45 protein-coding genes and 2 tRNA genes are annotated in these 51,442 nt (G+C 70.4%); 16 read left to right on the plus strand and 31 right to left on the minus strand.

The features are described from left to right. Positions 1-13: 13 nt before the first annotated feature. Positions 14-97, minus strand: a tRNA-Gln gene (locus ACFYNX_RS29815). A 10-nt stretch (positions 98-107) separates the two neighbouring features. Continuing rightward, a tRNA-Gln gene (locus tag ACFYNX_RS29820) sits at positions 108-191 on the minus strand. A gap of 175 nt (positions 192-366) precedes the next feature. On the opposite strand from ACFYNX_RS29820, the gene ACFYNX_RS29825 reads away from it, so the two are divergent. Both ACFYNX_RS29825 and ACFYNX_RS29830 read left to right on the plus strand, forming a co-directional pair. Then, entirely contained in the window at positions 367-1,371 is a 1,005-nt protein-coding gene (locus ACFYNX_RS29825; protein ID WP_388665760.1) for a bifunctional lysylphosphatidylglycerol flippase/synthetase MprF, read from the plus strand. A 46-nt stretch (positions 1,372-1,417) separates the two neighbouring features. Next, on the plus strand, positions 1,418-1,591 hold the full coding sequence (locus ACFYNX_RS29830) for a hypothetical protein (RefSeq protein WP_365541899.1): 174 nt from the start codon (positions 1,418-1,420) through the stop codon (positions 1,589-1,591). A 206-nt stretch (positions 1,592-1,797) separates the two neighbouring features. Here the strand turns inward: ACFYNX_RS29830 and ACFYNX_RS29835 are convergent, their stop codons facing one another. Continuing rightward, a complete protein-coding gene (locus tag ACFYNX_RS29835) occupies positions 1,798-2,664 on the minus strand; it encodes an AfsR/SARP family transcriptional regulator (protein ID WP_365549994.1) in 867 nt (288 codons plus the stop codon). A gap of 498 nt (positions 2,665-3,162) precedes the next feature. Here ACFYNX_RS29835 and ACFYNX_RS29840 point away from each other — a divergent pair, with 498 nt between their 5' ends. Beyond that, a complete protein-coding gene (locus ACFYNX_RS29840; RefSeq protein WP_388665763.1) occupies positions 3,163-4,620 on the plus strand; it encodes a sensor histidine kinase in 1,458 nt (485 codons plus the stop codon). 34 nt (positions 4,621-4,654) lie between these two features. Here ACFYNX_RS29840 and ACFYNX_RS29845 read toward each other — a convergent pair whose 3' ends face one another. Further along, entirely contained in the window at positions 4,655-5,263 is a 609-nt protein-coding gene (locus ACFYNX_RS29845) for a DNA-binding response regulator (protein ID WP_388665765.1), read from the minus strand. A gap of 133 nt (positions 5,264-5,396) precedes the next feature. Then, a complete protein-coding gene (locus ACFYNX_RS29850) occupies positions 5,397-7,133 on the minus strand; it encodes a fatty acyl-AMP ligase (RefSeq protein WP_388665767.1) in 1,737 nt (578 codons plus the stop codon). A gap of 587 nt (positions 7,134-7,720) precedes the next feature. On the opposite strand from ACFYNX_RS29850, the gene ACFYNX_RS29855 reads away from it, so the two are divergent. Next, positions 7,721-9,847 carry an ATP-dependent endonuclease gene (locus ACFYNX_RS29855; protein WP_388665769.1) on the plus strand — a complete coding sequence of 709 codons (2,127 nt, stop codon included), beginning with the start codon at positions 7,721-7,723 and terminating at the stop codon, positions 9,845-9,847. Then, the gene (locus ACFYNX_RS29860; RefSeq protein ID WP_388665771.1) at positions 9,834-11,309 is read left to right on the plus strand and encodes a UvrD-helicase domain-containing protein; all 1,476 of its coding nucleotides are present in this window, start codon (positions 9,834-9,836) and stop codon (positions 11,307-11,309) included. Before ACFYNX_RS29855 ends, ACFYNX_RS29860 begins: the two co-directional genes overlap by 14 nt. Before the next feature lie 29 nt (positions 11,310-11,338). Here ACFYNX_RS29860 and ACFYNX_RS29865 read toward each other — a convergent pair whose 3' ends face one another. The 3 genes from ACFYNX_RS29865 to ACFYNX_RS29875 all read right to left on the minus strand — a co-directional run bounded on the left by ACFYNX_RS29865 (position 11,339) and on the right by ACFYNX_RS29875 (position 13,510). Continuing rightward, on the minus strand, positions 11,339-12,298 hold the full coding sequence (locus ACFYNX_RS29865) for a tyrosine-type recombinase/integrase (RefSeq protein WP_388665773.1): 960 nt from the start codon (positions 12,296-12,298) through the stop codon (positions 11,339-11,341). Positions 12,299-12,487: 189 nt separating this feature from the next. After that, positions 12,488-12,694, minus strand: coding sequence for a helix-turn-helix domain-containing protein (locus ACFYNX_RS29870; protein WP_388665775.1), 207 nt, complete (start codon positions 12,692-12,694; stop codon positions 12,488-12,490). Between the two features lie 102 nt (positions 12,695-12,796). Beyond that, positions 12,797-13,510 carry a helix-turn-helix domain-containing protein gene (locus ACFYNX_RS29875; RefSeq protein WP_388665777.1) on the minus strand — a complete coding sequence of 238 codons (714 nt, stop codon included), beginning with the start codon at positions 13,508-13,510 and terminating at the stop codon, positions 12,797-12,799. A 53-nt stretch (positions 13,511-13,563) separates the two neighbouring features. On the opposite strand from ACFYNX_RS29875, the gene ACFYNX_RS29880 reads away from it, so the two are divergent. The 5 genes from ACFYNX_RS29880 to ACFYNX_RS29900 all read left to right on the plus strand — a co-directional run bounded on the left by ACFYNX_RS29880 (position 13,564) and on the right by ACFYNX_RS29900 (position 18,431). Further along, the gene (locus tag ACFYNX_RS29880) at positions 13,564-14,451 is read left to right on the plus strand and encodes a hypothetical protein (RefSeq protein ID WP_388665864.1); all 888 of its coding nucleotides are present in this window, start codon (positions 13,564-13,566) and stop codon (positions 14,449-14,451) included. After that, complete coding sequence (locus ACFYNX_RS29885; protein WP_388665866.1) at positions 14,448-15,149, plus strand: ATP-binding protein; 702 nt, start codon at positions 14,448-14,450, stop codon at positions 15,147-15,149. Before ACFYNX_RS29880 ends, ACFYNX_RS29885 begins: the two co-directional genes overlap by 4 nt. A gap of 108 nt (positions 15,150-15,257) precedes the next feature. Then, positions 15,258-16,070, plus strand: coding sequence for a DUF2637 domain-containing protein (locus ACFYNX_RS29890; RefSeq protein WP_388665779.1), 813 nt, complete (start codon positions 15,258-15,260; stop codon positions 16,068-16,070). A gap of 240 nt (positions 16,071-16,310) precedes the next feature. After that, positions 16,311-16,757: a plasmid mobilization relaxosome protein MobC gene (gene mobC, locus ACFYNX_RS29895; protein WP_388665781.1), complete on the plus strand. Its 447-nt coding sequence runs from the start codon at positions 16,311-16,313 to the stop codon at positions 16,755-16,757. Beyond that, complete coding sequence (locus ACFYNX_RS29900) at positions 16,758-18,431, plus strand: relaxase/mobilization nuclease domain-containing protein (RefSeq protein WP_388665783.1); 1,674 nt, start codon at positions 16,758-16,760, stop codon at positions 18,429-18,431. It begins immediately after the preceding gene. Positions 18,432-18,541: 110 nt separating this feature from the next. Here ACFYNX_RS29900 and ACFYNX_RS29905 read toward each other — a convergent pair whose 3' ends face one another. Next, positions 18,542-19,078 carry a flavoprotein gene (locus ACFYNX_RS29905; protein WP_365684422.1) on the minus strand — a complete coding sequence of 179 codons (537 nt, stop codon included), beginning with the start codon at positions 19,076-19,078 and terminating at the stop codon, positions 18,542-18,544. After that, complete coding sequence (locus ACFYNX_RS29910; protein WP_388665785.1) at positions 19,075-20,043, minus strand: FAD-dependent oxidoreductase; 969 nt, start codon at positions 20,041-20,043, stop codon at positions 19,075-19,077. Before ACFYNX_RS29910 ends, ACFYNX_RS29905 begins: the two co-directional genes overlap by 4 nt. A gap of 161 nt (positions 20,044-20,204) precedes the next feature. Here ACFYNX_RS29910 and ACFYNX_RS29915 point away from each other — a divergent pair, with 161 nt between their 5' ends. Continuing rightward, a complete protein-coding gene (locus ACFYNX_RS29915; RefSeq protein ID WP_388665787.1) occupies positions 20,205-21,251 on the plus strand; it encodes a phosphotransferase in 1,047 nt (348 codons plus the stop codon). Here ACFYNX_RS29915 and ACFYNX_RS29920 read toward each other — a convergent pair. The 10 genes from ACFYNX_RS29920 to ACFYNX_RS29965 form a co-directional block, all read right to left on the minus strand. Then, on the minus strand, positions 21,248-22,285 hold the full coding sequence (locus ACFYNX_RS29920; RefSeq protein ID WP_388665789.1) for a glycosyltransferase: 1,038 nt from the start codon (positions 22,283-22,285) through the stop codon (positions 21,248-21,250). The two genes, ACFYNX_RS29915 and ACFYNX_RS29920, sit on opposite strands and share 4 nt — an antisense overlap. A gap of 6 nt (positions 22,286-22,291) precedes the next feature. Further along, the gene (locus ACFYNX_RS29925) at positions 22,292-22,906 is read right to left on the minus strand and encodes a hypothetical protein (RefSeq protein WP_365684430.1); all 615 of its coding nucleotides are present in this window, start codon (positions 22,904-22,906) and stop codon (positions 22,292-22,294) included. Further along, a complete protein-coding gene (locus ACFYNX_RS29930; RefSeq protein ID WP_365684432.1) occupies positions 22,900-23,826 on the minus strand; it encodes a PIG-L family deacetylase in 927 nt (308 codons plus the stop codon). Before ACFYNX_RS29930 ends, ACFYNX_RS29925 begins: the two co-directional genes overlap by 7 nt. Then, the gene (locus ACFYNX_RS29935) at positions 23,823-24,554 is read right to left on the minus strand and encodes a glycosyltransferase (RefSeq protein ID WP_223777252.1); all 732 of its coding nucleotides are present in this window, start codon (positions 24,552-24,554) and stop codon (positions 23,823-23,825) included. The genes ACFYNX_RS29930 and ACFYNX_RS29935 overlap by 4 nt, the downstream gene beginning before the upstream one ends. After that, positions 24,551-25,435, minus strand: a complete 885-nt coding sequence (locus ACFYNX_RS29940) for an aminoglycoside phosphotransferase family protein (protein ID WP_388665792.1) — start codon at positions 25,433-25,435, stop codon at positions 24,551-24,553. The genes ACFYNX_RS29935 and ACFYNX_RS29940 overlap by 4 nt, the downstream gene beginning before the upstream one ends. Next, on the minus strand, positions 25,432-26,319 hold the full coding sequence (locus tag ACFYNX_RS29945) for a glycosyltransferase (RefSeq protein ID WP_365684436.1): 888 nt from the start codon (positions 26,317-26,319) through the stop codon (positions 25,432-25,434). Before ACFYNX_RS29945 ends, ACFYNX_RS29940 begins: the two co-directional genes overlap by 4 nt. A 68-nt stretch (positions 26,320-26,387) precedes the next feature. Beyond that, positions 26,388-26,582 carry a hypothetical protein gene (locus tag ACFYNX_RS29950; RefSeq protein WP_388665794.1) on the minus strand — a complete coding sequence of 65 codons (195 nt, stop codon included), beginning with the start codon at positions 26,580-26,582 and terminating at the stop codon, positions 26,388-26,390. After that, positions 26,579-27,025 carry a hypothetical protein gene (locus ACFYNX_RS29955; RefSeq protein ID WP_388665796.1) on the minus strand — a complete coding sequence of 149 codons (447 nt, stop codon included), beginning with the start codon at positions 27,023-27,025 and terminating at the stop codon, positions 26,579-26,581. Before ACFYNX_RS29955 ends, ACFYNX_RS29950 begins: the two co-directional genes overlap by 4 nt. A 193-nt stretch (positions 27,026-27,218) precedes the next feature. After that, positions 27,219-28,421 (minus strand): helix-turn-helix domain-containing protein, encoded by a 1,203-nt coding sequence (locus tag ACFYNX_RS29960; protein WP_388665798.1) that lies wholly within the window; start codon positions 28,419-28,421, stop codon positions 27,219-27,221. Positions 28,422-28,511: 90 nt separating this feature from the next. After that, a complete protein-coding gene (locus ACFYNX_RS29965) occupies positions 28,512-29,174 on the minus strand; it encodes an HAD-IA family hydrolase (protein ID WP_388665800.1) in 663 nt (220 codons plus the stop codon). A 138-nt stretch (positions 29,175-29,312) separates the two neighbouring features. Between ACFYNX_RS29965 and ACFYNX_RS29970 the strand changes: the two genes are divergently transcribed. The 3 genes from ACFYNX_RS29970 to ACFYNX_RS29980 all read left to right on the plus strand — a co-directional run bounded on the left by ACFYNX_RS29970 (position 29,313) and on the right by ACFYNX_RS29980 (position 32,555). Further along, on the plus strand, positions 29,313-30,248 hold the full coding sequence (locus ACFYNX_RS29970) for a hypothetical protein (protein WP_388665802.1): 936 nt from the start codon (positions 29,313-29,315) through the stop codon (positions 30,246-30,248). Between the two features lie 60 nt (positions 30,249-30,308). Then, positions 30,309-31,031, plus strand: coding sequence for a hypothetical protein (locus ACFYNX_RS29975; protein WP_388665804.1), 723 nt, complete (start codon positions 30,309-30,311; stop codon positions 31,029-31,031). Between the two features lie 114 nt (positions 31,032-31,145). Continuing rightward, positions 31,146-32,555 carry a hypothetical protein gene (locus ACFYNX_RS29980; RefSeq protein WP_388665806.1) on the plus strand — a complete coding sequence of 470 codons (1,410 nt, stop codon included), beginning with the start codon at positions 31,146-31,148 and terminating at the stop codon, positions 32,553-32,555. A 266-nt stretch (positions 32,556-32,821) separates the two neighbouring features. Here the strand turns inward: ACFYNX_RS29980 and ACFYNX_RS29985 are convergent, their stop codons facing one another. From ACFYNX_RS29985 to ACFYNX_RS30010, 6 genes are all read right to left on the minus strand, one after another. Continuing rightward, the gene (locus ACFYNX_RS29985; RefSeq protein WP_388665808.1) at positions 32,822-35,953 is read right to left on the minus strand and encodes a hypothetical protein; all 3,132 of its coding nucleotides are present in this window, start codon (positions 35,951-35,953) and stop codon (positions 32,822-32,824) included. Continuing rightward, positions 35,950-37,170, minus strand: a complete 1,221-nt coding sequence (locus tag ACFYNX_RS29990; protein WP_388665810.1) for a hypothetical protein — start codon at positions 37,168-37,170, stop codon at positions 35,950-35,952. The genes ACFYNX_RS29985 and ACFYNX_RS29990 overlap by 4 nt, the downstream gene beginning before the upstream one ends. Continuing rightward, complete coding sequence (locus tag ACFYNX_RS29995; RefSeq protein ID WP_388665812.1) at positions 37,167-38,438, minus strand: hypothetical protein; 1,272 nt, start codon at positions 38,436-38,438, stop codon at positions 37,167-37,169. Before ACFYNX_RS29995 ends, ACFYNX_RS29990 begins: the two co-directional genes overlap by 4 nt. Next, positions 38,435-39,841: a Wadjet anti-phage system protein JetD domain-containing protein gene (locus ACFYNX_RS30000; protein ID WP_388665814.1), complete on the minus strand. Its 1,407-nt coding sequence runs from the start codon at positions 39,839-39,841 to the stop codon at positions 38,435-38,437. The genes ACFYNX_RS29995 and ACFYNX_RS30000 overlap by 4 nt, the downstream gene beginning before the upstream one ends. 820 nt (positions 39,842-40,661) lie before the next feature. Next, positions 40,662-41,990, minus strand: a complete 1,329-nt coding sequence (locus tag ACFYNX_RS30005; protein WP_388665816.1) for a class I SAM-dependent RNA methyltransferase — start codon at positions 41,988-41,990, stop codon at positions 40,662-40,664. Positions 41,991-42,062: 72 nt separating this feature from the next. After that, positions 42,063-44,114, minus strand: coding sequence for an APC family permease (locus ACFYNX_RS30010; RefSeq protein ID WP_388665818.1), 2,052 nt, complete (start codon positions 44,112-44,114; stop codon positions 42,063-42,065). A 234-nt stretch (positions 44,115-44,348) separates the two neighbouring features. Between ACFYNX_RS30010 and ACFYNX_RS30015 the strand changes: the two genes are divergently transcribed. Together ACFYNX_RS30015 and ACFYNX_RS30020 are read left to right on the plus strand one after the other, a co-directional pair. Further along, positions 44,349-45,017 (plus strand): TrkA family potassium uptake protein, encoded by a 669-nt coding sequence (locus ACFYNX_RS30015; protein WP_125656745.1) that lies wholly within the window; start codon positions 44,349-44,351, stop codon positions 45,015-45,017. Next, positions 45,017-45,688 (plus strand): TrkA family potassium uptake protein, encoded by a 672-nt coding sequence (locus ACFYNX_RS30020; RefSeq protein WP_125656742.1) that lies wholly within the window; start codon positions 45,017-45,019, stop codon positions 45,686-45,688. The genes ACFYNX_RS30015 and ACFYNX_RS30020 overlap by 1 nt, the downstream gene beginning before the upstream one ends. Positions 45,689-45,828: 140 nt before the next feature. On the opposite strand, the gene ACFYNX_RS30025 is transcribed toward ACFYNX_RS30020, so the two are convergent. From ACFYNX_RS30025 to ACFYNX_RS30045, 5 genes are all read right to left on the minus strand, one after another. After that, a complete protein-coding gene (locus ACFYNX_RS30025) occupies positions 45,829-46,563 on the minus strand; it encodes a DUF3159 domain-containing protein (RefSeq protein WP_388665820.1) in 735 nt (244 codons plus the stop codon). 3 nt (positions 46,564-46,566) lie between these two features. After that, positions 46,567-46,965: an OB-fold nucleic acid binding domain-containing protein gene (locus tag ACFYNX_RS30030; protein WP_365550098.1), complete on the minus strand. Its 399-nt coding sequence runs from the start codon at positions 46,963-46,965 to the stop codon at positions 46,567-46,569. Between the two features lie 68 nt (positions 46,966-47,033). Further along, positions 47,034-47,720, minus strand: coding sequence for a response regulator (locus ACFYNX_RS30035; RefSeq protein WP_365550101.1), 687 nt, complete (start codon positions 47,718-47,720; stop codon positions 47,034-47,036). A gap of 74 nt (positions 47,721-47,794) precedes the next feature. Continuing rightward, positions 47,795-50,341 (minus strand): ATP-binding protein, encoded by a 2,547-nt coding sequence (locus tag ACFYNX_RS30040; RefSeq protein WP_388665822.1) that lies wholly within the window; start codon positions 50,339-50,341, stop codon positions 47,795-47,797. Positions 50,342-50,476: 135 nt separating this feature from the next. Then, complete coding sequence (locus ACFYNX_RS30045) at positions 50,477-51,205, minus strand: ABC transporter ATP-binding protein (RefSeq protein ID WP_365550106.1); 729 nt, start codon at positions 51,203-51,205, stop codon at positions 50,477-50,479. Positions 51,206-51,442 lie beyond the last annotated feature (237 nt).

A 51,442-nucleotide genomic window follows, 5' to 3' on the forward strand; every position in this document is an offset into this window, starting at 1 on the left:
ACCAAGAACTACGCGGAGAGGGCAGGATTCGAACCTGCGCGGGCCCAAGGACCCGACCGTCAGACGGTCCCCGATAAACCACTCCGGGCACCTCTCCAAGAACTACGCGGAGAGGGCAGGATTCGAACCTGCGCGGGCCCGAAGACCCGACCGTCAGACGGTCCCCGATAAACCACTCCGGGCACCTCTCCCTGTGTTCGTTCCGGTTTCCCGTCCCGCTCACAGGAATGACTGTGCCAGGCCCCGCTGACGGCACGCTGACGCTTCCCTGACGCCATTCCGAGGACCCGGATCCGCTCCACCGCCGCTCTATTCGGCGATGCTCTACTTCCCCGGGACAAGCCGCGTCACCTGGAAAGGACCACCGTGTCGACGACAAGCGCAACGCGCCTGGACGATCGTGTCCTGCGGGCCATCCGGACACACACCCGGGCCGACAATCCGAGCTCGTTCCTGGCGCTCAACACCGGGAACGACCTCTTCACACTCCCCGGGGTCGACGGTGTGGCCGTCTTCCGCCGGACCGGGCGGCACCTGGTGCAGTTCGGGGGCCCGTTCGCCGCCCCCGATGCCTACGGCGAGCTGCTCGCCGGCCTCCGGGCGCAGGCCCGCGAGGAGGAGCGGGAGCTGGTGGCCGTGCAGCTCCAGCGGGCCGACGCCGAGCTGTACCGGGAGGCCGGCTTCACGGTCAACCAGATCGGCGCCTCCTGGGCGGTGCACCTGCCCGAGTTCACCCTGCGGGGGACCCGCTTCATGCAGTTGCGCAACAAGATCTCGCGCGCCCTGCGCAGCGGCCTGGTCGTCAAGGAGGTGCCCGCGTCCGAGTGCGAGGAGGCACTGGCCACGATCGACCGCGCCTGGCTGGGGTCGAAGGGCGAGCACGCACGCCCCCTGGAGTTCCTGGTGGGCCAGGTGGGCGGCCCCGCGCAGGAACTGCGCCGGCTCTTCGTCGGCAGCATCGACGGCGAACCGGTGAGCTACATCTCGTACTCACCCGTCTACGGCAGTCGGAGCGGCTGGATGCACGACCTCAGCCGCCGGGTCCCGGGCGGCTCGCCCGGACTGATGGAGGCCATCAACGCCGCGGCGGTCGAGACCTTCGCCGCCGAGGGGGTGGAGTGGCTGCACTTCGGCTTCACCCCGTTCACCGGCCTGGCCGAGGAGAACGAACTCCCGGGACACAGCCCGTCGTTCCAGTGGCTCATGCACTTCCTGTGGGCCGAGGGCGCCGCCCTGTACCCGGCCCGGACCCAGTTGGACTACAAGGAGAAGTGGGCCCCGCACGCGACGCTGCCCGAGTACGTGGCCTTCGACGGACCCGCGTCCCTCGCCGGCTTCGCCCACATCTTCCGTGCCTGCAACGCGTTCTGACGCTCCACCGGCGAGCCCGCCGGGGAGGACGACCGAGGAGGACCACATGACGATCGCCGCCCGGGACCCCCGTTCCACCGACGAACTCAGGAAGGCACTGGTGGAGTCGCTGATGGCGATGATCGGCGCTCCCGACGACGTGCCCACGGCCGAGACGGCCGCCGTCACCCTGCGCACCCTCGACGCGCGGCTGGCCGACGAGGCGGCGGCACCCCGCTGACCGCGGGCGGTCGAGACCGGTACGGACGACGAGGCGCCGGCCCCGGGGAACTCCTCCCGGGGCCGGCGCCTCGTCGGGCGGGGCCCGCCCGGGGGGGGCCCCCCCCGCGGCCCGGGGGGGGGCCCCCCCGGCCCCCCCCCCGGGGCCCCCCCCCCGGGGCCCCCCCCCCGGGGCCCGCCGCCTCGTCGTCCGTACCGGCGACCGGCTCAGACCGCCGAGCGCAGGGTCCGCCCGGCCTGCGGCGGCACGCCGGGGAGGAGAGCGGGCGACACGTCCGGGGTCACGTCGGCCGCGACCATCGACTCGTAGAGGCGCCGGACGGGGGCGCTCGGCTGGATGCCGAGTTCCAGGTCCAGCGTGCGCCGCAGCCGCTGGTAGGTCTGGAGTGCCTGCCAGACCCGGCCCGAGGCGTACTGCGCCGCCATGTACTGCGCGTGCAGCCCTTCGTGCAGGGGGTGCTGCGCCGAGAGCGCGGCCAGTTCGCCGAGCACCCTGCTGTGCCGCCCCAGCCGCAGGTCGGCGGCGATGCGGCTCTCCAGAGCGGCCGTCCGCGCCTCCTCCAGCCGCAGCACCTCGATCTCCAGCACCAGGCCGGTCCGGACGTCGACCAGAGCCGGGCCCCGCCACAGGGCGAGCGCCTGTCCCAGCAGGGTGGAGGCGGCGGCGAAGTCCCCGGCGGCGAAGGCCGCCTGACCGATCTCGTGGAGCCGTTCGAACTCCTGGGTGTCGACCGCGCCGGGGTCGATGTCCAGTTGGTAACCGCCGTGGCGGGTGACGAGCACCGCCTTCGCGCGCAGGTGGGGGTCGGCCGCGCCGACGGGCGGGTGGTCGTGCGGCGCGGCCAGCGCCCGCTCCAGGAGCCGGCGCAACTTCAGGATGTACGTCTGGAGCGTGGTCGGCGCGCTGCGCGGCGGCCGGTCCCCCCAGACCTCCTCCATCAGCGTCGCCGCGGTGACGACGCCGCCCGCGCGCAGGGCGAGCAGGGCGAGGATCTGCCGCGGTTTGGCGGCGCTGGGGACGATGGACCCGTGCTGTTCCTGTGCGACGAACGGACCGAGGAGCTCGATCTGCACCGTTGATCCGCCTCCCTCCGTTGACTGGTCACGCCTGGCGGATTGCCCGGCCCTGGTGGACCGCGGCCCCCTGGGGGGCGCGGCACCGGACACAGCACGTCCAGCCTGGGAGGCGTCGCCGTTTCACGCCAGTGAGGGCGTCGTCACTCGGGCGGGAGAATCCCCTCCGGAGGACATGAGGAAAACACGTCCGGTCCGTGACGGACTCCCTTTCCGGTCCGTCGCCCCGGGCGAGGGGGACCCCGTCGCTCACGGTCCGTAGCAGGCCGAAAACAGCCCGTCGAAAAGAAGACCTTTCTCCGGTGCACAGGGGCGTACGTATGCTGTCCGCGCTCATCTGTTCGCATTGTGACGGGGGTTGCGATGAACGGTAAGAAAAGGACCACGAGCGATGACCCGCATACGGGCAGGGCCGATTCCGGACCCGCCGGAAGAGTGCCGTCACCCCGCTCGGCTTCCTGCCTCCTGTACGCGGTACTGGCCGGATCCCTCGCCCGGGTGGCGGTCGGAATCTGGACGCCCGGAGCCCGTCCGCTCCAACTGACGCTGTACGTCACGTGCTTCGCCCTCCTCTGTACGCTGCAGGTCCTGCACGTACGGCCCCGGACGGGCGGCGGCGAGCGGCTGTTCCGGAGCGTCACCCTCTCCACCCAGGTCCTGCTCACCTACGCGCCGCTCCCCTGGCTGGGAAACTCCTGGGAGACGGCCGGCGACCTGCTCGGCGCCTCGGTCCTCCTGCTGCTGCCCCCACGGCTGAAATGGCACGTCTTCTCGGCGGTGCTGATGGGCGATCTGCTGATCGTGGGAGCCCGGCACGGCGGTCCCCTCCCGGCGGTCTCCACCGCCTCCGCGGCGCTCGTCACCGGCCTCGCGCTCTACGCCGCCGGCCGGGTGGCCCGGCTGACGTCCGAACTGCGCCGGGCACGGGTGCGGCTGGACGGCGCGGTGGCCCAGGAGCGCCGGCGGTTCGCCCGGGACCTGCACGACCTGCTCGGCCACAGCCTCTCCGCGATCACCCTCAGGACCGAGGTGGCGCTGCGGCACGTCCCGCCCCGGCACGAGAGGATCCACGAGGAACTGACGTCGATCCTCGCGACCTCCCGCAACGCCCTCGCCGACGTGCGGCGCACGGCGTGCGGTTACCAGTCGCTGCCGTTCGCCCTCGCCCTGGAGACGTGCGTGGAGACGCTCCGGTCCGCCTCGCTCGAGGTGGACGTACGCGCCTCGACGGCCCTGCCGGAGGGCCGGACCGGCACCGTCCTCTCCATCGTGCTGCGCGAGGCGGTGACCAACATGCTCCAGCACAGCGAGGTGCGGCACTGCGCGATCGACCTGGAACGGGTGGACCGGCGCGTACGACTGCGGGTCGTCAACGACGGCGTGGGTCCGGCCCCTGCCCTCCGGCCGGCGGACGCCCCGGACCGCCCCGCCCTCCCGGAGGCGGACGCCCCGGGTGGCTACGGCCTGACGAACCTGGAGGCCCGGCTGTCCGCCGTCGGCGGCGTCCTCACCGCCGTCCGCCGGGCCGGGGGCCGCTTCGAGGTGACGGCCGAGGTCCCGGACGCCTCCGACGACCGCCCGACCCGTGCCGACGACACCGACGGCACCGACGGAGACCGGACCGGCTGCGGTCGGCCCCCGTCCGGCCTGCCGGAGGACGACCGGACCGTCCGCAACGGTCACGTCCCGGGCGGAGCACCTCAGGCCGGCCCCGCCCGGGGCGGAGGGGAGCCCGCGCCGGACGACCGGGCCGGTGACCACCGCGCCGGGGACGGGCGGCGGGGACCGCGGCGGCCCGGGGGGTACGAAGGACGGTGGCGGCGGCCGGAGCAGGAGGTGCGGCGGGGCGAGCCCGGGCGGGCGCCGCGCGGTGCCGCGGCACCGTGCGACCGGCCGGGCGGCCGGGAGGACCCGGGCTGGGTCCCGGCGTTCCGGACCTCGCCGACCGAGCGGTGACGGGCGCGACGGCGGGGGCCGCGGCGCGGACGGCTCAGAGGAGCCAGCCCGCCTCCTGCGCGATGCGGATGGCGTCGACGCGGTTGCGGGCGTTGAGTTTGCTGACGATCGTCGTCAGGTAGTTGCGGACGGTCCCGGCCGAGAGGGACAGGGCCCGGGCGATCTCGCTCACCTGTGCTCCCTGCGCCGCGAGTTGCAGCACTTCCGTCTCACGGGACGTCAGCGGGCTCTGCGTGTGGTCCCAGGCGGAGAGCACCAGCTCGGGGTCGACGACCCGCTCTCCCGCCGCCACCTTCCTTATGGCGCCGGCGAGTTGCTCCGGCGGAGCGTCCTTCAGCAGGAATCCGGACACCCTCATGAGCAGAGCCCGCTTGAGCATGCCGGGCCTGCCGAGGCTGGTGAGCATGAGCGTGCCGCACGACGGCAGGAGCTGGTGGAGCATGCCGGCGGCGGTCAGGCCGTCCGTGCCGGGCAGGTTGACGTCGAGGACGGCGATGTCGGGCCGGTGTTCCAGGGCCGCGGGAACCACCTGGTCACCGTTCTCGACCTCGGCCACCACCGTGATGTCCGGTTCCAGTCGCAGCAGGGCGACGAGCGCCCCGCGCACCATGTGCATGTCCTCGGCGAGCAGCACGCGGATCATGCGTTCCCTTCGGCCGGATGCCGAGCCCCCGGTGATCCCCGGCACCGGTCAATCGTATCTTCTCGGCCAACCACCTTGAAAGGAAGTTCCGTTGGCGAGCGGGTCCGCCGGCCTGGTGGAGAGACCCGGAGGGTCAGCCGGGCGCGTTGAGCGGCAGCAGCCGCCCGCACCGGAGCAGTCGGCGCATGACGTGCCGCTGGATCTTGCCGCTGGAGGTCCGGCGCACCGTGCCCGGCCGGACCAGCACCACGCGCACGGCGGCCACGTCGAACTCCCGTGTCACGCAGGCGCGCACCTCCCGCTCCAGCTCGGCCGGGTCCGGCCCGTGGGGGCGTCCGGTCCGCACCTCCTGCACCACGACCAGCTCGTCCCCGTCCGGTTCGGCGGTGAACACCGCGCAGGCGCCGTACACCTCCCCGAGCTGCTGCACGCGGTGCTCGACGTCCTGGGGGTACACGTTCCGCCCGGCCAGCACCATCATGTCCTTGATCCGACCGGTGACGTACAGCTCCCCGTCGTGCAGCGCGCCGAGGTCGCCGGTGCGCAGGAAGCCGGTCTCGCCGTCGGCGGTGGCCGCGCCGAAGGTCTCCCGGGTCTCCAGCGGTCGCTTCCAGTAGCCGTCGGCGACGCTCCGGCCGCGGATCCAGATCTCCCCGACCTCGTCCTCGGGCAGCACCCGCAGGGTGCGGGGGTCCACGATCCGCAGGTCGTTGTGGGGCACCACGGGGGTGCCGCTGCCGACCAGGGCGCGGGCCGGCCGGCCGGGGGCGGCCGGGGCCAGCCGTCCGAGCTCCAGCAGGCCGAGGTCGACGGGGAAGGGCCTGGGCGGCCCGTCCGCACCGGCCCGGCGCCCGGCCGTGAGCAGGGTGCTCTCGGCCAGGCCGTACGCGGGGACGAAGGCACTCGGCCGGAAGCCGGCGGGCCCGAACCGCTCGGCGAAGGCCTCCATGGTCTCGGCCCGGACGGGCTCCGAACCGTTGACGGCGACCTGCCAGCCCGAGAGGTCGAGCCGGGCGAGCTCCTCCTCGGTGACCTTGCGGGTGCACAGCTCGTACGCGATGTCGGGACCGCCGCTGACGGTCACTCCGTACTCGCCGATCGCCCGGAGCCACCGGCCGGGGCTGTGGGTGAAGTCGGCGGTGGACATGAGCACTCCGGTGGTGCCGAGCCACAGCGGGTGGAGCAGTTGCCCGGACAGCCCCATGTCGTGGTGGAAGGGCAGCCAGCCGCCGACGCGCGCGTGGGGTCCGGTGCCGAGGAGCGCCACCAGTTCCTCCTGGTTGGCGAGGAGGTTGCGGTGGGTGAGGCGGGCGCCGCGCGGTTCCCGCGTCGAGCCCGAGGTGTACTGGAGCACCGCGACCGCGTCCGGGTCCGCCGGGAGCGGCCGCAGGTCCGTCGCGGAGGGCAGCGCGGCGGTGTCGTCGAGCGCCAGACAGGGGATGTCGGCGCGGCCCACCGCCGCGACCAGACGGGAGACGTCGACGGCCCGCTTCCGATCGGTGAGGAGCAGGGAGACCTGCGCGTCCTGCACGATGCTGAGGACCCGCTCGTCGGCGCTGCGTCGGCCTTCGGGAACGGGGCAGGGGGTGGGGACGGCACCGGCGTAGAGGCAGCCGAAGAGCGAGACGATGAACAGCTCGGGCCGCTGCTGGAGGACGAGCACCCGCTCGCCGCCGAGCCGGCGGTCGAGCAGCCGGCCGGCCAGCCGCCGGGCGGCCCGGTCCAGCCCGCCGTACGTGATCCGCCGGACCCGCGTCCGTTCCCCGCCGCCCTCCCGGGGCACCCAGTCGAGCAGGGAGTACGCCACCCCGTCCGGCTCCCGCTCGGCCCGCTGGATCATGAGGTCGGGCAGGGTGCGTACGGTGTTCACTTGTCCATCCCCCGTGGTGCGGCCGCCGTGCGTGTGACCGCCCACCTTGCCGGTCCCCGCTCGACCCCGGCTTGAACGGGGAACGGCTCCGCCCCGACCGCCCCTCACGTCGAAGGCGCCTCCACTCGATCGACCGCCCCCCTTGCCGGTGACGCGCCTCCTGACCTGGCGCCGAAAGCGTCTCCTCCCACCGGAGAAGCTCCGCTCCCCCACCGACCACACGCACGGAACCGCGGTTCGGAGCCCTTACTTCACCGGCTCCAGGATCGCCACGCACTCCACGTGGTGCGTCATAGGGAAGAGGTCGCAAGGCCTGAGAACCGGAGAAAGAGCAGGTCAGAGGCGCTTCTTCCGCCTCATCTATCGACGACGAGGAGGCCACAGCGTCAAACGAGCGTCACTGGCGGATGAAACCCTCCCTTGGGAAAGCCCCGAGTGCCCTGCACCAGGAACTGGTCGGGTTGGTACGCGACTGCGGCCCCGCGACCAAGCAGTGAGCCGCCACACAGTGACGGCTGGGAGGTGAGGGATGTCGGTGGTAGCAGGGATGATGGAGATGGTTGTGTCGTCGCGGCCAGGGGGGTCCGATGTATCTGAGTCGTCTGAAGGTCTCTGGACTGAGAGCGAGCGCCGAGGGGGAAATTGAGTGTCATCTGCCAGGACGCTTCAGCGTTCTGATCGGGGCCAACGGCGTCGGAAAGACCACCATCACCGATTCCTTGTACATGGCGCACACCAGCCGCTTTCCCTTGTTGCCCAGGCCGAGCTCAGCCGTGCTCGGCACAGGTGATGCTCAGGGCGTCGAGGTGCAGTACACCCTGGAGCACGCGGGCACCGAGGGCCCGCTAGGACAGCAGATCCGTGACTTGTACCACCGCTCCGCTGGCAGCGTCGCACAGCAGTGGTTCAGCGGATTCCAGCGCAACCTGGGAACAGTCCGTGCTCAAATCGACCGTAACCGAATAGTCCAGCCGGGCCTGGGTACAGACGCTTTCAAGTTCATCTACCTGCCGGCCTGGCGCCATCCGTTGGATGAGTTGGCCCGTCGCGAGACTCGGATCCTCATCGAGCTGCTGCGTGCTCAACAGGAACGCGTAGACGGCACCCGCAACCTGGTGCCGCTGCGGGTGAAGGCCTCCCAGTTTCTAGAGAACCTCGCCAAGGACGGACTCATTGAAGCCGTCGAGGAACGCATCAGCAACCACCTAACGTCCCTCACCGCGGGCGTTCAGCAGCAGTGGCCATACGTGCGGGGGCAAGTTATCGACGACACCTACCTCGCACGGGTGTTGGAGCTGATGCTCGCTGTCATCGAAGGCCGCGCCTCGGCCCGCCCGCTGGAAGTCTCAGGCCTAGGCTACGTCAACCTGCTTCACATGGCCGTCACGCTGGCCGCGATCCCCGACTCCACCGCGCGCGCTGCGGCAAGAGAAGCATCCTTGACCGACATCGCACCTGGTGAGCTGGCGCCTGCGGACGAAGAAGAAGCGGCGCGGGAGCGCAGCACACAGGCTGCGGCGGAAGCCGAATCCGACGCAGACTCCTTCTTCTCGCGAGCCCCGTTCCACGCCACCGTGGTCATCGAGGAACCGGAAGCCCACCTCCACCCGCAGTTGCAGCACGCCTTGGTGCGCTACCTGCGTAGAACAGTGCGCGATCGTCCGGAACTGCAGGTAGTCCTCTCCAGTCATGCCACCGACATCATCACATCCTGCGACCCCGAAGACCTTGTCGTGCTCCGCCGCGCACCGGACGGACGACGCGTATGTCGCCCGATCGCCAAGATCCAGATGAAGGACCGCAGGAATACACTGCGCATGGCCCGCTTGCACATGGACGCGAGCCGCTCGGCCGCTCTGTTTGGCGAACGGCTCGTAGTAGTCGAAGGCGTCACAGAGGCAGCCATCCTCCGCGACTTCGGCAGGGCCTGGGCTGGTTCGGACGAAGCGAAGAGGGCCTTCATTGAAGCCCTCAGCATCATGTACGTCGGGACCAAGGTAGGGCCATGGACCTCCCGTTTTCTGGCGACGAAAGGGGAGGAAATCTGCACCCGGCTAGCCGTGCTGCGCGACAGCGACAAGCCCTTCGAAGAACAACCGCTCCAGCCCGACTGGCTGGTGGACCACGATCCGTCTGTAGTCCAGGCCTTCATCAGTCACCCGACTCTTGAGCCGTCCATCACCGAAGGCAACGAGGGGCTCATCGTGGCCGCGTTGACGGAGATCGGTGCAAGTTCCGTCACACAGATCACTCCACAGACGGTGCACGACCTGTTCAAGAGCCGTCGAAAGGGAAAGGACGGCGCTCCCGACGTACCAGCAGGACCGCATGCGAAGAAGAAGGCGGCCTTCGCCGATGCGCTGACGTTTCTCCTGGCCGAGGCTGTCGAAAACGGCGAACCGGTCCATGTTCCAGACCATCTCAGCCGCCTGTTCGACTTTCTGTTTCCACACTCTCCAGAGCTCCAGGACACAGACGAGCCCGAGGAAGCAGACGCAGAGGATGGAGGGAATCCGCCCTCTCAGCCACCCTTCTCTGCCTCTTCCAATGCCACCCCCAGCAGTCCTACCGAGCTGACGGCACCCGTCCCCGCCGGATTTTGGCCATCGAGTCCAGCTACACCTGCCGACACCGGCCCGAGCGCAGGGGGCACCTCGGCCCTCGAAGCGTTGGGAGTGGACCTGGGGGGTGAGACGGACCGTGACCGGCGCTGACGTCACCCGCAGCCTGAGCACTGAACAGCAGGTCGCAGCCGGAACTCCCCACCGTCGCCTCTACATCGAGGCGGCCCCGGGCTCTGGCAAGACCACCGTGGCCGCCCAGCGTTTCGGAGTGCATCGTTTCCTCGGCAAAGATCCACGCGCAGTCATAGCCGTCAGCTTCACCCGTTCTGCCACCTCCGAACTTCGCGAGCGAGTGCTCAGCCGTTGGGGCCCGAGCGCCCTCTCTTTTCCGCACCGCGTCGTCACTCTCGACACCATCGTGTGCGACCTGCTCACTCACCTTCTGCATACCGGGCACGTCCGGTGGCCCGCTGGGCATCGGCACCTCACGGTCATCGACCACTGGGGGGTGCTGCTACCCACGCGCTGGACGGACTGGAATCCCATCGTGGTCCTGGACGCAGGCGAGGTCGTTACAAAGGCCGTAAAGCAGACGAAGAAAGCGAGCAGACCCAAAAACGCAGACGTTCGCAACGCCTTGGCCGACGGGTACTGCACGCATGAGGCCATACGCCACCTTCTCGAATCCGCCTTGGCCACCCCCAGCGTCCGCGGCATAGTGCTCGATCGCCTCGCAGAAACTTCCCGGGCCCTAATCGTCGACGAGGTCTTCGACGCCAACGCCCTCGACCTGTTCCTAGTACGCCTTGTCGCCGATGCAGGCCTTGAGGTCACACTCGTCGGCGATCCTTGGCAAGCCCTCTACGGCTTCCGAGGCGCCCGACCTGAGCAAGTGCCCGTTCTGGTCAAAGAAGCCGACTTCATCCAGCGCAACCTCAACACCTCCTTCCGCTGGAAGAGCGAACAGCAAACTCAGTTGGCTGACCGGCTACGAGCAGGACAGGGTGTAACCCTTCCCCGAGAGCAGTCTGACGACCTGAACGTCCTCCTTGCCCTGCAGTGGAAACCCCTGTGGGAGGCCGGCCCCCATATCCTGCCGCTCGCCTTTGGGTCGGCTGCAGCCAACATCCACGAAGCAGCCTGCACCCTGCTACTCAGCGAAATCACCCAGCGGATGTTCGGGGAGAACGCAGCCTTCCATAACGATGCCCTCACCACACTGCGCATTGACCACGAGGCCGCGCAGCGCCTCCGCTCCCCGCTCCAATCCATCGTCAACGACCTCGCGGGCTCAACGGACATAGCCGAAGTCTGGTCTTCCCTCAACACTGTCATTGCCAGCGAGACCGATCGACCTCTGCCAAGAAGGCGAGCTCCCGTCCACACCGACCGACTGGAGAAAATGAGAGCTCGCCTGCAAACCTCTGCAGTTCAAATCGTCCCAGGCCTCACGGCGCATCAGGCCAAGGGCCGGGAGTGGGACACCGTCGGCGTATTTCTCACGGACCCGGAGCGAGAGACACTGAGGCACGGCCTCACGCCCGACAACGAAGAACACCGCAAGCTCTACGTAGCCCTGACCCGGGCCAAGCGGAAGACCTTCGTCAGCTAGAAACCTATCCCGCCCAGGACTTCGCCCAGTTACGCAGCAATGGTCAACGGAACATCCAGGCGTTCCCACGCCCCGAGTACGGCTTTGTGGGCGTCCGGCTGCAGGTGGGCGTAGCGCTGGGTGGTCTGGAAGCTCTCGTGGCCGAGGAGGTGCTGGACCTCGTAGAGCGAGACTCCCTTCTGGACGAGCCACGAGGCGCAGGTGTGGCGCATGGAGTGCGGCGGATAGTGCGGGACAGGGAGCTGCTCCCCGTCGGTGTCGAAGTAGTGGGCGTTCTCGATGGCCGGCCACCAGGTCTGGCGGCGCCAGTTGCCGTCGTCGAGCCGACGACCGGCGCGGCCCTTGGTGACGGTGGTGAAGACCAGGGCGTCACGGTCGAGCGGGTAGATGTGTCGTTCGAGGGCGTCCAGGACGTGCGGCGGGAGCGGAACCTCCCGGCGGCTCCTCGAACTCTTGGGGTACTCCTTGATGCCGCTCTTGGAGTTGACCTCCACCACGAACAGGCGGGAACGGCGCTGGTCGATCCGATGGCGGTGCAGGCCGGCGAGTTCGCCCCAGCGCAGGCCCGTGTAGAAGCCAAGCAGGCACATGGTGCGCCATGGGGCCGGGAGCTCGTCGACGATGCTCTGCGCCTGATCGAGGGTGAACCATTGCGGAGGCCTGATCGCGATCTGCGGCAGGTCGATGTTCCGGCAGGGGCTGACCGCGATGACATCGTCGTCGACGGCCGCACGCATGATGGACGACAGCAGGTTGTACGCCCTCTTGATCGCCGAGGCACCGACCCCCTTCTCGACCAATCCGCGGATCCAGCTCTGGACGTCCATGCGGGTGATGGCCCGCATCTCCCAGTCGGCCCAGTGGGGCAGCACGTGGTTCTTGATGCTGGAGGCGTCCCCGCGCAGCGTATGGAGCTCGACGACGCGGGCCTGCCACCAGCGGGCGTGCCACTCGTGAAACGCCATCTCGCCCGCTCGGGGGTCCCTCATGCTTCCGCGGGCGAACTGGGTCTCCATATCTGTACCCCAGGCGCGGGCCTGCGCCTTGAGGGGAAACGACTCGCTGAACCGGTCTCCAGCCCGGTTGCGGACGGTTGCCTGCCATTTGCCGGACTTCAGCTTCCGGAGGTACGTGGTTCCGGTCCTTCCTGTTTCTCGTACGGACGGGCTTGGTCCTGGTCAGCGGCGGCGCACCGGCGGCGCGACCGCCCTGCTGTTGATGAAGTCGTCCAGGCTCGCGGCGGGGACGCGGACGCGAGAGCGAGCCGGTCCTGTGCGCAGGTCGACGACGGGCAGCTCGCCGGAGGCGATGAAGCGGTAGACCGTTCGGCGGTCGACGTCCAGGGCTGCGGCAACGGCAGGTATGGACAGCAGGCGCGGGGCCATAGGCGGTTCCTTTGCGGGAGAAAGAGCGACGAGAATTAAGAGATCTACCTGGGACGGGGGCAACAAGCCCAGCAGTTGCTGCGCGATCGCCGAATAGGTCATCTACGTACGGCCGGAATCTCCGAGCGGAGCAGAAGAGAAAACGAGCGGGACTACGTGTGCGCGGCAGGGAACCTGAAATCGGCGCGTAGGCGGATCAAGTAAGGCGTCCTCTGGGGATGTGGGCAGACTTCTGGCAGGGACCGGCACGACAGGCGTTCCGGGACCCCCAATGATCCGGAGAATCCCCGGTTTCGCTAACCGGGGATCGTCGGCTATATTTCGCCCACCCCGGCCTCCCCTGGGGGGCATGAGGGGGCCGGCGAGGAGGTTCTGCGGGGCGATTCCGAGGGCTGTGGCGATGGCGACGAGGTCGTCGATGTCGCAGCGGCGGACGGTGCGTTCGATGCGGGAGAGCGCGGTGAAGGTCATGGGCCGGCCGAGCGTGGTGACGCGGGCGGCGAGCTGGCGCTGGGAGTAGCCGCGGGCGGTGCGGGTGCGTTCGATGGCGTGGGCGGCAGCGTGTCCGGCGGGTCCGATGGCGAGGGGGCGTGGCGGCATGGGTGGTGTTGTAGCTTGCGCGCCGGCCGGTCCGGAAGGGTATTCCTGTCTGCCGTGAGCGATGCGAATCACGCGGCAATTTCCGGCGGCGATTTCGGTGACCGGGAATCCGGCCCTACAGTTGCGGGACTCGCCGACGCGGCATGCCGACGGGCTGTACCGAATTCCAGCGCAAAGTCTGGACTTCTGCGCACCAGGTGTGGCTGTGTTGGCCATGCACCCGGCGCCGCCGGATTCCCCTGGCCTCTCCTGAAAGGTGGTCGATCGCCATCGCCCGTATCCGCACCATCAAGCCCGAGGCGTTCTCGTCCGAGTCCCTCGCGGCGGTGTCCCTGTCCGCCGAGCGGACCTTCTTCGGGCTGCTCACCCAGGCCGACGACCAGGGCCGGTTCCGCGACCAGGCCGCCGTCGTCGCCGGCCAACTGTGGTCGCTGCGCCGCGAGCACGGCCCGGAGGCGGTCGAGGACGACCTCATCCAGCTCGACGGCGCCGGGCTGATCTGCCGGTACGAGGGCGGGGACGGCAAGCGGTACCTGCACATCGTCACCTTCGCCAAGCACCAGAAGATCAACCGACCCAGCGGCGTCCGCACTCCCCCGTGCCCGCACCACGATCTCGGGATTCCGCGCGAGCCCTCACCGCAGACGCAGGGAGCTGTTGTGGAGTCCTCCGCGAGTCGTCAGGGAGGACTCAAGGAGCCCTCCGTGAACTACGAATCCGCAGGTCAGAGCCGATTCCGTGAGCACTCATCGCATCCGCACGGAGGGCTCGCCGAGCCCTCCGTGAGCCCTCACCGTCCGGATCTAGGACCTAGGAACAGGGATCTAGGATCTACCCCGTTGGGGGGCGCAAGCGCCCCCGCGCCCGACTCGGACTCGACGAAGGACCTGATCGGCGAGTACGCCGCCGGATGCCCCCACCGCCCGCCGCAGGACGTGCTCAGCCACCTCGGCCGCGAGGTGAAGAAGCTCCTCGCCGAGGGCATCTCGCCGGACCACATCCGCGCCGGCCTCGCCCGCCACCGCGCCAAGGGCCTGCACCCGAGCACCCTGCCCAGCCTCGTCCACGAGGCCATGAACGCCGCCCCGGCCGCCGCTGCCCACCAGCCGTGGACCAACCCTGCCGACACCGCCGCTGCCTACGGAGGCGACCTCTGACCACCTCCACCCTCACCCGCGATCCGCAGCAGCCCGCCCGGATCACCGGCCGACTCGGCGACATCCTGGCCCAGCGCGGCATCGCCCCCGACGCAGCCGCCCAGGAGCCAACGCCCGAACCTGTCACCGCACTGCAACAGGCGGAAGCCCGCATCCCCGCCCGCTTCCGCCACGCCCTCGCCAACCATCCCCAGGTCACCGCCTGGGCGGACGCGATCGCCCGCGCCGGACGCCCCGGCCCCGGCGGCGCACCGGGCATCGCGGAGGGGCCCTCCCTGCGGATCGTCGGCCCGACCGGCACCGGCAAGACCCACCAGGCATACGGCGCGATCCGCACCCTGCTGGCCGCCGGGGTCCGCCTGCGCTGGGAAGCCGTCACCGCCGCTGACCTGTACGCCCGCCTGCGCCCACGCCCCGGTTTCGACAGCGAGCGTGACCTGCAGAGCCTGATGCGCTGCCCGCTGCTGCTCCTGGACGACCTCGGCGCGGCAAAGACCAGCGAGTGGACCGAGGAGCTCACCTACCGGCTGATCAACCACCGGTACGAGCACCTGCGCCCCACCCTGATCACCAGCAATCTCACCACCGACGCCCTGCGGGCGGCCCTCGGCGACCGCGTCGCCTCTCGCCTGGCCCAGATGACCGAGCGCGTCACCCTCGAAGGCGAGGACCGCCGCCGTCAGAAGCCCGTCGCCTGACCCCGACAGCGCCCATCCCGCCCCCTTGCACCACACCGGAGATTCCTGCTCTTGCCCTCCCCTGTCCCGATACGCCCCGCCTTCGAACGGCGAGGCCGTCCCCTCCTCATGGGGATCACCCTGATCGCCGCCGTCGGCTTCGTCCTCTCCTACGACGCCCTGCGGCAAATGGCCGTCGCCGCCCACATCAGTGGACCGCTGACCTACCTCTTCCCCCTCGTCATCGACGGCTTCATCGCGCTGGGCGTCACCGCCCTGCTCATCCTGCGCACCGCCCCTCTCCGCTCCCGCCTGTACGTGTGGACGCTCGTCACCCTGGCGACCGGCGCCAGCATCTGGGCCAACGCCCTGCACGCCATCCGCCTGAACGAACAGGCCCGCCTCCACCTCAACAACGCCACCGTCGGCGCCCTGTCCGCCATCGCCCCACTCGCCCTCGCCGGCGCCGTCCACCTCTACCTCGTCATCAACCGCCACCTCGCCGCCAACAAGGCGATGGCGGCCGAACCGCCAACCGCCAAGGCACCCAGTGGCGGACCGCCACCGCCCGCTGCCAAGTCCGCCGCCACCGCCATACCCGCTAAGCAGCGCCTGGTGCAGCCGACCGCCACGCCAGAGCCGAAGCCGCCCGCCGCACCGGCTTCCCCCGCCACGACCGCCACGGCGCCGCCTCCCGCCACCGCCACACCGCCGAGGAAAGCGACGCCAAAACCTGGCGGGCGCAAGGCCAGCGCCCCTGACGCGTACCTCCTGGAGCTCGCCCGCCAGATGCGCTACGAGACCGGCACCGTCCGCCGGACCGACCTGGAGCGCACCGCCCGTGCCCAGGGCTACACCGTCGACAGGGCCCGGGCCCAGAAGGCCGCCGACACCGTCCTGGAAGAAGCGGCCACCACCAAGAATCTGGCGGCCACCGCCTGACACTCCTGTCACCCCATGCCTACACGGGCGCCCCTCCAGCACTCACTCCGAAGGAACACCCTGATGCACGACAGCCACACCGAGGCCCCCACCAACCAGCCGTTGGTGGCCACCAACCCGGCCCCGGGCGGAGCAAGGTATGGCGTTGGACCGTCCAAGGGCCGGTCCCACGCGAAAGCCTCCGCCCCGGGGGTGGCGGAGGCAGGTCCCCGGCGCGAGGGCGCACCGGAGCCAGGGGGCGTGCGTGCCGCCGACGAGGCCGCGCTGCACCGAGTCGCCCGCCGCCGCGCCCGCCAGGACGTGCAGCGTCGAGAGCGTGTCGACGTCCGCTACAGCATCGACGAGAAGCAGGCGATCCTCGCCGAAGCCCGCCGCCACAACCTGGCCGGCGCGCACCTCGTCGGCGCCATCGTCATGGCCCACCTGAACGGCGACCTCGCCCTGCCCGACCAGCGCACCACCGCCGACGACCTGATCGATGAGTACGCCGCGCTGCGTACGCAGCTCGCCAGGATCGGCACGAACGCGAACCAGATCGCCCACCGGCTCAACGTCGGCGGCGAGGCACATCCTGTGGACGCCGCCGTCCTCGCCAAGGCCCGCCAGCTCGTAGCGGCGGTGCAGCAGGCGGTCTCGGCGGTCGACACCGCCGCCGACGTGACTGCCACGAACCGCCGGGCGGCCTGATTGATCGCCAACATTGTCAAGCCCGGCCACAAGACCCGGGGCGTCCTGAACTACCTCTACGGGCCCGGCCGCGCCAACGAACACACCGACCCCCACCTCGTCGCCTCATGGGACGGCTTCGCCCCCGACCCCGGCCGCGACCCCGACGCCACCCTCGCCCAGCTCGCCGACGTCCTCGACCTGCGGGTCAAGCAGGCCGGCCCGAAGGCGCCGAAGAACCACGTCTGGCACTGCTCGATCCGCGCCGCCCCCGAAGACCGCCACCTGACCGACGACGAGTGGGCCACCATCGCCCGCCGCGTCCTCAACGCCACCGGCATCGCCCCGGCCGACGACCCCGACGCCTGCCGCTGGGTCGCCGTCCGCCACGCCGACGACCACATCCACATCGTCGCCACCAAGGTCCGAGGCGACCTCCGCCCGCCGAGGAACTGGAACGACTTCCTGCGCGCCGACAAGGAACTCGTCACCATCGAGAAGAAGTACGGGCTCCGCCAGGTCCCGCGCGGAGACCGCACCGCCGCCAAGCGCCCCACCCGCGCCGAGCATGAGAAAGCCCGCCGCACCGGGAACACCCGGACCTCCCGCGAGCACCTGCGCACCATCGTCCGCACCGCCGTCTCGGCGGCCACGACCACCGAGGAGTTCTTCCACCTCGTCGAGGGAGCCGACGCCCTCATCGACGTCCAGTACTTCCCCTCCGGGGACGTCCGCGGCTACAAGGTCGCCCTCGACGGCGACACCAACGCCCAAGGCGATCCGGTGTGGTTCTCCGGCTCCACCCTCGCCGCCGACCTCTCCTACCCCAAGATCGCCGAACGCCTCACGACCGCGGAAGCACCGCCTGCCAACCAGACCGAAGCCCCGGCCTGGCGACGACTCACCATCGCCGTCGACCGGACGCCCGACTACCTCGACCATGGCGAGGACCAGGCCGGACAGGCTCACATCGCCGTCCTCGCCGAAGTCCTCGACGCACTCCCCCTGGTCGCACCTGTCAGCCTCCAAGCCCAGCTGGTGCAGGCAGCCACGGCGTTCGAGTGCGCCGGCCGCTCCCGCATTGGCGCCCACCATCAGCAGACCCAGGCCACACGACGAGCGGTGAAGGCCATCCTGCGCGTGCCCCCGCCCAGGGACGGAGCCCTCCTCGCGACCGTACTCGACGCCCTCCTCCTTGCGGTCATCGCCGCCCAGCACTGGCACCGCATCCGCAACCACACCCAGCAGGCCGAAGCCGCCCGACGATCAGCCGAGCACCTCCATGTCGCCTACAGGACCGCAGCCGCAGAGACTGTGGCCGTGATCCACCACCGGGGTCAGCGCCTCACCCGACCGATCGTGGAACGGCAGGCCGCCACGGTGCGCCGAGCGCTGCCCGAACTGGCCGAGCAAATCCTCGCCGAACCTGCCTGGCCCGCCCTCGCCGCCACCCTCAACGACGCCACGGCAGCCGGTCACGTCGACCCCGCCGCACTCCTCGCCCAAGCCGCCCGCCACCGCGAACTCGGTACCGCCACCAGCCTCACCGAAGTCCTCATCTGGCGCCTCAGGCGCCTTCCGGATCTGGCCGTCGACAGGCTGCCGCACGACAAGACAGTAGGCGGAGTTCGGCCTGGTCCCGCCACACTCACGCCCAGGGCGGCACAGTCAGACTCCCTTCCAAGGAGCCGTTGACGCAGACCCCACCGCGAGCAGCGCATCCGCATGCTCACTGGGTGAAAATCGCTCGCGTTCCGCTTCGGCGCCCACTCGCCCCGATGCTGAGAAGGTAGACCGGATCACGCTCAGTCGATCTTGCCCTCCAGCAGCTCCAACGCCTCCCCCCACCGGAAGCGGTCCGCTCCCCCGCCCGCCTTGGGCCGGTGCGGCTCGTACGACCCGACCAGCACGCCCATCTCCCGCAGCTGGTCCAGGTTCCGGCCGTAGGCCGGGTGTGTGGCCATGGCTGCGTTCACGTACGGCAAGACGACCGTCGGGATGCCGATCCCGTACGCCTCGCACAGGATTCCCAGCGCGAGGGTGTCGGCGATGCCGGCGGCCCACTTGTTGATCGTGTTGAACGTGGCCGGCGCGACGGCGATGGCGTCGGCAGGCGGGAGCGGGCGCGGGTCGCCGGGACTGAGCCAGGCCGAGCGGATCGGGTAGCCGGTCTGGGCCTCGATCGCCTCGGTGTCGAGGAAGCCGAGGCCCTGGGGTGTGGCGATGACGCCGACGCCCCAGCTCTGCTCTTGCGCGGCGGTGATCAGCTTGTGTGCGTCGCCCGCGATGCCGGCGGCGCAGACGACGACGTAGAGGAAGGGCTTCCTCGGATGGTCGTTCACTGCCCGTCTTCCCTGTCCGCGGTCAGGAGCCTTGCGGCTTCCTCGGCGCAGCCCCACGAGAGGGTGACACCGGCGCCTCCGTGCCCGTAGTTGTGCACGACCACGGTGCCGTCCTCCGTCCGCTCTGCTTCCACCCGGACCCGGGCCCGGGTCGGTCGGGCGCCGATCCGGTGTTCCAGGATGCGGGCCTGGGCGAGACGAGGTTCGACCTCGGCACAGCGGGTGAGGATGCCGACCGCCGCCTTGTCGTCGGGGCCGAGGTCGCCTTCGCCGTCGATGGCGATGCCGCCCAGGACGACGGTGTCGCCGTGAGGGTAGAAGCACAGCAGGTTGGGCGAGAGGCCGGTGTCCTCGGAGAAGAACTCGGTGAGCCCCGGGTTGGTGACGACGATGTGCTGGCCGCGGATGGGACGAACGCCAGGGTCCGGGAGCAGATCCTTGGCACCCAGGCCCGTGCAGTTGACGATCACGGCAGCAGGGCCGGCGTCCGCGAGCGAGGCCAGGCGCCGCTGCTCGACCGTTCCTCCAGCAACGTCGAGCCGGCGCAGGAGGTAGGCGAGGTAGGTGGGCATGTCGATCAGCGGCACCGTGAACCGGTAGCCGACCGAGAACCCGGCCGACAGTTCGGCCAGCTCACACGGCCGAAAGCCGGGCAGGGTGGTGGCCCAGTCCGGCGGCGCCTCGGCCGTGTGGGACGCCTCGATGCCACTGGTGAGCCGGACGCCCGTGGACGGGTCCTCCGCCAGCTGGCGGAAGATCTCCAGGGACCGGCGCCCCCACTGGTCGACCTTGTCCTTCGGCTCGACCAGGTACGGCCCCCACATCGCCCCGGCCGCCAGTGACGTGACGCCCGGCACCTGCTCGGCGATCACGTGCAGCAAGGCTCCGGCCTCGGCGAGAACGACGGCGGTGGTGAGACCCGCCACCCCAGCACCGACAACGACAACGCGCTCCCCTGCGGTCACGTCTCTGACCCTAGAGGTCACGCTCCGACGCCGTAGGCACACCGAGAAAATCGACTGCCATCGGCGCGGCGAGACGGTGCGGGTACACACTGCCCTGGGTCTCTGACACCGCGCGGTGATCCTTGTGCACCCGGGTGCCCTGCTCACGTATCGTCGCCAAGGTGACCAACGCGCATGTGGCGAGCAGGCACCGCCTTCCCTCCCATGATCTTGCGGAACTGATCAAAGAGTTCGACCTCGGGGACGTCGTCGACTGGCGTCACCTGACCGACGGCCTCATGAACGTGAACTGGCAGCTGGACACGCCGCGCGGGGCCTTCGCTCTCAAGCGGGTCACGGATGTGCCGCTCGACAGGTTGCGCCGCAATCTTGCCGTGCTGCCAGCCCTGGCTGAGGCCGGCATTCCGGTGATCGTCCCTGTGGTGGGCTCGTCGGGTGGGATCGTGGTCGAGGTCGGTGGGAGCGGGTACTGCCTGTTCCCATGGGCCCGAGGAGCGCACGTTCGTGGCGTTGACCTCCCCGTCGCTCAGGTGCGGCGGCTCGGCGCAGTCCTCGCCGAGCTCCACCTGGCGCTCGGGCACGCCGCCGAAACCGGAGTCCTCCCCGCTGTTCCCGACAGTCTCACCGCGGACGTCGTCACGCCGGAACGGGCGTCGGAGAAGGCCGACCGGCTCGCCACTGCTGCGCGGGCCCACGGTTCGGGCGACTCCTTCGACGCGGCGGCGCTCGACGCCCTCGCCAAGCGTCGGGTGTTGCTCGCCAAGTACGCGGCCCTGCGCCCTAAGGGAGACGTTCCCGCAGGGCCGTACGGCTGGACGCACGGCGACTTCCAGTACCGGAACCTCCTCTGGGCCGACGGCGATCTGACGGCCGTCCTGGACTGGGACCGGCTGGGCGTCCGCCCGTACGCCGAGGAGGTCGTCCGGACGGCACAGGTGCAGTTCGGGGTAGAGGGCGTCTTCGGCCTGGAGCGGGTGGCGGCCTTCGTGAGCGGCTACCGGTCGGTGATCCCGTTGGAGCCGGCCGCGCTGCTCGACTCCGCACGTCGCCTGTGGTGGAAGCGGATGACAGACTTTTGGCAGCTCGAGTTCCACTACGACCGGGGTGACCACTCCTGCGACGACCTGTTCATCGCCGACGAAGCGCTCCTCCACTGGTGGACAAAGCGACTCGACGAGGTGGAGCGGGCGTTCGGCGGCGCTCTCTAGATCCCCAGTTCCCGGAGCTCTGGGAGGCACGGGCGGGTGAAACGTGCCGCTCTGGTCCGCGCCAACTCCCCCAGCGCTTCGCGGTCCACGTCGCGGATCGCTCGCGCCCACGCCTCGGGGCCGGCGGTGGCGGGCAGGACGATTCCGGCGTCGCCGATGGCTTCGGGGATCCCGCCCCGGTTCGTACCGATGGTCGGGACGCCGTGAAGGGCGGCCTCGACGATCACGCGGGGGAACGCATCTTCCACCGTGGACGGGACCAGCAGCAGGCGGTGGCTACCGTACAGCGGCTCCATGTCGTAAACACGGGGCACATACGTGACGTTCGGATAGGCCGCGAAGTCGGCTGAGGTGTCCCACCAGCCCTCGACCAGGGTGAAGGGCTGCTCCGGCATGAGGCGGATGAGGTGGTGCAGCAGCTCGGCGCCCTTGGCGGGGATGGGGTTGATCATGAGTACGGCCGGGGGCCGCTCCCTGTCCGTGTCCGTAGCCGGTCGTGGGCGGGCGAACGGCGGGTACACCACGTCGATGCGGGTGCCGGGCGGGTGGGGTGCCCGGTCGCGGACGAACTTCGACACGGCCAGCCCGTAGTGCGGACGGCCGGCGAGCACGCCCAGGCCGGTGGCGGAGACGGAGTGGAGCAGGCCGGCGACGAGGGTGGTCGGCGTCGCCAGTTCGGCCAACTTCGCTGATCCTTCCTGGGCGGTGAACACGACGTCGGGGCTGAGTTCCCCCAGGAGGCTGGCCAGTGCGTGCTCCACGTTGTTCTGCATGAACGCCGCGCACTCGACCCCGTTCCACCGGTAGCGCAGGGAGCCGTTCGCTTCGTCGTACGGGACGCGATGCCTGTGGAGATGTGCGCGCATGTCGGGGAGCTGGGTGGCTCCGTCCCACGGCGCCTCGTGTGAGCCGAGGTAGGTGACGCGCCAGCCGGCGGCGGCGAGTTCTTCGGCGAGGAGTTGCTGGGTGACCTCGGCGCCTCCGATGAGGAAGGGAGGTGGGGTGCGGCGCCAGGCGAAGAGGGCGGTGGGCACCGGCGGTCACCTCGCCCAGAAGCCGACGAGGGCTTCCACTCCCCGAGCGACTTCGTCCGGGTCGGCGTCGGCAGCGAGGACCGTGAGCTCTCGCGTCATGGGCCGGCGGGCCGTGTGGACGAAGTAGTCGCGTGCGTGGTGAAGGAAGCCCGGCTCATGGAGGAAGTACTCGGACTCGGCGGCGGTGTGGCCGGCGGTCTTCCGGCGGAGGTGGAGCGACTCGGCCGGTACGTCGAGGTAGAGGGTGCGATCGGGGCGCAGGAACGGGAGCGTCGTGAGCCGGCCGTGGAGCCGGTGATGGACTCCGTATCCAAACAGAGCGTCCAGGGCGTACGCGTGGGCGAGCAGGGTGTCCACGGAGCGGTCGAGGACGACGATCTGCCTGCCGCTCGCGGCGGCCTCGGCCACTCGGGTCGCCTCGATCTCCATGAACCGCTCGAAGGCGGCCAACTGGGCGGCCGCGGAGTCGGTTCGGGCCGGAGGGATGTCGTCGCGGTGGGCAATGTGCTTGACGTAGCAGTCGGAGACGAACGCGCGCGAGCCGAGGGTGGTGTGGCGGAGGTGGCGTATCGCCGTGGACTTGCCGGCGTAGGAGGGCCCCTCCAGGGCGATGATCAGCACGTCGTCTCCTCCGTCCGGTAGAAGCGCTCGGCATAGAGTCCCGTGCCGTCGACGAGGTCGGCCGCCGTGGTGAAGGCGTGCCGGATCGGCCGGTACATCTTCCGGGCCGGGTGCATCTGCGAGCCGTGCATCCGCAGGACGGTGACCTTGTCCAGGACGACGTCGGTGATGTCGACCAGCTCGGGCCGCATGGCCGCCCCCGTACGCGTACGGAACAGGTGCTGGTCGCAGCCGACGAGCGCGTACGTCGCCCAGAAGGCGAGGTCCTCCCAGAACCAGGTACAGCCGAGACGGACGGCCGCTTCGTGGACGAGGAGGTGGTCGGGGTGACGGGTGACGGCGGCGGGGGCGAGGAGCTCGGCGTCGGGGTGGAGCGCGGCGATCCGGCGCAGCTCCTCGGTGACCCGGTCAAGCACCTGTGGGTCGTAGGGCCCGTACGGCGGCTCGGCGTCTTTGTGTCCGAGAAGGAGTCGGCGGGCGGCGAACGGTGCGAGCGCGGCGGCGCCCTCGCGGTCGCGCAGCTCGGACACCATGTCGACGTCCGCGTACGTGGCTTCCAGCGCGGGGTGCACGCTGCGGGAGCGGGTGAAGACGGTGACCACGGTCAGCGGTCGGGGGCTGGCGAGGAAGGCACCCGAGGCGGAGAGGGAGAAGTCGTCGTGGTGGGGTTCGATGACGAGGACCGGGCGGCCGGCGGGGGTTCGGGCCTCGACGTAGTACGGAGCGTGGGTGTGAGGCGCTGTCACCTCCAGGACACGGTGGTCCATGGCCCGGTGGCGGGCGGCGAGCTGCTGGGTGTGCGCCCGGTGGGCGCGGTGGAGGTCGTCGGGAAAGGTGTAGATGCCGCTGCCGTCCGGAACCGGCAGGCCGACGGCGGGCAGGGTCTTGGGCTGGGGCCGCACGGGGGTCTCCTTCGTCATCGCACGGTGGTCTCGTACCAGTGGCGCCACATGCGGGGCGACCGGAGCCGCAGGCGGGCGGTGACGGGGTTCTGCCACCAGAGCATCCGCAGGCTCGACCACTGGTCGTAGCGGCGGGTCGACGGGCGTACGCGCAGGTCGTCGAGGATCGCCACGGGCCGTCCGGTGGCCTGGCCGTGGGCGCTGAGCCGAGCGAAGAACTCCACGTCCTCGCTCATGAACAGGTCGTCCCGGTACCCGCCGACGTGGTGGAAGGCGTCGGCGGTGCAGAACTGGTTGACGCCCTGGGCTCCACCGCGCCGGGTTCGGTAGTGATCCCAGTACGCGCACAGCAGGCGGGCTCCGAGCCGCTCGGGCGTGTAGAGCGGCGGGATGGCACCGCCGACCGCCCCGGCGTCCATGGCGGCAGCGGCGGCGGTGACCGCCTCCAGCGGCAGGGCCACGTCGGCGTCGGTGAAGAAGAGACGGCCGCTGCGGGCGGCGCTCGCGCCGGTGTTGCGTACCCGGCCGATGTTGCGGACGGACTCGGTGACGACGCGGGCGCCGAAGGAGGCAGCCATGTCGGCGGTGGCGTCGGTGCTGGCGTTGTCGACAACGATCACCTCCCCGGTGCGGCCGGTGACCTCCTCCCAGCGGGCGAGGGAGGCGAGGACGGAGGGCAGGTAGCGGGGCAGGTAGGCGACCTCGTTGAAGGCCGGGATCACCACCGACAAGGCAGGGGTGGTCATCGGTACGTCCTTTCGGGACGGGGTACGCGGAAGAGGTGCGGGGTCCGTCGGCTCAGCTCGTCCAGGCGGCCGGCCCACCGGGCGCGGTCGTCGCCGGGTTCGGAGTGGGCCCAGCAGCGCAGCGTGTGGAAGACGGCCCAGGCCGTCAGCTGGTGGTGGTCCAAGGCGAGTGGATAGGCGTCGGTGACCGTGCGGGCCCGGGCGGAGGCGATGGCGCCGGACATGACCAGGGTCTGGGCCACGTCGGATTCGCGGGGGCCGGCTGCGGCGTCGGTGAAGTCGACGAGGTGGCGGACGGCTCGGGGCCCAGCGAGCACGACGTTGTCGCCGTGCAGGTCGCCGTGACACCACACCGGGGCAGCCACGGGGGCGTCGGCGATGGCGGCCAGGGCGGGCGCGATGCGGTCCAGAGCGCTGGGCGGGCAGCGACGGCCGATCGAGGTGACCTGCTCATGGAGCGGCCGGCGCGGGGCCCACGGCTGGACCGGGGACCGGTGAAGGCGGCCGAGCAGGCCGCCGAGGTCCCTCAGGGCTCGCTCGTCGTCCACCCGGCCGGATCGCACTGCGCTTCCCAGGGTGAGCGGGCCGAGGTCCGCGGTGATGAGGGCGGTCACCTCGTGGCCGGGCACGTGTCCGTGTGCGAGGACGGCGGGCACAGGGACGTGCTGCGCGACGGCCCGGACCGCCGCCGCCTCGGTCGCGGCGTTGCGGCGGGCGGTGACCGCGTACAGCTTGATCACCACACTCCGACCGTCGGCCAGGAAGGCCCGGTACACGACCGTCCTCGACCGTGCCGACAGGCGGTGTGCGGCATGGACCGGAACTCCCACGAGACCGAGGGCGGCGCGCGCGACGGCAGCAGGTACGTTCGTTGTGCTCACCGCGCACCCGCCGGTTCCGCTCCGAAGGCACCCAGGCGGCGGACGTGCCGAAGGGTGACCGCCAGGTGCCGCCGGTACTCGGCCACGTCCTCGGTGACGGGGCAGTCGGCCTGCCAGGGCTTCTCGGGGCCGACGAAGTGCACGAGGGCCGCGGCCGGGTCCGGCCTGAGCGACCGGGTGACGACCCGCCGCACCCAGTTGCCCCGCTCCAGGAACCGGCCGGTCTCGAACCTGTTGAGTCCGGCGGCGGCCGGCCGCACGCGGCCGGAGTGCAGGAGCCACAGGTTCAGGGCGTCCTGGTCGTTGTGGAGGATGTGGCGGCGGCCGCGGACGAGCGCGTGCTCGACGCCCCTGCGGACGACGGGCATGTGGCCGGTGCGGGTCCAGAGAACTCCGGCATTGAAGTAGGGACGGCCGCGCAGGTGGGGCCAGCGTTCGGCGGCCCCGGGCAGCGCCGGGCACTCACCTACGGCCGGGTTGAACTCGTCACGTACGGCGCCGATCTCGTCCTCCCGGAGGGATCCAAGCGGATCGGTGACGTCTCCGCGTACGAGCACGTCCGCGTCCACGTAGATCAGGTAGGGCCGGCGGACGAAGTCGGGCGTGAACTCGAACCGCAGGTAGGTGGTGACGGTGATGTACGAGGCGTCCGCCATGCGCGAGGCGCGCAGCGGGACGCAGCGCCGGAGGTCGAAGGAGGCGAAGCCGGTCCGCTTGGCGAAGTCGGAGAGGAGCAGGGCCTGCGTCGGGGCGAGGTCGAGGGTGAGCACCCGTACCGCCGCATGGCGGCGGGCGACGGGGGTGAGGCTGTCGGCCAGACCCGCGATCGCGGCGAGGCCGGGGACGAGGTACTGCTGGTCGATGCAGAGACCGAACGCGTACACGGGACGTCGCCTTTCAGGCGTGGTGCCGGAAGGGAGTGAGGGACGGGACGGTGAGCGAGCGCGGAAGCTCACCGGTTGTCCCCGCCGCCGGAGGGGGCGAGGACCTTGAGGCTGTCGGGGTCGTCGATCTCCCAGCAGGGCCCGCCCCCGGTCGGCGGCCTCAGCACCCACACGGTGCCGTCGGCACGGACGTCGGTGACGATCGCCCGCCGCCCGTCTCCGTCCCGGACGAGGTCACCGACCCACGCGCGCCGGGCGCTCACGAGGTGCCCTCGTCGTGCGTGTCGGTCTGTCCGAACCAGCCGGAGGCCGCGTCCGCGAGGTCGCGGCGGCGTCGGGCCTGACCGGGCGTACGGCGGCCCGGGGTGCCGTTCGACGCGTCCGCGACGAACCCTCCCCGATCGCGGAGGAGCACGCCGAGGGCCGCGAACTGAGCCGCGTCAGAGGCGACATGCGCCGGGCCGCTGACGACGACGCCTCGGATCATCCCGGCGGACAGGGCGGCCGTGACCGCCTGCCACCCCGGCCGCTCAGCGAGCGGCAGCGCCGGGTCGGAGTCGGACCAGACCCCGGCGACGTGCCAGTGCCGGGCGACGGCGTAGTAACGGCCACGCTCCTCGCTCTCGCCCAGGGCGGTGGAGGTGGTGGCGCAGGAGTAGACGGCAACGGGTACGTGCCCGAGGCCGCCGGGCGGGTTGTTCGGCATGCCTCCAGGCTGGTGGCCTGCGATGCATGGGCCCAGGCACGGCCCGTCGCAGCGGAGGAACCTCGTACCGGGCTCGACTGCCACGTCCCGTGGCAGCGGTCGCGGACTCCGCCGTGGGGCTGGCACGGCCCGTAGCAGTCATGTCGGCGGCACCCGCGGAGCTACTACGGACCGTGGTACTGCGGCCCGTTCCTCAGCGCACCCCGAGCGGGACACCGGCGGAGTTGGCCAGCCCGCGCAGTCGGCTGACGGACACGCCGGCGAGCCTGCTGATGATGACGCCGGGCAGCATCTGGTGGCGCACCCAGCCGGGAGCCGTCTCGCACACCGTTTGGAGGGTGTCGGCGGCGGCCTCCCACCGTCGGCATTCCACCTGGGTGAGAGCGACGTCCAGGCCGAAGCGGGCGCGGGTGGCCAGCGGCACGCTGGCGTCCAGGCGGACGGTGTCCATGAGGCGCAGAGCGCCGCCCGTATCGCCGAGCGCCACCGCGATGCTCATCGCTTGCGTGGCGGCGTACATCGGCCCGTACGGCTGTGCGTGCGAGCCGCGGGCGTGTTCATCTCCGATGCGAGCTGCGACGGCGTGCGCCTGGGAGAGGTACTCGCGGGCGTGGTCCGCGCTCGCCCCGCCCCGGGAAGCGGCGACGGCAGCGTTCGTGACGAGCTGACCGTAGACGCTGAGCCGGTCCGGATCGTGCTCGCTCATCTTGGGCTCGATCCGGTCCGCCTGGGCCGCCGCGAGGAGGAAGCCCTGCTTGGTGCGCCCATCACGGAGATTGACCCACGCGGTCGTGGCGGCGAGATGGGCGTCGCGCAGTTCGTCCCCGCCCTGGACGGCGATCTGCCGTCCGTACGTCAACGCCGCGTACGCCAGGTCTCGCGAGCCAAGCACGTTGGCGGCCATGCCCGCGGTCTGGAAGGTGTCGATCAGGACGCCGGCGGCGGCCTCCCGTTCATCGAGGCCTGCAGCGTCGAACCGGGCGCGGGCTTCTGGAAGGAGCCGCCCGAGGAGGGTACCGAGCTCGATGTATCGCCCTTCCCAGTACGCGGCGTCCGCGCGACGCACGACCGCTCGAAGTTCTTCGACGCTGCCCGGCTCGACATCGGCGGGGATGCCGATGGCAGCGTCGTGGGTCGCCGCGGAGACCAGACGCAGCGCGGCCCGCTCGTCGCGGTCCATGGACCGGCGGGGCGCCTGCTGCCCGAGGAGCACGGCGATGTCCGTACCGAGCGCGTCGGCGATCGACAGCAGTGACGGCAGGGAAGCCGTCCCGCCGCGTTCGAGCTTGCGGACGACGCCGACGGACACACCGGCCGCCTCGGCTAACTGCTCCTGCGTCATGGCACCGCGCAACGCCTTCAAGCGCTCAGAGGTGGTGTACTCCGACCACTGCATACTCCAGAACCTCCGCGTGATGGGCCCCACACGGACAGTACTCACAGAAGCGGTGCGGTGGACAGCCTTCGGCCAGGCGGCAGTTGACGCTCAGACCGTGAGCACAGCCGTGACGCCGAGAAGAGCCTCCAGCTCGGCGACCGCCCTGTCTTCATCGGTGGCGTGAACAGTCGTGATGCCCAGCTCGGCAGCCGGCGGCAGGTTCACCTGATGGTCGTCCACGAACACGCACCGCTCGGCAGGCAGCCCGATCCTCTCCAGTGCGAGCCGGTAGATAGCCGGGTCCGGCTTCGCGAGTCCCTCGAGCTCGGACACGACGTGCACGTGGAAGAGGTCCCAAATGCCGACGTGCTCGTATGGGTTGAACGGATCGAGCCCGAAGCTGTTCGACAGCAGCGCGAGCCGGTGGCCGGCAGCTCGTGCGGCCCGAGCGAGCGCGATCATCCGACGCGCCGGAGGAACGTCGACCCAGGCCCGTCCCATCAGGTTCACGGGGTCCACGTGCTCACCGAGGAGAGCCGCGGTTCCCTCGTTCCACTCAGCCTGCCCTATCTCACCGATCTCCAGCGCCGCATAAAGCCGCCGGCCTTCGGGGTGATCGTTGAGAGTGGCACGCCACGCCCCCGGTGCGAGCCCCTCTGACACGCACCATGCCTGGTGAACGGCCAGGGGGCTGGCGGTAAGCACCCCGGCGAAGTCGAGGATCAGACCGCGCTGCTCATATCGGCCGACGTCGATGGTGCTGTGCGACATGCGGTGACAGTCCCTTCCGCGCTTGGTCTTACAGGGACGTTACCGCGTCCGACCCACCCGCTCCGCCCCGAAGGGCACTGGGTTGTCGGTGCCTGCTTCTACGCTTATCAGTCCAGCCGTCTGCGCAAGGGAGCATCCTTGACCACCGAATTCGCGGAGCTGCATGAGGCACTCGTGGAGTGGCTCTATGACCACACTGCGACCAACGCCCTGGGGTACGTATCGATCACCGAGTTCGGCGAGCGGCACGGTCTCGACGAGCAGCAATCGTTCAGGCTTCTGCAGTCCGGGAAGGACCTGGGGCTGCTCGATGACCGATACGCCACTTACGGCGACCCCGCCGCCAACCTGACAGCCGCCGGCCTCCGTTGGACGGAGGAGCGAAAGCGGCGACGGTCCGATCCTGCGGCAAGGGCTGGCGCTGCCCGCCGCGGGCTGCTCGTCTGGTTGTGGCACCGCAAGCATGAAGGCGTTGAAATGCCGACTGTTGCAGACGTCCTTCACGCCCCGCAATCGATCTACGAAGGAGAGCGCCTCTCAGCCCGGGAAATCGATCGGGCAGCCGGACACCTCCAGTCCCGTGGGCTGATCAGTGGCCAGATGATGGCAAGCGGCGACGGCCCCGTCCATGCAGAGATCACAACCGATGGAGAAGATTGCGTGGAGAACTACGCTGGCGATATCGGTGCCTACGAACGCGGCACCCGGACCGGAGGCACCACGTTTCACATCGGCTCGAATACGGGAAACATCGCCGCCAACAGCAGGGACTTCACGCTGAACGCCACCACGAACAACGGCGTCGACCTCGCAGCCGTCGTCATGCTGGCTCGAGCGCTGCGACAGGCTGCCCCGGCCCTCGACCTGCCCAGGCCTGAAGAGGCAGAGCTCACTGACCTTGCCAATCGGATCGAAGAGGAAGCCGGAGGCGACCACCCGGATCCGAGCCGCCTGCAAAGGTGGGGATCCTCCGTAGTGGCCATCCTCAACTCCCCCGTTGTCAGCGGCGCGCTCGGAAGCGTACTCGCTGCTTACACGGGCGTCGTCCTGCCTGGGCTTCCGGCGGCCAACTGAGTCCAACAAGCACCGGCTAATCAGCCATCCCCAAGAGTACCCACTCCAGGAGGAGCAAAGATGTTCGATCAAGCAGTGACCTATCCGTGCGCCATTGCCAGCAACGATGCCGATGGCCTGGAAGAGGCCATCAACTGGTGCTGTGAGCACATGGAAGACGGTGACACCCTGACGGTATGGACCAAATTGAAGTCCAACCTCGCCAGTCACTCGGACTTGAGGCAACTCGTCGACCGACATTCCAACGTTGAGCACGTGACGGGCCGAGGCGGTGCTTTCGTCCAGCGGGGCGGTCCCGTACTCATGGCATGGCCGGATATGAGCGACATCGGAGAGCTGGTGCGATCCGCCTCCCGCATCCGGGCCCTCTGTGTTCTCACGTGGAACGAAGATGAGATCAGACCGTGGGTAGCGGCTGTTAGGCCTGAGATCCTGGGCGACGAGTCCGACTGGGAGGACGCGGCAGAAGACATCGACCCGGTTGTCATCGAAGCGTTGAAGAGCGTGACGAAGACGGTCAACCACAACAACACGATCGCTGCCGGCTTCGAGAAGGACGTCGTCGTAAGCAGCCTCCTCGCCCTCCACGACGCCGGACTGCAGATGGACGGTGAGGCGATGCAAGGGTGGGCTCTCGCCAACGGCTGGTCGGGCAAGAACCCCCAGCATCTGGCGAAGTACGTTCAGGCCATCAACGCGGGTAAGCGTCCGAGGTGCAGCCGAGTCCTCTCCGACGACTACATCGACAGCCTTCGACACCGAGCTGGAGAAGGCGACGCATGACGCCGTCCGAGGCCCTCGGCACCAGCGACCGTTGATGCAACGCCACATCTATGGGCTGTGCGCCTCTGCCTACTTGCGTGCTCCGGCTTGCCTGTCCGTACCTTCGCGGGGTTCGTGAAACGTCCGTCCATGCGAGCCGTAGGGGACTCCTTGAAGCCTGCCAAGAAGGTACTTCTCGACCTCGACGCATCATCGAACGTATCCGTCCGATCCAACGAGGAGCTGCTCGGCAAGGTGCAGTCCGCGATCGCCGCGGACGACAAGGCGCGTAAGAAGAAGGAGGCCGAGCCGCTCCGCCGCAAACCGGTCCTGTCCGGGATCCCGGGCAACGAGCTCGATCGCCGGGTGCGAGTCTCCATGTGGGACGTGCTGCACACGCTCGGCCGGGCCACGACGCTGTCCTGGAAGGGGGCAGGGCGTGGCCTCGCGGAGCACTGGGGAGCCCTGAAGTACAGCCAGGCATTGACGGGCGGCCCTGACTCGTTTCTCGGGCTCTCGACCGAAGGGCGGAAGATCGCCGAACGGTACAAGACCATCCAGTCGCACGAGCTCGGCATGGCCTTCGGACTCACGCTCGCCAAGCAGGTGCTCGGGCGCCGGTTCCCCGAGCACTCCGTGAGCATTCTCCCCGCCGACACGGTCTTGCGCGCCGGGTGGGCTCTCACGAGCAGGGAGAAGGGCAACAAGGTCGGGTACGGGTACCGGCCGCAGTACTTCGCGGAGGTCTGGCGTCCTGGGGAACCGTCCCTCGTGATCCCCATCGCGACCAAGGGCAACCACAGCAACGCGGCGATTTCGGCCGGCCAGCTGGCGTCCGCGTCGGTGCACGCCGAGGCCGTGCACATCGGCGCGTGGAACGAGACCCCGAGCCTCCTGTTCAGCACGGAGCTGCCCGCGGACGGTACCGTAACCGTCCACGCGCTGCAGGCTCCCGGCCGTGACGGCTGGCTCGCCGACCCCTCCGGCGAGAGCAAAGCCGACCTGGACACCGCCCCATCGGAGGAGAACCCCTTTCCGGGGATCCAGCCGCCCCATGTGGGAGGGGCGGCCCGCGAGCCGGTACCCGGCTGCCACCTGACCCCCGAGTACTTCAGGTGGTTCCAGCAGGTCCTCGGACATACGGCGGCGGCCGGACTCATGGCCTTCACCGGCTCCGGCCAGGGCACTGCCCGCTACCTCACGAAACGGCAGGGCAACGAACGGTTCGACGACTTCGAACACGCTGCCGCCGGCAGCGTCCAGGACATCAGCCACCGCCTCCTCGAGCGCACCTACGCAGGCACCGACCACGTGTTCCGCCTAAACGGGCCGCGCGTCGAAGCGTTCTCCGGCGTGGACAGGGAACTCTTCGACCTCCTCGCCGAAGGGGAGGTCGAGGAGTACCGCCTCCGCGTACACGCGGCCCGGCACACTCGCCCCCAGCTCGCCTGGGACAAGAAGTGGGGCGGCCCCGTGTCCGTCCACGCCGACGGATCCGTCCTCGCCATCCGTCTGCTGCCCGGTCAGCGCGTGAAGCGCAGCTAGCGGACCGGCCCGAAAACGCCGGAAGATCAAGCGCGTGACCTGCGAGCGCCGACAAAGACGCAGGTCACGCGCCCCAACACACGGATCACACCGAGTGCCTTCTAAGCGCCTGCTCTCAGCGCTCGCCCACCCCGACCATGATCATTAGCAGGTGGCCCGCAAGCCTGCCCAGCGTCAGCCGGGGGATTGAACCCGCCCCACACGCCGCTATCCGTGCTGTCTCCGGGCCTGACGGCGGTGCTGCCCCGGTACATCTACACGCGGGCTCAGCCAGAATGGCGCAGGAGTTGCTCCGCGGTGAGTTCGACACGGAGGGAGTCCTCGTCGAACCCGTACATGCGTGTGGGGAGGTTCAGGTACTCCGACTTCGAGGGGTAGTGGAAGTAGAGGATCTCTCCGCAGACCGGTGCGGCGTCCTTCAGGATGGTGTCCTGGCAGGTGCCGAGAACGGTGATGCCGTATTCGGTGGCGACGCTGCTGATGGCACTGAGCACCTCCCGGCGATGCTCCTTGCCGAGCGAGTCGCCAAGCTCGTCCAGGATGAGTACCCGTCCCTGCGGGTGAGGGGCTGCCAGCAGCGCCGCCAGTACGAGGTTGATGGAGAACAGCTTCTCCTGCGCGGTGTTGGTGACCGTGTCATAGGAGAGCAGCGGCCCGTTGGGATTGCGCCGCCACCGCGGGGTGACGGAGCAGCGCCAGTGGTGGTCGGCTCCTGTTGGCGGGTCAATGCGGTATTTGAGGTCGGCGCCGAACCCTTGAGAGCCGCGGTCGAGCCGGTTCAGCGCAGTGGCGATGCTGTCGAGCGCGCTGCTGACTCGCTGGATGATGACCGCCTGGGTGTGCTGCAGCTCCTCATCGAGCTTGTCGACGGACGAGGCGATGAAGTCCTGCTCCCGCTGGCGGGCTTGCCTCAGGGCAGCAATCTCTGAGTCCGCAGCGGCGTCGGCGTCCGCCTTGTCGTCGAGCCAGTCGGCGAGGGCGCGGAGGGTGGGCTGGGTACGCACGTCCGGGGCGGCCTCGTGCATCTCGGCAGCGCGGGCCAGGGCGTGGGTTGGGTAGCCCTTGGTGCGGGCCTCCACCCGCAGGACGGTACGGCAAACGTCGACCGTGCTGACGACAGCCTGGTGGAGATCGGCGGCACTGCGGCACTCAACGGGTTGCTCGGGAGAGGCAACAGTTGACGGGGGCGGAGCTTCGGTGAGGAGTTCGGCATGGTTCTCGGGGAGCCAGACGGCCGGCCATCCCAGCTCTGTCCGGGCGGTCTCCTCGTCGCCACCGAACAGACCGATGGCGCGTGCGATCTGCTCGGTGCCTGCAGAGCCGGCAAGGACCGTGAGACGCTCCTCCAACTCCTTGATCTCCTTGTCCGCGCCGGCGATGTCCCGGTCAAGCACGGCGATGCGCTGCTCGCGGCTGGCGACGGCTGCCTTCGCCGTGGTGACGAGGTCCGCTGCGGTGTCGGTCTGTTTCTTGAGACCAGGCAGGGCGGCGCGGATCGCTGTGAGGGAACGTAGGGCCACATCGTGCTTCGCGATTGCCCCTGGCAGAGACTCGACGGCTGCAGCGCAGGCAAGTTGGGCCTCGGTGACACTGATCCTCGTAGCGAGACCGGAGAGGAGAGAACTCAGATCGGTCATCCTCGTGAGGGCGGCGTCCCGCAGATCGCGCAGGTGGGAGCAGATCGCTTCACGGCCCAGCACCGGTTCGGGAAACGCGCCGACCACATGGACGCCGAGCCCGTCCATGGAGGCGTGCGGGGGTGCGCCTGTCCAGTGGCCCTGACTCGACAGGGCGGTAAGGAAGCCGCGGGCGGAGTCGGGGGCCGAAAGAACGCCGACTGGCAGGGCCGGGCTGTCGGAGGAGTCTGCCCCAGCGATGCCGACCTCAGGAGAGGCCACCAGAACGGCTCCCGGATGGTCCCGTAGGGCCTCGACCGCCGCACTGAGCGCACTTCGGGGTACGCAGACGGCCTCCCGCCATGGATGCAGGACGGCCTCCCACAAGTCACGTGCGGAGGGGTCGACCTCGGTCTGATCGTACAATCCGACCGCGTCGATGCCTGCGTGGCCCAGGGTGGCAACGAGCTCGCCGACTCTGCCGGCCTGCCCCTGCGTCGCTTTGGTGAGCTCCTGTTCGGCAAGGGCGGCGTCGCCTTCTGCGATGCGCTGGCCGACTTGTGCCTCCTCCTTCTCGTCACGCAGGGTCGCGAGGCGCGCTGTCAGGACGCTTGCGGATTCGCCTGCATGCCGTCCTGCCAATTCGCGCAACCTGACGAGGTCCGCTTCGGCGTCGGTGAGGTCCCGCTCAGCTGCGAGCTCGTCCTTCTGGCAGGCGAGCCATGCCTCCTGTGCCTGCCGGTGCTCCTCCCCGGCGGCACGTACTGCTGACTCCAGCGCCCGGACGTCCTCGTAGGCGACGCGTTCCCCCCGAAGCACTCCCAGGGTGTCGCGGGCTGACTCCAGGAGCGCGTGGGTGGCGGGGAGTAATGCTTCGGCGCTGCGCTGCCGTGCGACGGCGTCCAGCACGGACCGCGCCAGACACGACCGCTGGTCCGCCAGGGCACTGCCCAGCTTGGCGCGGAGGTCTTCGCGCAGCGCCACGGCTTCGAGGAGCTGATCCTCTCGGGCGAGATCGATGTCATGCTGGGTGAGCGCACGAGCGTAGTCCCCCCGGCGGTCCGCCAGCTCACGACGCTGCTGCCGGTCGCGCTCCAGGACGCTCGACCGGCCCGAGAGCGTCAGCAGGGCCTCTCCGATACGGTCCGGCGTGTACGTCGCTGCCTCCAGCTTGAGGAGCGAGGGCCGTGACCGCACCTGACCGCGCGAGGCAACGTAGGCGAGGACCTTCGGCGAGCGTCCGTACAGGTGCTGTGCGTACTCACTGGAGCCAAGCGGACGGCCGCCGAGCTGACGGAAGAACTCCGGTGCCGCACGATGGCGTTCGTCGTCGTCGCCCTCTGTCAGCAGGTGGACGCCTGGCTGGTGGCGGACCTGGAGGTGCGGCCTGTCGCTGCTGATCTGGAGCCAAACGGTGTGCGGTCGGGCTTTCCCTGCCTCGGCGAACAGGCCCACCACGTAACCGCGGTCCGCGGCCCCGACAAGCTGCGCAGACGCCCCGGCGACGATCGGTTCGAACAGTAGCGTGGCGGTGTTGGCGGTGCCGTTTCCAGTGGCCTGCCACTCCGGATCGCCGAGCAGCAGGGACACCGCTGCCAAGAAGCTCGTCTTGCCCGATTCGTTGGAGTCTTTTGGTCCACGGCCGGTGACGGCAACGAAGGTTCCCGGGATGAGCGCGATCGGGTCGCTGGTCAGCCGTGCGATCCCGAACGTCTGGACGGCGACCAGCGGTCGGGCGCCGATGATCCCGGTGGGGGTGCCAGTTGCGGGGTCGGTCGTCACGGTGACTCCCGGTGTGCAGGGGCCGCCTCCTCGGCTGCCCGGCGTTCGAGAATGGCGCGGGCCAGGTGACCGTCTGGGCGTCCCGCGATGATCAAGTCCTCCCACAACGCACTGACTCGTGCGGGGCTCAAGCGCTGGAGGGCCGGACCGGGGACGAAGTTGCCGGGGCCCGCAGTGTCCACCATCCCGGCAGCGCTGAGGGTGCGCAGTGCTTGCCGGATGACGGTCTGGGCCAACGCACGGTTGCGGGCCAGTTCGGTCACGGTGACCGGGTGCCTGCGGCTGTCCCACTGGTCGTGGGTATGGCGCCCCAGAGCACGCGGCAGGGCGACGGTGTGCACTAGGACCAGCGCCAGAACGGCACGTTCGGCGCTGCTCAGGGCGCCGACCCCCGCTGCGCTCAGCTCTGCGGCGACGGCGTCAGGGTAGCCGGTGGTCCAGGTGCCGCTGGGAGTGCGAACCAAACAACGCCCCATGCCGGCGAGGATCTCCTCGACCTGTGCCCTGGTACCGGGATCTGCGAGTGCCCCGACCTCACGGACGGTGAGTGGGCCGTGTGCCGTCTCCAGAGCAGTCACCAGGGACCGTGCGACCTGGAGGTTGCTGGACGGGGGCGCCTGGTCTGGGGCGGTCAGGTCCGCCGGGGGAGATACCGGCGCCTCCGCGCGCGGTTGAGCGCTGTCGGAGGCAAGCCGCGGCAGCAGGTGGTGCCCCCTTCGTAGCGCGGCCTTCACGGGGCCGGGCAGCGCAGCCACTGCCGGGCCCAGGTACGACTGGGCGCCGGTGCCGACGATCAGGCCGTGGCCGGGAAGCACGCGATCAAGTGCGGCCGCGATCCTGTCGGCCCTGGCGCCCAGGTCAAGACAGGTCTGCGCGACCAGGTCGGCATCGAAGACGTGCCCCGGGTACGGCGGGAGCGACGGGTCAGGCCACGCCGCTCGCAGGCACACCGCGAACACCAGCCTGATGACGCGGGAGAGCGGAGAGGGTAGCTGACTGCCCAGATGATCCTCGTTCGGGGCGTTCCCCGCCGGCCATCCCAGGCGCACCGCTTGTGCGTGGTCGGCATCGTGGACCTGTAGCACTGCCCTGCCCGCCAGAGCGGCGGCCTGTGCCGCCCGCGCTGTCACTGCAGCGTCGGTTGGATACTCGGCCTGGCCCTCGGCCCGGAGGGCTGCGAGCAGCAGGGCTGCCCGGTGCTCGATATCGTCCGTCATCCGCCGTCTCCGGATCCCGGGGAGAGGTGGAGGGTCACCCGGTGGAGGTAGGTGACAGCGGCAGTGCTGTCGACGCGCACCGGAACGGCCAGTTCCACGCGCACCGGAACCTCGGGGTCCTCGTCGCAGGCCAGCAGGTCCACCAGGATACGCGCGGCAGCGGGCCAGCCCTGGTCCTCCAGTACGGCAGTAACGTCAGTCTCGGTCAGTCCCGCCAGCAGGTCCTCCACCAGCACCTGACGCCTAACGGCTTCGTGAGCTTCCGCCTCCTCCAGCGAGGCGAAGGGGTCCGACTGGCTCTCCCCCCGGACCTGCGGCGGCATCGGCCGGCCCTTGGGCGGTGATGACGGCGTGTACTCGGCAGCCGTGTCCACGATCGCCTGGCCGTCAACCCACGGCGGCGGAGCGTCCGAGACGAGCTGGCCGCCGAAGTGGCCCAGCTGCTCCAGGCCGGCTGTCCGGGTGAGCTGGTGGTACTCGGCGGGAGTAAGAACATCGAGGTTCAGGCTCCCGCCTCCGTTGTCCAGGATCTTTCCGACGGCGGCGAGCAACGCCTGGCGGTAGAACTGAGCAGCCTCGATCAGGGCGGTTGCCGCGTCTTCGAGCAGAAGGTGACCAGAGAACGCACGTGTGACCAAACCGTTCAGTGCGACCACCTGCTTGGGAAAGTCGGTGCGGTCATGCCGCCGCTGGGTACGAATCAGCTCGTCCAGAGTGGCGTTCGCCACCTGTCGCTGTAGGTCGAGCGCGAACACCAGCAGACCGTGCCGGCAGTCCTGTAGTGCCTCCAATGCCTTCGCCGGGTCGGGATCAGCGAGCTCGAATAGTTCGCGGGTGCGGTCCAGCAATCCGACCAACTCGTCCACGCCGCCGTACAGCGACAGCCGTTCGGCCGCGAAGGCGCCTGCGAGACCGGCCGGGCGCACAACGTAGCGATCCTGGTGGGCCTTAAGCAGGTACGGTTCCAGGAAGCCCATGTCGATCAGCAGACTGAGGCGGGACTCAACCACGGGCACGGGCCAGCCTCGGCCCGCCGGGCCGAGGAGGTCCAGCAGCTGGGCACGGGTGAGCCCGCTGAGGGCGGAGTGCTCGGCAAAAACCGCCACCACATCTCTCGCCAGTCGCACCGCCTCCGGGTCCTTGACGACCACCTCACGGTGTGCTGCCAGTGGAGCCACAAACGCACGCCAGTTGGCGAACCGGTCGGCCGGCGCGAGCATCACCTCATCGTCTTCGGTGTCGTCCCAGGAGAGCTGGATCCCGCTCACCCCGCAGCCTCCTGGCTGAGCCGGAGCAGGGGCCGCCGAGCGAACTGTTCCAGGACCGAGGGAAGACCAGGAAGGACCGAGGTGTACTGGGTCTCCTGCTCCCGGGACTCTCCACTCGCGGCGATGGCGAGCGCGAGCTCGCGGAGGTCACCGTCCACCCGCTCGGCGAGCTCGGCGGCGAGAAGGCGGTCGCGTTCCCTGTCCTCCTTCGGCTTCTGGCGCTGCCGATAGGGGCCTGCCTCCCACTCGTCGACATGCATCCCCACGGCGTGCACTGGTCTACCCAGCCGCCGCGACAGGTTGTCGACGATCGCGATGCCGTCGGCGTCCAGGTCGCACCACGCAGCAACCGGAAGCGGCGAAAGCCAGTCGAGGACAGCCACTAGCTGGTCCGTGGCGTACCCGCTGCCCCACACACAGAGCCAACGCGACGTCAGTTCCGGCAGACGGCGGCAGACCACTCCGAAGGTGTCCGAGTTTTCCACCACCAGCACGCCCACGGCATCGCAGACAGCATTCCCGAGCAGGCGCAGGCTGTTGGCGGGAAGGCCGACCCACGGCTGGGCCACCGCCGCGTCGGCGGCCACTGAACCGATGTGCCATGACAGCGGGCCTTTGACGCGGAGCGCGGTGTCCTCCTCGTGTACCGCCTCCTCGAACTCCGACCCCACCAGGTTCGCGAACGCTGCCTGCTGCTGTGCGGTCCACCGTTTGGAGCCACCCAGGGCGAGCGCCGCAAGCTGCTTGAGGGTCACCTCCTCCTCTCCCTGGGCCCGGAGAGACCACCAGGAGGCGCCCGCTCGGATCGCGGCCTCGTATACAGACCACGCCTTCGCCGCCGTCTGGCTGCCTGCGGGCACCACGAGTCCGGCGGCCGGGTCCACCGCTGCCAGCAGTTTGCGCTCCGCGGTCAACTGCTCCAGCGGCTCCATCACCTCCATGAGATCGGCTCGGGCACGTCGGGGTTCGCGGGCGCCGCGAAGCTCGGCAATGCGATCCTCTGCCTGGAGTGACCACGCCTGGGACAGCCGCCACTGGGTGGGGGCACCGAGCGCCACCCACTCGTCCACCTCACAGCGCAGCACCACACCGCCGCATCGCACCAGATCGGTCGCCACCTGCAGGGCGGCCTCTCCGAACCGACCCACCACCGTGCTCCACGCGCGGCGCTCCGCCGCGAGCACCCAAAGCAGGTCGGCAGAGGACAACACGGACGGGGGCTCGAACAGGTCGGCAGGACAGCCCGGGACGAGGTCGACGGCGTGCACCCGCAGGCGCCCGCGACGGTCACGAGGCAGCCGGTCCTCCCTGGACCGCCTGACCGGTACCGTGACTGCACTGACACCGGCTGGAAGGCCGCCGACTCCAATCGAAATACGGCCGTACGCCTCGCCGAACAGCATTCCCTGTCCCGTGTGCTGCCCCACAAGATCCCCCCCCGTAGCTGCAGTGATCGTCCACGGCACCCAGGAAGTCAGGGCGATCAGCGCACGATATGACACCAAGGGTAGACAGTCAGTGACTGAATTTCACACGATCTGCATCACTGGAACCCGCGAAGGGTTGCAGTCGTCTCACTCTGAGCAACATCTGACGTGGAGTCCGGAGCGGTAGTCGGTGCAGTGCACACGCCCCCAGGGCAGGTGCCGAGCGACTGAGCGCAGTCGTTCGCCCGCCCCGCCACGGACGACCCGAACCGACTGTGGAGCGACAACGGCGGCCCGCCGTCTATCCCCGGTCCAGAACCTGGTCCACGGCGAAAGGGATCCATAACCTGATAGAGGCTCTGATCGCGGGGACCGCCGCCCGAAGTCGGTGGGGCTGGAACTGGTCGGTGTGGACTCGGCTGGCCACGCGCGCACCACGGCTCTGCCGGGCCGGCGGTGGCCCGGCAGACTCTTGAGGCCCTCCAGCAGGCCCTGACCGAGGAAAAGCACTCCGCTTCCAGCGGCAGTTGCCCGTGTGGAGCGTGGTCCAGCGCCAGACCGCGAGTACACCGCCACACCGCAGGGGCGGGCCGGGGCTCAACGTCGGAACGTTCTCAGTTCTTGTGTCCCGCCGCGAAGATCGACGGGACATCTGACCAGCCCCTCAGCTCAACTGACGAACCATCAAGACGAGCGTCAAATGAGCGTCGAGATACCTCCGCGAGCGTCATCTGAGCGTCAAGATATCGCCCGTAACGCTCACACGGCGCATACCGCGCACCCGCGAAACTGCAGGTCAGGCATCCTTCTTCACCGGCTCCAGGATGGCGACACACTCCACGTGGTGCGTCATCGGAAACAGATCGAACGCCCTCAGCGTCCGCACCCGGTACCCCCGCTCCCGGAAGTAGCCCAGGTCGCGGGCCAGGGCCGCCGGGTCGCAGGCGACGTAGGCGATGCGGCGGGCGCCGAGGCCCGCGAGGTGGTGGACGGTCTGCTTGCCGGCGCCGGCGCGCGGGGGGTCCAGGACGATGAGGTCGACCTCGGTGATGCCCGTGCGCGGGAGGACCGCTTCGACCTTGCCCTGTTCGATGCGGACCCGCTCGAAGTGCTGGAGGTTGTGGCGGGCGTCCTCCACCGCGCGCTTGCCGGACTCGATGCCGAGGACCGCGCCCTGGTCGCCGACCCGGTCGGCGAGGGCGCCCGCGAAGAGGCCGACGCCGCAGTAGAGGTCCAGGGCGGTGTCGCCCTTGCGCGGCAGGAGGCCCTGCATGACCGCCTTCATCAGGGTGTCGGCGGCCTTCGGGTGGATCTGCCAGAAGCCGCCGCTGCCCACCCGGTGGGTGCGCTCGTCGGCGCGCTCGCGGACGAAGGCGCGGCCGTGGACCCGGTGGACCCCGCCGTCCTTCTCGTCGACCCGCATGACCGAGACCGGCTTGTCGAGCTCCACCAGGGGCAGCCGGGCGCCCGGGCGCGGGGTCAGGATGACCTGGCGGTCGTTCGAGCCGGAGGCCGCGATCGCCTCGACCGAGGCCATGCCCTCCCAGGTGCGCTTCTCGACGCCCAGTTCCGAGACGCCCTCCGCGGCGATCATGCAGTGGTCGATGACCTCGACGTCGTGGGAGCGGTGCTTGCGCAGGCCCGCGCGGCCCTCGGGGTCGATCGCGTACTGGACGCGGGTGCGCCACTGCGGGACCTCGCCGGCGGGCAGCTTGTCGCCCTCGGCCGGCATGACCGTGCCGTCCCAGCCGGCCTCTTCCGGGGTGAGCCCGGCGAGCCGCTGGAGCTGCTCCGCGATCACCTCGCCCTTGAGGCGGCGCTGCGCGCCCGGCTTGGCGTGCTGCCAGTCGCAGCCGCCGCACTTGCCGGGGCCCGCGAAGGGGCACGGGGCCTCGACCCGGTCCTTGGACGGGTCGAGGATCTCGACCGCGTCGGCGCGCAGGAAGCGGGAGGTCTCCTCGCCCTCGGTGACGCGGGCGACGACCCGCTCCCCCGGCAGGGCGTGCCGGACGAAGAGGACCCGGCCGGCCTCCGTACGGGCGATGCAGTGGCCTCCGTGGGCGACCGGGCCGACCTCGACCTCGTACTCCTCCCCGACCAGCGACGAGACAGGCGTGTTCTGCATGGCGGGGAGCTCCAAGGGGAAGGGGTGTGGGCTGCCGTTCGGACGGCAGCCCACCAGTCTAGTTGGTGTTTCTCAGTTGTTCTTTCCGGCCGGTTCCTTGTGGCCCTTCTCGACCGGGCCCCGGCGGACCGCGCCCGGCGCGTTCCACTCCTGGCGCTTCCTGGCCCGCTTCCGCGCGACCTCGGAGGACTGGAGCTGGTACGGGACCGAGGTCACCATCACGCCCGGCGTGAAGAGGAGCCGGCCCTTGAGGCGCAGGGCGCTCTGGTTGTGCAGCAGGTGCTCGTACCAGTGGCCGACGACGTACTCGGGGATGTAGACGGAGACGGCGTCGCGCGGGCTCTCGCGGCGCAGGCTCTTCACGTACTCGATCACCGGGCGGGTGATCTCGCGGTACGGCGAGTCGAGGATCTTGAGCGGGACGTTGATGCCGCGCCGCTCCCACTCCTCCTTGAGCGCCTTCGTCTCGGCCGGGTCGACGTTGACGGTCAGCGCCTCCAGCTCGCTCGCGTGCATGAGCTTGGCGTAGGCCAGGGCGCGGAGGGTGGGCTTGTGGAGCTTGGAGACGAGGACGAGGGAGCGGACCCGGGAGGGGCGCACGTACTCGTCGGGCCGCTCCTCCGCGGCGGCGATCTCCGCGGCCACCGAGTCGTAGTGCCTGCGGATCGCGGTCATCGTTCCGTAGAAGATCACCATGCCGAGCAGGGCGACCCAGGCGCCGTGGGTGAACTTGGTGGCCAGGACCACGACCAGGACGAGGCCGGTGAAGAAGGCGCCGAAGGCGTTGATCGCGCGGGAGCGGATCATGTGGCGGCGCTTGGCGGGCTCCCGCTCGGTCCTCAGGTGCCGGTTCCAGTGCCGGACCATGCCGATCTGGCTGAGGGTGAAGGAGACGAAGACGCCGACGATGTAGAGCTGGATCAGCCGGGTCGAGTCGGCCCCGTAGAGCCAGACGAGGAGGATGGCGGCGCCGGCGAGGAGCACGATGCCGTTGGAGAAGGCGAGGCGGTCGCCGCGGGTGTGGAGCTGGCGCGGCAGGTAGCGGTCCTGGGCGAGGATCGAGCCGAGGAGCGGGAAGCCGTTGTACGCGGTGTTCGCGGCCAGGAAGAGGACGAGCGCGGTGGCGGCGGCCAGGACGACGAAGAAGAACGTCCCGTCGCCGAAGACGGCGGCCGCGACCTGCGAGATGACCGGGTCCTGGACGTAGTCCGGGCCGACCGGGACGCCGTTGCGGATCAGGTCGTGGGCGGGCTTCTCGGCCATCCGCACGTCGGTGGCCATGGCCAGGAAGATGATGCCGCAGAACATGGTGACGGCCAGGCCGCCCATGAGGGCGAGCGTGGTGGCGGCGTTCCTCGACTTGGGCTTGCGGAAGGCGGGGACGCCGTTGGAGATGGCCTCGACGCCGGTGAGGGCGGCGCAGCCGGAGGAGAAGGCGCGAAGGAGCAGGAAGACGAGGGCGAAGCCGGCCAGGCCCTGGTGCTCGGGCTTGATCTCGAAGTCGGCGGTGGGGGCCCTCATCGTGTCGCCGAGGACGATGCCCCGGTAGGCGCCCCAGGCGATCATCAGGAAGACGCCGGCGACGAAGACGTACGTCGGGATGGCGAAGAGGGTGCCGGACTCCTTCACCCCGCGCAGGTTCATCAGGGTGAGCAGCACGATGACCGCGATCGCGGAGACGACCTTGTGCTCGACGACGAAGGGGACGGCCGAGCCGAGGTTCTCGATGCCCGAGGAGATCGAGACGGCGACGGTCAGGACGTAGTCGACGAGCAGGGCGCTCGCCACGGTGAGCCCGGCCTTCGGCCCGAGGTTGGTGGTGGCCACCTCGTAGTCGCCGCCGCCGCTCGGGTAGGCGTGCACGTTCTGCCGGTAGGAGGCGACGACCGTGAACATCAGGACGACGACCGCGAGCGCGATCCAAGGGCTGAAGTGGTAGGCCGACAGACCGGCTACGGAGAGGACGAGCAGCACCTCGCCGGGCGCGTACGCCACCGAGGACAGCGGGTCGGAGGCGAAGACGGGGAGGGCGATCCGCTTCGAGAGGAGGGTCTCGCCGAGCTTGTCGCTGCGCAGGGCCCGCCCGATCAGGATCCGTTTGGGCACGTCGGTCAGTTTGGACACGGAGAGGATCGTAAGCGTTCGAAAAGAGCCACGCGCACCGGCACCCCCGACCCGCACGGAATCTCCCTGAGTACCACCTCGGATGCGGTCCCCGCCAGCGTTGCCGCTTAAGCTCGGAGCGGGCGACCCGGCAGGGTGTCGCCCGCCGCGGCCCGGGCGGAGCGGGCGAGGAAAGTTGTGAGCAGGTTGTTTTCGCAGGTCAGCAGGGCGATCAGGAGTGCGGGGTAAGGGGACGTGCACATCGTCATCATGGGCTGCGGGCGAGTGGGAGCCGCTCTCGCGCAGACCCTCGAACAGCAGGGGCACACGGTCGCGGTCGTGGACCAGGACCCGACGGCTTTCCGCCGCCTGGGGTCGGGGTTCGGCGGGCGCCGCGTCACGGGCGTGGGGTTCGACCAGGACACGCTGCGCGAGGCCGGGATCGAGGACGCCGGTGCCTTCGCCGCGGTGAGCAGCGGCGACAACTCGAACATCATCGCGGCGCGGGTCGCGCGCGAGATGTTCGGCATCGAGAACGTGGCGGCGCGGATCTACGACCCGCGCCGTGCCGAGGTCTACCAGCGCCTGGGCATCCCGACGGTCGCGACGGTCCGCTGGACCGCCGACCAGATGCTGCGGCGGCTGCTGCCCTCGGGCGCCGAGCCGCTGTGGACGGACCCGAGCGGCGGGGTGCAGCTCGCCGAGGTGCACACCTCGCCGGCCTGGATCGGCCACAAGATCAGCCGGCTCCAGGACGAGACGGGCGTGCGCGTCGCGTTCCTGACCCGGCTCGGCGAGGCCGTCATCCCCTCGTCGCAGACGGTGCTCCAGGAGGGCGACCTGGTGCACGTGATGATGCGTACGGACGAGATCGCGAAGGTCGAGGAGGCCTTCGCCGAGGGCCCCGAGGAGGCTGGTCACTGATGCGTGTCGCCATTGCGGGCGCGGGTGCGGTGGGCCGTTCCATCGCGGGCGAGCTCCTGGAGAACGGGCACGAGGTCCTCCTCGTCGACAAGGCGCCGACCGCCATCTCGGTGGAGCGGGTGCCGCAGGCGGAGTGGCTGCTCGCCGACGCCTGCGAGATCACCTCCCTGGACGAGGCGGCGCTCCAGCGCTGCAACGTGGTGATCGCGGCGACCGGCGACGACAAGGTGAACCTGGTCGTCTCGCTGCTCGCCAAGACCGAGTACGGCGTGCCGCGGGTGGTCGCCCGGGTGAACAACCCGAAGAACGAGTGGCTGTTCAACGAGGCCTGGGGCGTGGACGTGGCCGTCTCGACGCCGCGTCTGATGTCGGCCCTGGTGGAGGAGGCGGTGAGCGTCGGCGACCTGGTCCGGCTGCTGCGCTTCAGCCACGGCGACGCGAACCTGGTCGAGCTGACGCTCCCGCCGGAGTCGGCCGTCGCCGGCACCTCGGTCGGGGACGTGGACTGGCCGCAGGACACCTCGCTGGTGACGATCATCCGCGGTTCGCGGGTGCTCACGCCGAGCGCCGAGGAGACCCTGGAGGCCGGTGACGAGCTGCTGTTCGTGGCCGCGCAGGCCCGCGAGGAGCAGTTGGAGGACCTGCTCCAGGTGCGCCGCGAGACGTCCTGACGGCCGGTCGTCACACGTCGTACGCGTATGTCGCACGTCGTACGGGGAAGGGCCCGGACCTGACGAACAGGTCCGGGCCCTTCCCCGTGTACATACGGGGCGTAGGCGGTGTACGGGGCGTACGCGCTCGGGGCGGGGCCTCAGGCCTCCGGCCGCCGCTCGGCCGCCGCCTCCTCGCGGGCCTTCTCCGCCCGCTCCTCCGCCTCCATCTCGGCGAAGACGTCGATCGGCGGCGGAGCCTTAGCCAGGAACACCCAGGTGAGGTAGACCGCGAGCAGGAACGGCGGGATCTTCAGGGCGACCGAGACCCAGCCGAACCGGGTCGGGTCGGCCCACCAGTACAGCGGGAAGAGGACCGCGCACTTGCCGAGCAGGATCAGGCCCCAGGCCAGGCTCGCCTTCGTGTACGCCTTCTTGCGGCCCGGGTTGCGGGTGCGCCAGGAGAGGTTCTCCTTGAAGACCGGGCCGAGGATCAGGCCGATCAGGGGGACTCCGGCGACGGCGGTGACGAGGTACGCGAGGGCGAGACCGAGCGTGTAGAGCATGCCCGGCAGGTAGAAGTCCTTGGCGTTGCCGGTCATCATCGCGAAGACCACGCCGAAGGCGACGCCGAAGACGCCGCTGAAGGCGTGCTTGACGGTGTCGCGGCGGATCAGCCGGACGGCGACGAGGGCCAGCGAGACCCCGAGCGCGGCGATCGCCGAGCTCTTCAGGTCCTTGTTGATCGTGAAGATCGTGACGAAGAGCAGACCGGGCAGGACCGTCTCGACCATGCCCCGCAGGCCGCCGAACGCCTCGAACAGCGCGGCCTCGGTGACCTCCTTCGAGGCGCGGGCGTCCTGGTCCGTGCTGGTCGGCTTGTCGAGGGACGTCACCGGCTACTCCTGTCCGAGCGGTCGGAGCTCGTATTTGGGGTTGAAGAGGACCCGCCGGCCGTGGCTCATGGAGATCCGGCCGGAGGCGATCAGCTTGCGGCCCGGCTCGATGCCCACGATGGAGCGGCGGCCGAGCCAGACGACGTCGAGCGGGGCCGTGCCGTCGAAGAGCTCGGCCTCGAGGGCGGGCACACCGGCCCGGGGGCGCAGCGTGACCGTGCGCAAGGTACCAGTCACCTTGACTATCTGGCGGTCGGAGCACTCGGAGATACGCGTGCACCCCGACGCCTCGGCGTCCTCCTGGAGCTCCTCGGACTCCAGGTCCTCGGGAGAGGAGGAGAGCCGGTCGAGCATCCGGCGGAACCTGCCGGCCGGCCTCTCTGTACGCGGTGCAGCACTCATACAGAAAGCGTACCGGCCGCCGCCGTCACGGGAGGGGGCCCGGGGCGCCCCTCCGTGCGGCGTCCGGTTCAGCGTTCGAAGCGGTACCCCATGCCCGGTTCGGTGACGAAGTGGCGCGGGTGGGACGGGTCGCGCTCCAGCTTGCGGCGGAGCTGCGCCATGTACACCCGGAGGTAGTTGGTCTCGGTGCCGTACGAGGGGCCCCAGACCTCCTGGAGGAGCTGCTTCTGGCCGACCAGGCGGCCGCCGTTGCGGACGAGGACTTCGAGGAGGTGCCACTCGGTGGGGGTGAGCCGGACGTCCCGGCCGTCGCGGTGGACCTTCTTCGCGGCCAGGTCGACGGTGAAGGCCTCGGCCTCGACGAGGGCGACCCCGCCCTCGGGGACGCCGACCGGCTCGTTGCGGCGCACGGCGGCGCGCAGCCGGGCGAGCAGCTCGTCCATGCCGAAGGGCTTGGTGACGTAGTCGTCGGCGCCCGCGTCGAGGGCCTCGACCTTCTCGTCGGAGGTCTGGCGGGCCGAGAGGACCAGGATCGGCACCCGCGTCCAGCCGCGCAGGCCCCGGATGACCTCGACGCCGTCCATGTCGGGCAGGCCGAGGTCGAGGACGACGACGTCGGGGTGCCGGTCGGCGGCGAGGCGGAGGGCGGTGGCGCCGTCGGGGGCGGAGTCGACCTCGTACTTCCGCGCCCTGAGGTTGATCACCAGGGCGCGGACGATCTGCGGCTCGTCGTCGACCACGAGGACCCGGGTCATGGAGGAGTGCCTTCCTTTTCGGCCGCCGTACGGGCGGACGGGACGGTGGTACGGGTACGGGGAGGGGGCGCGGCTCAGGTCGCCGCGTGGGCCGGCAGGTCGGCCGCCGGTGCCGGGGGCGCGCCCCGCGCGGCCCGCAGGGTGAGGACCATGGTGAGGCCGCCGCCCGGGGTGTCCTCGGCGCCGAGGGTCCCGCCCATCGCCTCGGCGAAGCCGCGGGCCACGGCGAGGCCGAGGCCGACGCCGGAGCCGCGCGGGGCGTCGCCGAAGCGCTGGAAGGGCTCGAAGATGCGGTCCTTGGCCTCGTCGGGGACGCCGGGGCCGCGGTCCACGACCCGCAGTTCGACCCGGTCCCCCAGGGCGCTGGCGGCGACGGCGACGGGCACGCCCCCGGGGCTGTACTTCACGGCGTTCTCCACGATGTTGGCGACGGCCCGCTCCAGGAGGCCCTTGTCGACCTCGACCATGGGCAGCGTCTCGGGTATGTCGAGCTCGGCGCTGCCGTCCGGCACTCCCCCGAGGGCCATGGGGACGACCTCGTCGAGGTCGACGACCCGCATGAGGGGGGCGACGGTGCCGGTCCGCAGGCGGGACATGTCGAGGAGGTTGCCGACGAGGTGGTCGAGGCGGTCGGCCCCGGCCTCGATGCCCTCCAGGAGCTCGGCCCGGTCCTGCTCGGACCACTCGACGTCGTCGGAGCGGAGGGAGGAGACGGAGGCCTTGATGCTCGCGAGCGGGGTCCGCAGGTCGTGGCTGACGGCGGCGAGCAGGGAGGTGCGGATCTTGTTGCCCTCGGCCAGCTTCCGGGCCTCCTCCGCCTCGCCGACGAGCCGCTGCCGGTCGAGGACGACGGCGGCCTGGGCGGCGAAGGCGCCGAGGACCCGCCGGTCCTCGGCGGGCAGCACCCGGCCGGACAGGGCGAGCGCCAGGCGGTCCCCGACCGGCATGTCGGCGTCCGCCTCCTCCGGCCGGGACGCCGGGTGGGGGCCGACGCTCGCGACGGGCGTCCACGGCTCGACCTCGTCCTCGCGCTCCAGGAGGGCGACCGACTCCATGGAGAAGGTCTCGCGGACCCGTTCGAGGAGGGCGTCCAGGCTGGTCTCGCCGCGCAGCACGCTGCCCGCGAGGTAGGAGAGCACCTCGGACTCCGCGCGCAGCCGGGCGGCCTGGTGGGTGCGGCGGGCGGCCAGGTCGACCACCGAGGCGACCGACATCGCGACGCCGAGGAAGACGGCGAGGGCGACGATGTTCTTGGGGTCGGCGATGGTCAGGCGGTGGACGGGCGGGGTGAAGAACCAGTTGAGGAGGAGCGAGCCGGCGGCGGCCGAGGCGAGCGCCGGCAGGAACCCGCCGAGCAGCGCGGCGGCCACCGTCAGGGCGAGGAAGAGCAGCATGTCGTTGGCGAGGCCGAGGTCGGCGTCGACGTGGGTGAGGAGCAGGGCGAGGCAGGCGGGTCCCGCGACGCCGACCGTCCAGGCGGCGAGGATCCGGGAGCGGCCGAGGCGGGCGCCGCGCGCGACCGGCAGGCCGCGCCCCTTGGCGACCTCGCCGTGGGTGACGATGTGGACGTCCAGGTCGGGCCCGGAGTCGCGGGCGACGGTCTGCCCGACGCCGGGGCCGAGGACGTACTGCCAGGACCGGCGGCGGCTGGAGCCGAGGACGATCTGGGTGGCGTTGACGCCGCGGGCGAACTCCAGGAGCGCGGTGGGGACGTCGTCGCCGATGACGTGGTGGAACGTTCCGCCGAGGTCCTCGACGAGGGTGCGCTGGACGGCCAGCTCCTTCGGGGAGGCCGCGGTGAGCCCGTCGCTGCGGGCGATGTAGACGGCGAGGACCTCGCCCCCGGCGCCCTTCTCGGCGAGGCGGGTGGCCCGGCGTATGAGGGTGCGGCCCTCGGGCCCGCCGGTCAGGCCGACGACGATGCGCTCCCGGGCCTGCCAGGTGGAGCGGATGTTGTGCTCGCCCCGGTACTTGCGGAGGTACTCGTCGACCCGGTCGGCGGTCCAGAGCAGCGCCAGTTCGCGCAGGGCGGTGAGGTTGCCGGGGCGGAAGTAGTTGGAGAGGGCCGCGTCGACCTTGTCCGAGGTGTAGACGTTGCCGTGGGCCATCCGGCGCCGCAGCGCCTCCGGGCTCATGTCGACCAGTTCGATCTGGTCCGCCCGGCGCACGACCTCGTCGGGGACGGTCTCCCGCTGGCGCACGCCCGTGATCGCCTCGACGACGTCGCCGAGCGACTCCAGGTGCTGGATGTTGACGGTGGAGACGACGTCGATGCCGGCCGCGAGCAGCTCGGCGACGTCCTGCCAGCGCTTGGGGTTGCGGGAGCCGGGCGCGTTCGTGTGGGCGAGCTCGTCGACGAGGGCGACCGCGGGGCGGCGGGCCAGGACCGCGTCGACGTCCATCTCGGTGAGGGTGGCCCCCCGGTGCTCCAGGGCGCGGCGCGGGACCTGCTCCAGGCCGCGCAGCACCGTCTCCGTGCGCGGCCGTCCGTGGTGCTCGACGAACGCGACCACGCAGTCCGTGCCGCGCTCCACCCGGCGGTGGCCCTCGGAGAGCATCGCGTAGGTCTTGCCGACGCCCGGCGCAGCGCCGAGGTAGATGCGTAGCTTGCCGCGTCCCATGGACCGACCATACGTCCAGCCGATCGGGCGTCCCGCACGCGGAGAACGGTCGCGGGCGGTATTGACGTGATCCTGATGCCCGCCCGCGCCCGGTGCCTGCCCGGCCCCGGTCCGTCGAACAGCCCTCGGGTGTCCTCAGGCCTCCAGGATCTCGCCGTCGCGCAGCTCCAGGACCCGGTCCGCCAGGCCCAGGAGCTGGGGGTCGTGGGTGGCGACCAGGGCCGTGCAGCCCTCGCTGCGGACCACGGCCCGCAGTAGTTGCATGACGGCGAGGCCGGTCTCCGCGTCGAGCTGGCCGGTCGGCTCGTCGGCTATGAGCAGGGCCGGTCTGTTGGCGAGGGCGCGGGCGATGGCGACGCGCTGCTGCTGGCCGCCGGAGAGCTCTCCGGGCCGCTGGGCCGCGTGGTCGGCGAGGCCCACCAGGCCGAGCAGCAGGGCCACCCGCTCCTCGCGCTCCCCGGGGTCCGCCCTGCGCAGCCGCAGGGGCACGCCCACGTTCTCCGCGGCGGAGAGGATCGGGAGGAGGCCGAAGGACTGGAAGATGAAGCCGATGCGGTCGCGGCGCAGCTCCAGGAGCCCGCTCTCGCCGAGGGTGGAGAGGTCGGTGCCGTCGATGACGATCCGGCCGCCGTCGGCGGTGTCGAGGCCGCCCACGAGGTTGAGCAGCGTCGTCTTGCCGGAGCCGGAGCGGCCCTTGAGGGCGACGAGCTCGCCGCGCGGGATGTCGAAGGAGACGCCGCGCAGGGCGTGGACCGCGGCCTCGCCCGTGCCGTACGAGCGGCGCAGGTCCTCGACGCGGATCATGGGCGGGTCCGCCGGGCCCTCGACGACGGCCGTCGCGGACCCCGTGCTGCTCTCGCTCACCCTGCGCTCCCCCTCTTCGAACGTGTGCGCTCGCCAGTATGGTCCGGCGCGGGTCCGGAGGACCAGGGGCGGGGTCGCGGCCCGTGGAGAACCCGGGGAGGGCGGAAAGACCGGTGGGGGGGGGGGCCCCCCCCCGGGGGGGGGGCGGCCCCCCCCCCGGGGGGGGGGGGGGGGGGGGGGGGGGGGGGGGGAGAGCGCGGTGTACGAGCGCCGCCCCGGGGGGGGCCAACCGCCCGC

The organism is Streptomyces sp. NPDC007872 (assembly GCF_042868165.1).
Taxonomy (GTDB): domain Bacteria; phylum Actinomycetota; class Actinomycetes; order Streptomycetales; family Streptomycetaceae; genus Streptomyces.

What these genes read in the sequence shown, in the direction of transcription:
- ACFYNX_RS29830 (WP_365541899.1), top strand. Translation starts at nt 1,418, where the DNA reads ATGACGATCGCCGCCCGGGACCCCCGTTCCACCGACGAACTCAGGAAG.
- ACFYNX_RS29845 (WP_388665765.1), bottom strand. Translation starts at nt 5,263, where the DNA reads ATGATCCGCGTGCTGCTCGCCGAGGACATGCACATGGTGCGCGGGGCG.
- ACFYNX_RS29855 (WP_388665769.1), top strand. Translation starts at nt 7,721, where the DNA reads ATGTATCTGAGTCGTCTGAAGGTCTCTGGACTGAGAGCGAGCGCCGAG.
- ACFYNX_RS29865 (WP_388665773.1), bottom strand. Translation starts at nt 12,298, where the DNA reads ATGAGGGACCCCCGAGCGGGCGAGATGGCGTTTCACGAGTGGCACGCC.
- ACFYNX_RS29870 (WP_388665775.1), bottom strand. Translation starts at nt 12,694, where the DNA reads ATGGCCCCGCGCCTGCTGTCCATACCTGCCGTTGCCGCAGCCCTGGAC.
- ACFYNX_RS29875 (WP_388665777.1), bottom strand. Translation starts at nt 13,510, where the DNA reads ATGGCCAACACAGCCACACCTGGTGCGCAGAAGTCCAGACTTTGCGCT.
- ACFYNX_RS29890 (WP_388665779.1), top strand. Translation starts at nt 15,258, where the DNA reads ATGGGGATCACCCTGATCGCCGCCGTCGGCTTCGTCCTCTCCTACGAC.
- ACFYNX_RS29930 (WP_365684432.1), bottom strand. Translation starts at nt 23,826, where the DNA reads ATGACGAAGGAGACCCCCGTGCGGCCCCAGCCCAAGACCCTGCCCGCC.
- ACFYNX_RS29935 (WP_223777252.1), bottom strand. Translation starts at nt 24,554, where the DNA reads ATGACCACCCCTGCCTTGTCGGTGGTGATCCCGGCCTTCAACGAGGTC.
- ACFYNX_RS29955 (WP_388665796.1), bottom strand. Translation starts at nt 27,025, where the DNA reads ATGCCGAACAACCCGCCCGGCGGCCTCGGGCACGTACCCGTTGCCGTC.
- ACFYNX_RS29960 (WP_388665798.1), bottom strand. Translation starts at nt 28,421, where the DNA reads ATGCAGTGGTCGGAGTACACCACCTCTGAGCGCTTGAAGGCGTTGCGC.
- ACFYNX_RS29965 (WP_388665800.1), bottom strand. Translation starts at nt 29,174, where the DNA reads ATGTCGCACAGCACCATCGACGTCGGCCGATATGAGCAGCGCGGTCTG.
- ACFYNX_RS29975 (WP_388665804.1), top strand. Translation starts at nt 30,309, where the DNA reads ATGTTCGATCAAGCAGTGACCTATCCGTGCGCCATTGCCAGCAACGAT.
- ACFYNX_RS29990 (WP_388665810.1), bottom strand. Translation starts at nt 37,170, where the DNA reads ATGACGGACGATATCGAGCACCGGGCAGCCCTGCTGCTCGCAGCCCTC.
- ACFYNX_RS30000 (WP_388665814.1), bottom strand. Translation starts at nt 39,841, where the DNA reads ATGCTGTTCGGCGAGGCGTACGGCCGTATTTCGATTGGAGTCGGCGGC.
- ACFYNX_RS30005 (WP_388665816.1), bottom strand. Translation starts at nt 41,990, where the DNA reads ATGCAGAACACGCCTGTCTCGTCGCTGGTCGGGGAGGAGTACGAGGTC.
- ACFYNX_RS30020 (WP_125656742.1), top strand. Translation starts at nt 45,017, where the DNA reads ATGCGTGTCGCCATTGCGGGCGCGGGTGCGGTGGGCCGTTCCATCGCG.
- ACFYNX_RS30030 (WP_365550098.1), bottom strand. Translation starts at nt 46,965, where the DNA reads ATGAGTGCTGCACCGCGTACAGAGAGGCCGGCCGGCAGGTTCCGCCGG.
- ACFYNX_RS30035 (WP_365550101.1), bottom strand. Translation starts at nt 47,720, where the DNA reads ATGACCCGGGTCCTCGTGGTCGACGACGAGCCGCAGATCGTCCGCGCC.
- ACFYNX_RS30040 (WP_388665822.1), bottom strand. Translation starts at nt 50,341, where the DNA reads ATGGGACGCGGCAAGCTACGCATCTACCTCGGCGCTGCGCCGGGCGTC.